We start from the raw sequence: 57,671 nt of genomic DNA, 5'->3' as shown, positions 1-57,671 counted from the left end.
CTTCCGGTCCGCCTCCAGGGCGAACAGCGCGGCCGCCAGCACCGGGAAGGCCAGCAGGACCAGCACACCGGTCAGCAGGACGTTCCAGGTGAAGATCGGCATGCGGAACATCGTCATGCCGGGCGCGCGCATGCAGATGATCGTGGTGATGAAGTTGACCGAACCGAGGATCGTGCCGAAGCCGGAGAAGGCCAGACCCATGATCCACATGTCGGCGCCGACGCCCGGCGAGCGGACGGCGTCCGACAGCGGGGAGTAGGCGAACCAGCCGAAGTCGGCCGCACCCTGCGGGGTGAGGAAGCCGGCCACCGCGATGATCGAGCCGAAGAGGTACAGCCAGTAGGCGAACATGTTCAGCCGCGGGAACGCCACGTCGGGCGCGCCGATCTGCAGCGGCATGATCCAGTTCGCGAAACCGGCGAACAGCGGCGTCGCGAACATCAGCAGCATGATCGTGCCGTGCATCGTGAACGCCTGGTTGAACTGCTCGTTCGACATGATCTGCGTGCCGGGACGGGCGAGTTCGGCGCGCATCAGCAGCGCCATCAGACCGCCGATGCAGAAGAACGCGAACGACGTGACCAGATACATCGTGCCGATGGTCTTGTGGTCGGTGGTGGTGAGCCACTTGACCGCATTGATACCGGGCTGCTTCTGGCGGACTGGCGGTGCTGCCGTGGCTGTCGCGGCGGCGGCACCCTGGGGTTCGTTGAGGATGCTCACTTGTTCTTGGTCTCCGCGTTCTTCGCGTGATCCGTCTGCGCGATACCCGCCGGCTGGTAACCGGTCTGGCCCTTGGCCGCGAGCTCCTTCAGGTGCGCCTTGTAACGCTCAGGAGAGACGACCTTGACGTTGAAGAGCATCCGGGAGTGGTCCTGGCCGCAGAGCTCGGCGCACTTGCCCAGGAAGGTGCCTTCCTTGTTCGGGGTCACCGTGAAGCTGTTGGTGTGCCCGGGGATGACGTCCTGCTTCATCAGGAACGGCACCACCCAGAAGGAGTGGATGACGTCCCGCGAGGTGAGCACGAACTCGACCGTCTCACCCTTGGGCAGCCACAGCGTGGGGCCGGGGTTGTTGGTCTGCTCGTTGCGCGTGCCGGGGGTGCCGATGTCGTAGACACCCTCCGCGCCCTGCGGTGCCTTCTTCAGGAACCGGTCGGGGATCGCGTCGAGCTCCTTGTTCTCCCGGAGCGGCTTCGCCGGGGTCGCGGCGTTGCCGTCGACGTCCTCCATGTAGTTGAAGGCCCAGCTCCACTGGAAGCCCACCACGTTCACGACGTGCTTGGGCTTGTCCGGGTTGGTCAGGAGCTTGTTCTCATCACGCGCGGTGAAGTAGAAGAGCACCGACACGATGATGATCGGGACCGCCGTGTACAGCGCCTCGATCGGCATGTTGTACCGGGTCTGCTGGGGGACCTCCACCTTCGTCCGGCTGCGCCGGTGGAAGATGACGCTCCAGATGATCAGGCCCCACACCAGGACACCGACCACGAGGGCGGCGGCCCAGGAGCCCTGCCACAGGGAGAGGATCCGCGGCGCCTCTTCCGTGACGGGAGTGGGCATTCCGAGGCGGGGGAAGTCCTTATATGTGCAACCGGAGGCGGTCGCCAGGACAGCGCCCGCGGCCAGCGCCTGCAGCAGCTTCCGCCGCACCGGGCGCCGCGACGAGCGGTCGGAGCCGTTGGGACTCACGTAGCGCCTTCCCGAGAGTCTCGCCCGTGCGGCCGGCTGCGGCCGTCTCGCTGGTCGGTCGCCGGCCCGCTGCGGGCAGGGGTTTGGATGTTTATGCGGACCAAACCCTACTGGACGCTATTTGGGGCCGCGCGGGGAGGGTGCCCAACGCGCCGCGTCACTCCCCGAAGGGATGGAATCCACGGGTCCGGCCGCCGTCTGGGGGACCGTCAGACGGCTGCGCCGCAGGTCGGGCGGTACGCACGGGCCGGCCTCCGGCGAGGGGTTAGTTTCTGGGGGTGCCCTACTTCGACGCCGCCTCCGCCGCTCCCCTGCACCCCGTGGCCCGCCAGGCCCTGCTGGCCTCCCTCGACGAGGGCTGGGCCGACCCCGCCCGGCTCTACCGCGAGGGCAGGCGCGCCCGGCTGCTGCTGGACGCCGCGCGCGAGGCCGCGGCGGAGGCCGTGGGCTGCCGGCCCGACGAGCTCGTCTTCACCCCTTCGGGTACCCGCGCGGTGCACGACGGCATTGCCGGTGCCCTCGCCGGGCGCCGCCGCACCGGCCGCCACCTGGTGGTCTCGGCCGTAGAGCACTCCGCCGTGCTCGCCTCCGCCGCGGCCCTGGAGGCGGCCGGCGGCAGCTTCACCGAGGTGCCCGTGGACCGGGCGGGCCGCGTGGCGCCCGGCGCGTACGCCGCGGCGCTGCGCCCTGACACGGCGCTGGCCGTCCTGCAGTCCGCCAACCACGAGGTGGGCACCGAGCAGCCGGTGGCCGAGGCGGCCGAGGAGTGCCGGGCCGCCGGGGTGCCGCTGCTGGTGGACGCGGCGCAGTCGCTCGCGTGGGGGCCCGTGGCGGGCGGCTGGTCGCTGCTGACGGCCAGCGCGCACAAGTGGGGCGGCCCCGCGGGCGTGGGTCTGCTGGCCGTCCGCAAGGGGGTGCGGTTCGCGCCCCAGGGGCCCGCGGACGAGCGGGAGTCGGGCCGGGCGCCGGGCTTCCCCGACCTGCCCGCGATCGTGGCGGCGGCCGCGTCGCTGCGGGCCGTGCGGCAGGAGGCGGCGCAGGAGGGCGCCCGGCTGCGGGCGCTGACCGAGCGGATCCGGGAGCGGGTGCCCGCGCTCGTGCCGGACGTGGAGGTGGTGGGCGATCCGGTGCGGCGGCTGCCGCATCTGGTCACCTTCTCGTGTCTGTATGTCGACGGCGAGACCCTGCTGCACGCCCTCGACCGGGCGGGGTTCTCCGTCTCCTCCGGCTCCTCGTGCACCTCCAGCACCCTGATTCCCAGCCATGTGCTGCGGGCGATGGGCGTGCTGTCGGAGGGCAACGTCCGGGTGTCGCTGCCGCCGGGCACGGCGGAGGAGGACGTCGAGCGCTTCCTGGACGTCCTGCCGGGGGTGGTGGCGTCCGTACGGCGGCAGCTGGGCGCGCCGGCCGCGCCGGAGCCGGTGTCCCGGACGGCGTCGGAGCTGGTGATCGACTCGCTGGGCAAGCGCTGCCCGATCCCGGTGATCGAGCTGGCCAGGTCCATCGGCGAGGTGCCGGTGGGCGGCGTGGTGACCGTCCTGTCCGACGACGAGGCCGCGCGGCTGGACATCCCGGCCTGGTGCGACATGCGGGAGCAGGAGTACGTGGGGGAGCGCCCGGCGGAGCGCGGCACGGCGTACGTGGTGCGGCGCAGGGCGTGAGGGTGCGGGGTGCGGGGGCCGGCGGCCCCCGCAACCGCCGGCGGGTCAGGCCAGGTGGGCGCGGACCTCGGCCGCGGCCTCGTCGCCGTAGGCCTTGGTGAAGCGCTCCATGAAGTGGCCGCGGCGCAGCTCGTACTCCTGGGTGCCCAGCGTCTCGATGACCAGGGTGGCGAGCATGCAGCCCAGCTGGGCGGCGCGCTCCAGGGACAGCTCCCAGGTCAGGCCCGCGAGGAAGCCCGCGCGGAAGGCGTCGCCGACGCCCGTCGGGTCGACCTTGGCCTCCTCCTGGGCGCAGCCGACCTCGACGGGGGGCTCGCCGGCGCGCTCGATGCGCACGCCCTGGGCGCCGAGGGTGGTGATGCGGGTGCCGACCTTGGCCAGGATCTCGTCCCCGGACCAGCCGGTCTTGGACTCGATGAGGGCCTTCTCGTACTCGTTGGTGAAGAGGTACGTGGCGCCCTCGATGAGGACGCGGATGTCGTCGCCGTCCATGCGGGCCAGCTGCTGGGAGGGGTCGGCGGCGAAGGGGATGCCCCGGGAGCGGCACTCCTCGGTGTGGCGGATCATCGCCTCGGGGTCGTCGGCGCCGATCAGGACCAGGTCGAGGCCGCCGACGCGGTCGGCGACGGGCTGCAGCTCGATCTGGCGGGCCTCGCTCATCGCGCCGGTGTAGAAGGACGCGATCTGGTTGTGGTCGGTGTCCGTGGTGCAGACGAACCGCGCGGTGTGCAGGACCTCGGAGATGCGGACGGAGTCGGTGTCCACGCCGTGCCGCTCCAGCCAGGCGCGGTACTCGGCGAAGTCGGCGCCGGCGGCCCCGACCAGGATCGGGCGCAGGCCGAGCAGGCCCATGCCGAAGCAGATGTTGGGGGCGACACCGCCGCGGCGGACGTCGAGTTCGTCGACGAGGAAGGAGAGCGAGACGGTGTGCAGCTGGTCCGCCACGAGCTGATCGGCGAAACGGCCGGGGAACGTCATCAGGTGGTCGGTGGCGATGGAGCCGGTGACAGCGATACGCACGGCGGTTCTGCTCCTGCGGGGCGAGTGATGGAGGGGTGGGGGAAATCAAGACGAGCCACACCACGCTACCGGGTCCGGAAATCACACCTGGATACGGTTTCAGCCATCGTCCGGACAAAATTACCAAATAGTAGCCCTTTCATCGTGCGGCGGAGCCTGCATACGGTGCCGCTATGCCGAACCCTGTGAAGGACGTCACTTTTCCCGAGTCCGAGCCCGAATCGCTGGCCGAGCTGCGCGGGCTGTGCGCACGGATGTCGCCGCACTGGACCGGAGGGAGCGGGTCCGCCGGGCACGCGCAGGCCGCGGCGGCCGTCTCACCCGCGCGGATCAGGGGCGTCTCCGTGCCGGCGGGGTCGGCGCGGCTGATCGACGGCATGTCGGAGTACGGCGACTGAAGCATGCGGCGGCCGTAGCCGCGCCGCGGTGGAACCGCTCGCTCCTGTGCTCCGTCCAAGCCGCGTCCCCTTCTCGGGGGATGCGGCACTACGGATATCGGGCGGAGCGAAGGAGCGATGTGGTGAGCACCGAGGGCGGCAGCCCCGAAGGCAAGCAGCAGCGGAAGCGTTCACGGCTCGCGGTCGCCTCGGTGGCGGCGGCGGTGCTGCTGGCCGGTGGCGGCGGTGCGTACTGGGCCGCCACGGCGTCGGGGGGCGACGGCGGCAAGGGCAGCGGCACGCCGGGCGGTGAGGGCTCTCCACCACCGCTCGCCCTGGACGCCCCGGCCGCCGGCGGGCCCACCGGGCCCTCGCAGGGCATCGCCGTGGGCGAGCCCGACCCCGGCGGCGTGCGCTACCGGGCCGAGGGGAAGCTGCCCGGCGGGCCGCGGACGGCTGCGGTCCGGCTGCCGGAGGGCGAGGTGAGCCGCGAGCAGGTGGCGTCCCTCGCGACGGCCCTGCACGTGTCCGGCACGCCCCGGCTGGACGGGGACACCTGGCAGGTGGGCGGGCCGCCCGGTGCCGGCGAGCCGGTCCTGCAGGTGGCACGCAAGGGGCCGGGCGACTGGTCGTTCGCGCGCTACGGCACCCCGGGCAAGGGGTGCGTGCACCCGCCGGGCTCGGGGCCGCGCACGGATCCCGCGGCGGACCTGTCGCCGGGCAAGCCGGAGAGCTGCCCGCAGCAGGAGCAGAAGCCGTCGGAGGACGGGCAGCCCGTCCCGGAGGAGAAGGCGAAGAGCGCCGCGGCGCCCGTGCTGAAGGCGCTCGGCCAGGACGACTCCAAGATCGACGCCTCGGCGCTCTTCGGTGCCGTGCGGATGGTCAATGCCGATCCCGTCCTGGACGGTCTGCCCTCCTTCGGCTGGCGGACGACCCTTGAGGTCGGCTCGGACGCCCAGCTCGTGCGCGGCAGCGGCCGGTTGCAGCTCCCGCCGAAGGGCGCCACGTACCCGCTGGTGACGGCCGACGAAGCGCTGAAGGAGCTGAACAAGGGCGGCGGCACCGGCCGTCCCCCGGCCGGCGGCTGCGCCTCCCCGGTCCCGCAGGAGGACGGCGGCCGGCCCGACGACCCGCGCGGCTTCGCGCCGCCCTGCCCGCCGAAGGCGCCGCCGCGGGAGCCCGCGACGGTGACCGGGGCCGCGCTGGGCCTGTCGGCGCAGTCGGTGGCGGGGCGACAGGCGCTGGTGCCGTCGTGGCTGTTCCAGGTGCGCCTGCCGGGCACGGACAAGGGCGCGTCGGTCACCGTCGCGCAGCCCGCGGTGGACCCGGAGTTCCTGGTGAAGCCCTCCCCCGGCCCGGAGCGTTCCGAGAGCCCCGGGAAGGGCACGCCGCAGTCGGCGCCCGTACGCGTCGAGTCGTACGGCACGGAGGGGAAGAAGCTCGTCCTGCACTTCTGGGGCGGGGTGTGCCGGACCTACGCGGCCTCCGCGGAGCAGTCGTCCGCCGCGGTGACGGTCAAGGTCACCGGCACGGAGCAGCAGCCGGGCCGGCAGTGCGTGCTGATGGCGAAGAAGTTCGACGAGACGGTGACGCTGGACGAGCCGCTGGGCGACCGGAAGGTCGTGGACGCCTCGACCGGGGAGCCGGTGACGCAGCAGCAGGAGAAGTAGGCCGCACGGCGCTTCCTGCGAAAAACCGCGAAGGCGGTGGCTCCCCGGCCGGGGAGCCACCGCCTTCGCGGCAAGCTGTGAGGGTGACGGCCTAGCTGAAGGAGTCACCGCAGGCGCAGGAACCCGTGGCGTTCGGGTTGTCGATCGTGAAGCCCTGCTTCTCGATGGTGTCGACGAAGTCGATCGAGGCGCCGCCCAGGTACGGGGCGCTCATGCGGTCGGTGACGACCTTGACGCCGTCGAAGTCCTTGACGACGTCACCGTCGAGCGAGCGCTCGTCGAAGAAGAGCTGGTACCGCAGACCGGAGCAACCGCCCGGCTGGACGGCGACGCGCAGCGCGAGGTCGTCACGGCCTTCCTGCTCCAGCAGGGCCTTGACCTTGGCGGCGGCGGCGTCGGACAGGAGGATGCCGTCGCTCACAGTGGTCTTCTCGTCCTGAACGGACATCTGCTTCACTCCCGGGTTTGGGGCGGACTGCTTGCCCTCGGCTGCAACCGCCGGTCTCCCGGATTCATTCCGGGCCTGCTGCGGTGATTCCGTCTTTCATGCTCGCACACCCGGCGCCGGATCGGGAATGTGTCACATCGACGCGATCACCATCGTCAAACTGACGCGAAGCAGTTATGATAGATAGCGTCAAATTGACGACAAGGCCCTTTCCGGCCGTCCGCAGAACAGAAAGGGTGCGTGACGTGACCACCGCCCAGCCCTTGGACTTCCAGGCACCTTCCCCCTCCCCGCTCGCACTCCTGCTGCTCGGCCGCGAGGCCGACCCGAAGAGCGAGCGGGGCGTCGAGTGCCCCGGCGACCTGCCGGCGCCCTCCGACCCGGACCTGGTGGAGCGCGCCCGGGCGGCCAAGGCGAAGCTCGGGGACAAGGTCTTCGTCCTCGGCCACCACTACCAGCGCGACGAGGTCATCGAGTTCGCGGACGTGACCGGGGACTCCTTCAAGCTCGCGCGCGACGCGGCCGCCCGCCCCGGCGCCGAGTACATCGTCTTCTGCGGCGTGCACTTCATGGCCGAGTCCGCGGACATCCTCACCACCGCCGGCCAGCAGGTCGTCCTGCCGGACCTGGCCGCGGGCTGCTCGATGGCCGACATGGCCACCGCCGAGCAGGTCGCCGAGTGCTGGGACGTGCTGAGCGAGGCCGGCGTCGCCGACGTCACCGTCCCGGTCTCGTACATGAACTCGTCGGCCGACATCAAGGCCTTCACCGGCAAGCACGGCGGCACGATCTGCACCTCGTCGAACGCCGAGCGGGCGCTGACCTGGGCCTTCGAGCAGGGCGAGAAGGTGCTCTTCCTGCCCGACCAGCACCTGGGCCGCAACACCGCCGTCCGCGACATGGGCATGTCGCTGGAGGACTGCGTCCTCTACAACCCGCACAAGCCGAACGGCGGCCTGACCGCCCAGGAGCTGCGCGACGCCAAGATGATCCTGTGGCGCGGGCACTGCTCGGTGCACGGCCGCTTCTCGCTCGACTCGGTCAACGACGTGCGCGAGCGCATCCCGGGCGTCAACGTCCTGGTGCACCCCGAGTGCCGGCACGAGGTCGTGGCCGCGGCCGACTACGTCGGCTCGACGGAGTACATCATCAAGACCCTGGAGGCCGCCCCGGCCGGCTCGAAGTGGGCCATCGGCACGGAGCTGAACCTGGTCCGCCGTCTGGCGAATCGATTCGCCGGAGAGGGCAAGGAGATCGTCTTCCTCGACAAGACGGTGTGCTTCTGCTCGACCATGAACCGGATCGACCTGCCGCACCTCGTGTGGGCGCTGGAGTCCCTGGCGGACGGCAAGGTCGTCAACCGGATCGAGGTGGACCCGGAGGTGGCGGCGTTCTCGAAGCTCGCGCTGGAGCGGATGCTGGCGCTGCCGTAGCCGGTTCCGGGGCCCGCGGCGGAGGACGCGGCGGGCCCCGCCGCCGGCGGCTAGTCCGTCCTCGGCCGGACCAGGCCCGACTCGTACGCGATGACGACGAGCTGGGCCCGGTCGCGGGCCCCCAGCTTCGCCATCGCACGGTTCACGTGCGTCTTGACGGTCAGCGGGCTGACCTCCAGCCGCTCGCCGATCTCGTCGTTGGACAGCCCGCCCGCGACGTGCACGAGGACCTCCCGCTCGCGGCCGGTGAGCGCGTCGAGCCGCACGGCCCGGGGCCCCGGCCGGCCGGGCTCCCCCGGCTGCGCGAGGAACCGGGCGATCAGCCCCTTCGTCGCCGCGGGCGACAGCAGCGCCTCCCCCGCCCGCGCCACCCGGATGGCCGCCAGCAGCTCCTCCGGCTCGGCGCCCTTGCCCAGGAAGCCGGAGGCGCCCGCCCGGAGCGACTGCACCACGTACTCGTCGACCTCGAAGGTCGTCAGCATCACCACGCGCACGTCCGCGAGGGCCGGGTCGGAGCAGATGGCCCGGGTCGCGGCCAGGCCGTCCGTGCCCGGCATCCGGATGTCCATCAGGACCACGTCCGGGGCGTGCAGCCGGGCCAGCTCCAGGGCCTCCGCGCCGTCGGCGGCCTCCCCCACGACGGTCATGTCCGGCTCCGAGTTCACCAGCACCCGGAAGGCGCTGCGCAGGAGGGCCTGGTCGTCGGCGAGCAGGACCCTGATGGAGGGGGCGGGGCGGTCGGGATCAGCCATGGGGCCCAAGCGTACGGAGCGCTCAGCGCAGCGTGAGCGCCTGTCCCGCGACCACCAGCAGGACGTGTTCGCACTCCCCGGCGATCGCCGTGTTCAGCCGGCCCAGTTCGTCGCGGAAGCGGCGCCCCGACGCGGTCGCGGGCACGACGCCCGAGCCCACCTCGTTGCTCACCAGCACCACCGTGCGCGGCGTGGCCCGCACGGCGGCCACCAGCTCCGCCACCCGCCGGGCCAGCGCGTCCTTGCCGCCATCGGTCCACGACTCGTCGTCCCAGGCGCCGACGGAGTCCATCGCGTCGGTGAGCCACAGCGACAGGCAGTCCAGCAGCAGCGGCGGCCCGTCGGCGGCCAGCAGGGGGACGATGTCGGTGGTCTCCGCCGTGCGCCAGGAGCCGGGCCGGCGCTCGCGGTGCAGGGCCACCCGCGCCGCCCAGTCGGCGTCGCCCGGGCGGGTGCCGCCCGTGGCCACGTAGAGCACGTCGGGGAATGACTCCAGCCGCCGCTCGGCCTCCACGGACTTGCCCGAGCGGGCGCCGCCCAGCACCAGGGTGCGCCGGGGCAGGTCCGGCACGGCGTGGTAGTCGCCGACGACGAGCGTGGTGCCGTCGGGCACGGTGCGGGCGCCGGCCGCCGCGAGCTGCCGGTGCAGCTCGCGGCCGGGCGGCACGTCGTGGTCCAGGTGGACGGCGATCACGTCCGTGGTGGCCGTGACGGCGCCCGCGGCGCGCAGCCGGGCGAGGGCGTCCGGCCGGCCGACGGCGTCGAGCAGCACCATGTCGTACGGGACGGCCGGGGCGGCCCCGGCGCCCGGCCCGTTCAGGCCCGCGGGGGCCGCGCCCGGCGGGAGGTAGAGCAGGCGCTCGCCGTCCGCGGCGGTCACCTCGTAGCCCGTGCCGGGAGCATCCAGGGCGACGGCGCGGATCCGGTGGCCGCTGATCACGGCCAGTTCGCGGCCGTCCGGCACCCGGCCCGGCGCGGGCAGCCCCGCCGGGAACTCGACGGCGGGCCCGTCGTGCGGGTGGGAGAGCAGGACCTGCCGGACGCCGGCGATGGACCGGCCCGCGCGGGCGGCGGCGAACGCCGGCCCCGGGGTGAGGTCCAGCAGCAGCGCCCCGTCGACGAGGACCGCGGTCGCGGCCCGCGCCTCGTCGCCGACGGCGGTGGCGCAGGACGCGCAGGGGCAGTCGGGGCGCGGCAGCCCGTCGGGGGCTCCGGTGCCAAGCAGTGTCAGTTCCACGCACTGATCGTCTCGCGCCCGCGGGCGGCGGGCGCGCGGGGCTCACCCTTTCTCGTCGCTCACGGCCCGTTAGGCTGCGCAGCGCAGGACGTATCCAGGACGTATCGCGCGACTCAGGAGGCGGACATGGCGTGGGTGTGGCGGTTCGAGAAGGCCGACGGGACGGAGACCTCCCCCGCGGTCGAGCCGGAGGAGTTCGGCACGCAGGGGGACGCCGAGTCGTGGATCGGCGAGGTCTGGAAGGACCTCCTCGACGGCGGCGCCGAGCGGGTGACGCTGTTCGAGGACGGCACGGAGATCTACGCGATGAGCCTGCGGGCCGCGGCCGAGGCCTGAGCGCCGCCCGCCTGCCGTCCCCGCGCGGGGACGGCAGGCGGTGCCGTGACGTCTGCGGTGGCCGTGACGGCCTTTGACGCTTCTGACGGCCTTTGCCGGCCGCAGCCTCACATTTCGCCGAGGGTGACCGTCGTCGAGCGTGCGGTGCCGTTCCGGTCGTACGAGACGTCGGTTCTGTCGCCCGGCCTGAGGCCGGCGAGCGCCTCGGACAGGGACTGCATCGTGGTGATGTCGCTCTTGCCGACGCGCGTGATGACGTCCCCCGCCCGCAGGCCCGCCCGGTCGGCGGCCCCGTTCTGGTTGACGCTGACGACCTCGACGCCCGCCGGGGCGAAGTCGGGGCCGACGATGGTGCGCGCGGTGATGCCCAGCGCGGCACGGCCGGAGTCGGTGACGCGGCCGCTCTTGACGATCTGTCCGGCGATGGTGCGGACGGTGGCGGCGGGGATCGCGAAGCCGATGCCGGGGGCCGCGCCCTGGCCGAGCTCGGGGTCGGTGGCGGCGAGCGTGGGGATGCCGATGACCTGGCCCGCGAGGTTGACGAGCGCGCCGCCGCTGTTGCCGGGGTTGATGGCGGCGGACGTCTGCACCATGTTCGCGATGGTGGCGCCCGTACCGCCGCCGCTCCGGCCCTCGCTGACGGTGCGGCCGACGGCGGAGACGATGCCCTGGGTGACGCTGCTGGACAGGCCGAGCGGATTGCCCATCGCGAGCACGATCTGGCCGACCTCCACCTTCGTGGAGTCGCCGAAGGCGGCGGGCTTGAGGCTCTTGGGGACCTCGTCGAGCCGGACGACGGCCAGGTCCTGCTCGGGGTAGCTGGAGACGAGCCGGGCACCGAGGGCGCCGCCCCCGGTGGCCAGGGTGACCTTGAAGGTCTGGGCGGTGCCGACGACGTGCGCGTTGGTGACGATGTTGCCCTTGTCGTCGTACACGACGCCGGAGCCGAGGCTGTCGCCCGCCGTGATCTGGACGACGGACGGCAGGACGTCCTTGACCACCTTCTCGTAGGCGGCCTGGAGCTCCCCGGCCTGGCCGGGGACGGTGGGCGCACCGGACGGTGCCGACTGCTCCCGCCCGGTCTTCCCCGAGGGGCCGGGAGCGCTGGTGGTGGAACAGCCGGCGGTGAGTGCCGCGGCACAGACGACGGCGGTCACGAGGAGCGTGGCACGGGCATGGGCGCGTGAGCCATCCATGGTGGGAGTATCCCGGCTCCGGGGCGGCCTGTCCCGGCCAGGCCTACGAATGGGTGGTGAACGCGCCCCGTGATGCAGTGCGAGTCGGTCAAGGGCGCCTCGCGCCCTTGAATCCGCCGCCGCGGCGCTCAGCCCACACCGGAGGTGACCGGCGGTGCCGGACTCGCGTTCACCGGCGCGCACCTGTGCCCCGCGCGGCGGCGCCCTCAGCCGCCGCGCACCCCGCACAGGTGCAGCAGCGCCGCCACGGCCCGGTACGGGTCCGTCCGCCCCGCCCGTTCCTCCGCGAGGAGCAACCGTTCCAGCTCCGCGGCGTCCGGCGGCTCGCGGCCGTCCGTCGCCTGGTCGGTGAAGACCCGGACGCCGTACCAGCTGTGCAGCGGCGCCCCGATCCCGGCGAGCGTCCCGGTCAGCGTCTCCAGCCGGTCGGCGCGGACCCGCAGGCCGATCCGGTTGGTGTAGGCGGGCGAGTCGAAGGCGGCGAGGGCGGTGTCCCAGTCGCCGGCGAGGCCCGGCCGCATGGCCAGGGCGTCGGCGTTGCGCACCAGGAGGGAGAGCAGGCCGCCGGGGGCGAGCACCCGGGCGAGGCCGGCGAGCATCGGATCCGGCTCGGGCACGTACATCAGGACGCCGTGGCAGAGCACGACGTCGAAGGAGCCCGGGGTGAAGTGGACGCCGGTCTCGCGGCCGTCCCCCTCGATGAGCCGCACCCGCTCGCGGATGCCCTCCGGCTCGGCGGCCAGCGCCTCGCGCACGGCGCCGAGCATCAGCGGGTCGGGCTCCAGGCCCGTGACCTCGTGGCCGGCGCGGGCCAGCCGCAGCGCCTGCGTGCCCTGGCCGGGGCCGACGTCGAGGATGCGCAGCCGCCGGCCGACGGGATAGCGGGCGCTTATCTGCTCGTCGAGCTGGCGGGCCACCAGCTCCTGACGGACGGTGTTCCGTAAGCCCCCGAGCCCCCGCAGCCAGCCCTCCGCGCCGGCACGGAAGCCGGGCGCGAAGGCGCTCAGGGCTTCTCCCCGCGCTTGACCTGCGGCTTGGGCAGACGGAGGCGGCGCATCTGCAGCGTGCGCATCAGGGCGTAGGCCACGGCACCACGCGTGTTCTCGTCGGGGAAGCGCTGCTTGAGGGCGCGCTTGAACGAGAGGCCGGTGACCAGGGAGTTGATCACGATCAGGGCGATCACGATCATCCACGCGAGCAGCACGTACGTCTGGAACGCACCGCGGTTGATCATGCTGAGGACGAGAATGAGGACGGCGAGCGGAAGGAAGAACTCCGCGACCGAGTACCGCGAGTCCACGAAGTCGCGGGCGAAGCGGCGGACGGGGCCCTTGTCGCGGACGGGCAGGTAGCGCTCGTCGCCGCTGGCGAGGGCCTCGCGCTGCTTGGCCAGGTCGGCGCGGCGCGCCTCGCGGGCGCGCTTGGCCGCGTCCTTGCGGTTGGCGGGGGTGTGCGCCATCGCGCGGCGCTGCGAGGCGGCCTCGCTGCGCTTGGGGGTCGGGCGGCCCTTGGGGGCCTGCGGGTGACGGGGCTGCTGGGGCTCGGCCGGGGCCGTCTTGGCGGCGGCGGCCTGCTCATCCTTGGAAGTGGAACGGCTTCGGAACACGAAACCCAAGGGTACGGGGTACGGGGAGGGGGGCGCGGTCCGTCCGGGGGAACGATCCGGCAACGGCGGCCGTTTCCCTGGTTGTTCCCCCGGTCTCTCCCCGGGTGGGCGTCTACTCCCTGCGCCGGAGGGCGGCTGTCCTGTGATCGTCCTGGAGGAGGAGCGCATCGGCGCCCGAACAGTGCGGTAATGGAAGCAGGGCCCGTACTGTGGGGTCTGCAAGGTGTGCTGGAGCCGAAGTCCGTCAGAAGGGGGCGCGCGAGGCCCATGAGCGGTGTCATGAAGCGTATGGGGATGATTTTCCGCGCGAAGGCCAACAAGGCCCTGGACCGGGCCGAGGATCCGCGCGAGACCCTCGACTACTCGTACCAGAAGCAGCTGGAGCTGCTGCAGAAGGTGCGCCGCGGCGTCGCGGACGTCGCCACGTCCCGCAAGCGCCTGGAGCTGCAGCTGAACCAGCTCCAGGGCCAGTCCACGAAGCTGGAGGACCAGGGCCGCAAGGCCCTCGCGCTCGGCCGCGAGGACCTGGCGCGCGAGGCCCTCTCCCGCCGTGCGGCGCTCCAGCAGCAGGTCAGCGACCTGGAGACGCAGCACCAGACCCTGCAGGGCGAGGAGGAGAAGCTCACCCTCGCGGCACAGCGCCTGCAGGCCAAGGTCGACGCCTTCCGCACGAAGAAGGAGACGATCAAGGCCACCTACACCGCCGCCCAGGCCCAGACCCGGATCGGCGAGGCCTTCTCCGGCATCTCCGAGGAGATGGGCGACGTCGGCATGGCCATCCAGCGCGCCGAGGACAAGACGGCGCAGCTGCAGGCCCGCGCCGGCGCCATCGACGAGCTGCTCGCCTCCGGCGCGCTCGACGACCCCACGGGCATGGCCAAGGACGACATCACCGCCGAGCTGGACCGCCTCTCCGGCGGCTCGGACGTGGAGCTGGAGCTGCAGCGGATGAAGGCCGAGCTGGCCGGCGGCAGCGCCCCCAAGCAGGCCATCGAGGGCGGCGGCACGGCCGGCCAGGCCGCCCCGCACGCCGAGCAGGAGCGGCCCCGCTTCGACAAGCAGTAGTTCACCCGCGCACCCGCAGGCACCGACCCGAGGGAGAGACCGTCATGATCGTACGGATCATGGGGGAAGGGCAGTGGAAGCTGGCCGACAGCCACTTCGCCGAGCTCAACAAGCTCGACGACGAGCTGCTCGAAGAGATGGAGGGCGGTGACGAGGAGGGCTTCCGCCGCACGCTCGGGGCGCTGCTCGACGCCGTGCGCCGGATCGGCACGCCGCTGCCCGACGACGCCCTGGAGCCCTCCGAGCTGATCCTCCCCGCGCCCGACGCGAGTCTGGACGAGGTCCGCGCGATGCTCAGCGACGACGGCCTCATCCCGGGCTGACCGGCCGGGCCCGCTCCGCCCGCCGGCACTCCAGCACCGCCGCGCCCCTGTCCCCCGCCGTGGGGGCGGGGGCGCGGCCACGAGACGGGATCCCGATGAGCTCCCTCGCCGTTCCCGGCATAGCCCGTCCGCACCGGTGGCTGCGGGCGCATCCGGTCGCCGCCGACGTGCTGCTGTCCGCGGCCGTCTACGTGATCGTCCTGATCGGTTCGTTCGCGGGCCGCGGGCGCGCCACGGACGCGCCCGGCCCCGGCTTCCTGCTGCTCGGGGCGGTGGCCTGCGGGGCACTGGCGTGGCGCCGGGCCGCCCCGCGCACGGTGCTGGGCGTGACGTCCGCGGCCACCCTGACCGAGATCGTCGCCGACCGGGGCGGCCCGCCGCGCACGCAGATCGCGATGGCCGTGGTCGTGGCGCTCTACACGCTCGCCTCGCGCACGGGGCGGCCCGCGGCCTGGCGGTTCGCCGTGGCCACGGTCGCGCTCCTCACCTGCGCCGTCATGGTCTTCGGGGTGCCGCCCTGGTACTCCCCCGAGAACCTCGGGCTCTTCGCCTGGACCGCCCTGGCCGGGGCGGTGGGCGACGCCGTCCGAAGCCGCCGGGCCTACGTCGCGGCGATCGAGGAGCGGGCGGTACGGGCCGAGCGGACCCGGGAGGAGGAGGCGCGGCGGCGGGTGGCGGAGGAGCGGCTGCGGATCGCCCGCGAGCTGCACGACGTCGTCGCCCATCACATCGCGCTCGTCAACGTCCAGGCCGGCGTCGCCTCGCACATCATGGACAGCCGCCCCGACCAGGCCAAGGAGGCCTTGGCGCATGTGCGGGAGGCCAGCCGCTCGGCGCTGTCGGAGCTGCGGGCGACGGTGGGCCTGCTGCGGCAGTACGGCGACCCGGAGGCGCCCACGGAGCCGGCGCCGGGGCTCGGCGCCCTCGGCCGGCTCGTCGACGGGTTCGCGCGGGCGGGGCTGCGGGTGTCGGTCACCGGCGGCCCGGGGGCCCTGCCGGCGGCGGTCGACCTCGCGGCCTACCGGGTGGTGCAGGAAGCCCTCACCAACGTGCACAAGCACGCGGGGCCGGGAGCGCGGGCGGAGGTGACCCTGGCCCGGGAGGCCGACGCGCTGGCGGTGACCGTCCTGGACGACGGCACGGGCCGCCCGCCGGCTACGGCGCCGGCGGGCGGGCACGGCCTGCTCGGCATGCGCGAGCGGGTCACGGCCCTGGGCGGCACGTGTACGGCTGCGCCGCGCGAGGACGGCACGGCGGGCTTCCGCGTCCACGCGACGCTTCCCCTGCGGGGGCAGCCGTAGCCCCCGCAGCCCCCACGGCGAGCCCGCGCCCCGGGGTCGCCGGGCACCGCCGGAATCCCCGGCGGGGGCTGAGCACCACTGCGGCGGATCAAAGGGCACGAGCGCCCTTGACCGGCCGGACAGCGGCGCACCACGAGCGCCCTTGGCCCGCCGGGCCGCCGCGCACCACGAGCACCCTTGCCAGCCGGACCGCCGCGCACCACATCCCCGCCGCAACGGCGGGCCACCCCCACCGGACGTGACCGGCGGTGCCGGACGAACCCAAGGCGCGAGCGCCCTTGCCCCAGCCGGGCCGCCGCACAGCACGAGCGCCCTTGACCGGCCGGGCCGCCGCACCCCCGCCGCCACCGCGGCCCCCCACTGGCCGTGACCCACGCTGCCGGACCGTCCCAAGGCGCGAGCGCCCTCGACCCGCCGGGCCGCCGCGCAACACATCCCCACCGCCCCCGTGGACAACCCCCGCCGGAGGCGACCCGCGGTGACCAAACGGCAGTAACCCGTACGAGCCCGTTCCAGCCGTCCGAAGGGCGGGTAGGCTCCGGCGGATGAGCGGTCTGAATCTTGATGACTTCGCCACGCTGATCGAGCGGCCCGATCCGGGCGTGCGGCGTGACGCGGAGGAGCGGCGGGAGCGGCTCGGGCTGCGGCCCGGGGCGCTGGGGCGGCTGGACGAGCTGGCCGAGTGGCTGGCCGCCGCGCAGGGGGCGGTGCCGGTCAAGCCGGTGGAGCAGGTCACGGCGCTGGTGTTCGCGGGCGACCACGGCGTCGCGAAGCTGGGCGTCTCCGGCGGCCCGGAGGAGGGCGCCGCGGCGCTCGTCCGGAGGGCCCTCGCGGGTGAGAGCGCGGGCGCGATCCTCGCCCGCCGCGCCGGAGCGCGCCTGCGCGTCGCCGACATGTCGGTGGACTGCGATCCGGCGGAGCTGCCCGAGGAGGTGACCCGCCACCGCGTCAGACGCGGATCCGGCCGGATAGACATCGAGGACGCGCTGACCGCCGAGGAGGCGGAGGCGGCGTTCCGCGCGGGGATGGCGATCGCCGACGAGGAGGCGGACTCGGGCACCGACCTGGTGGTCCTGGGCGACCTGAGCGTGGGCGGCACGACGGCCGCCGGCACGCTGATCGGCGCGCTGTGCGGCACGGACGCCTCCGTGGTGACGGGCCGGGGCGGCTTCGGCATCGACGACCTGGCGTGGATGCGCAAGTGCGCGGCGATCCGGGACGGCCTGCGCCGGGCCCGCCCGGTGCTGGGCGACCAGCTGGAGCTGCTGGCGGCGACGGGCGGCGCGGACCTGGCCGCCACCACGGGCTTCCTGCTGCAGAGCGCGGTCCGCCGCACCCCGGTGATCCTCGACGGAGTCGTCTCCGCGGCGTGCGCGCTGGTGGCCCAGCGGGTGGCCTTCCGGGCACCGGACTGGTGGCTGGCCGGGCAGGCCAGCGGCGACCCGGCGCAGGCGAAGGCGCTTGACCGGATGGCGCTCAACCCTTTGCTCGATCATGGCGTCACTGTGGGCGAGGGGACAGGGGCGCTGCTCGCTCTGCCACTGGTGCAGGCGGCCGCGGCCCTGGCGGCGGAACTTCCCGAGCGCGGCTGACCTCCCCGGCAGCCGGCGTGGAGAGCACGGACCCCGCCGCAGACAGTGCCCTGAATGGTTGTCTTTCATGGGAGAAGTCCGCTTGACTCCGGATGAGGACGTGCCCGGTGGCCAGAGGTCACGGCGCGCCGCTGCTTTCGCCGTGTGGTACCTGCGCGTCGTCACCTTCATCAACCTGCTCAGCGCGGTGTGGGTGTCGTTCGGCGCGGACATCCGGCGTCACAACGACGACGAGTTCTTCACGCCGTACCTGCTGACGGCGGGCTTCGCGTCGGCCCTGTGGTCGTTCGTGATGGCGGTGACGCTGCGCCGGCGCAAGCGCGCCTCCTGGATCCTGAACCTGGCGCTGGCCGGGCTGTTCCTGGTGTTCATGGCGACGCTCATGTACTCGCGGGAGTTCAACCGGCACCCCCTGAACTGGTTCTCGCTGGTGGCCACGGGCCTCTTCGTCGCCGCCCTGGTGGCGGGCCGCAAGGAGTTCTACGCCAAGGGCGACCGCTCGAACCCGAAGCTGGCGGCGATCGTCGCGGTCGCCGGCCTGCTCGTCACGTCGCTGACGGCGGCCCTGCTGGTGCGGGCGGCGAACGACGCCCCGGACGAGTACCGGGCGTCGTTCTTCGACCGCTGGCACTACGGCTTCATGCGGCTGATCTCGCTGCAGGTCGACGAGAGCGCCTATCCGGGCCTGAGCGTCCCCAGCTGGGTGGACGTCACGATCAACGTGATGAGCTCGCTCCTGCTGCTGGCCGTGGTGTACGCGGCCTTCCGGGCCCGGCGGGCCACCGACCCGCTCACCGCGGACGACGAGGAGCGGCTGCGCGCCCTGCTCGACCGGCACGGCGACCGCGACTCGCTCGGCTACTTCGCGCTGCGCCGCGAGAAGAGCGTCATCTGGTCCCCCAGCGGCAAGGCGGCGGTCACGTACCGCGTCGTGGGCGGGGTGTCGCTGGCGTCCGGCGATCCGATCGGCGACCCCGAGGCCTGGCCGGGGGCGATCGAGCCGTGGCTGACGGAGGCGCGCGAGCACGGCTGGATCCCGGCCGTGATGGGCGCGAGCGAGGAGGGCGGCACGGTCTACGCGCGCCACGGGCTCGACGCCCTGGAGCTCGGCGACGAGGCCATCGTGGACACCGACGAGTTCACCCTCGAAGGCCGCGCCATGCGCACCGTCCGGCAGGCGTACAACCGCGTCAAACGGGCCGGCTACACCGTACGGATCCGGCGGCACGAGGACATCCCCGAGGACGAGATGGCGCAGCTGCTGCGGCGCGCCGACGACTGGCGCGACGGTGCGACGGAGCGCGGCTTCTCGATGGCGCTCGGCCGGCTCGGCGACGCGCTCGACGGCCGCTGCGTGATGCTGGAGTGCCACGACGAGAAGGGGGAGCTGCGCGCCCTGCTGAGCTTCGTGCCGTGGGGCCCGAAGGGCCTGTCGCTGGACCTGATGCGGCGCGACCGCGACTCCGAGAACGGCCTGATGGAGTTCATGGTCATCGAGCTGCTGCAGCAGGCGAAGGGGCTCGGCATCACCCAGGTGTCGCTGAACTTCGCGATGTTCCGCTCGGTCTTCGAGCGCGGCTCCCGGCTGGGCGCGGGCCCGGTGCTGCGGGCGTGGCGCTCGCTGCTCAGCTTCTTCTCCCGGTGGTGGCAGATCGAGTCCCTCTATCGAGCAAATGCGAAATACCGCCCCATCTGGGAGCCTCGTTTCATGCTGTTCGAGAAGAGCAGCGATCTGCTGCGGATCGGCATCGCGAGCGCCCGCGCGGAGGGCTTCCTGGAAGCGCCCGGCCTGCCCAAGTGGCTCAACCGCAAGCACCTTGAGAGCCGGCGGTGAACCGTGCGGCGCTGCGTCGCGCCGCGCGCACCGAGTGGGGCCCGCTGGCCGGGACCGTCCGGCGGGCGCTCGTGCGCAGGAAGTTCCGGGCGATCCCGATGACGCTCACGGCCGTCGTCCTCACGGCGGTCTTCCAGATCGTCCAGAACCAGTCCTGGGGCTTCGAGCCTGTCCAGAAGATCGGTTCGGTGCAGGCCCAATTGCCCTGGTGGCTGGCCCTGCTGCGGACCCCGCTGTCGCTGTTCGTCCCGGCGCTGGACCTGCCCGTGTGGGGTGCGCTGGGGCAGGTCCTGCTCGTCTTCGGCATCGCGGAGGTCTGCCTGGGCAGGTGGCGCACGCTCGCCATCTCGTACGTGGCCACGCTCGCGGGGACGACGTACGCGCGGCTGGCGATCCACATCGGGCCGGACTCGGTGTTCGGGCTGCCGGCCGAGGCCGCCAAGGTCGTGGACACCGGCCCGTCGGCGGCGGTCGTGGGGCTGGCGATCTTCGTCTCGTGGCGCTACCGCGCCTGGTACACGTGCGCCGCGGTCGTCCTGGCGATGGTGGTGGAAGTGCTGGTCAAGCCGAACCTGGCGGGCAAGGAGCACATCGCGGCCGTGGCCGCGGTGCTCGTGCTGTGCGGGGCGGACGCGGTCCGGCGCAGACGTCGCGAGGCCTGCCGTGACGAGGGCGCCCCGCCGCGTGGTCAGCGGTCCGGGGCGCCCGCCAACAGGTCGTGAATCCTGTTGCGGACCGCTGCCCAGCGCGCGTCGTGCCGGTACGCGCGCACCCGCGCCCGGCGGCGGGCCCGCGGGCGGTGGCGGTAGAAGCGCCGCGCCCACGGTGAGCCCGGCCGGGCCAGGCGGACGGCGCCGAACAGGGCGACGAACGGGACCACCGCGCCGATCAGGGCGATCCGCGGCTTGCCCTTGGCCAGGGCGAACAGGGCGATCAGGAAGTTGGCCAGGACGTTGGCGACCACGAGGCCGCGGTCGTGCAGCTCCTCCGGGGTCAGCTCGTTCACCCCGAACGGCAGGAATCCGGCCAGCACCAGGCCGACGAGGGCCGCCGTCAGGACGACGATCTCGACGCTCTTGCGGCCCTGCTCCGTCCAGTAGACGTCGTCCAGGTGCAGCACGAGGGCGAACTCGTCGAGGACCAGGCCCGCGCCCGTGCCGAACAGGACGGCCGCCACCATGGCCCCGAGGCCGTGCCGGCCCGAGGCGACGGCGCCGAAGCCGCCGATCACCGTGAGCACGATGCCGGGCACCACGTGGTGGACGTGCAGCCCGCCCGGGCGGATGTTGCGGAACGGGCCCCGGCCGGCGCGGATCAGACGGGTGATGACGCGGGTCACCAGGAACGTCAGCACGAACGCGCCCAGGGCGAGCAGCAGGGGCAGCTTGCCCGGCTCCACGATGTTGCGGCTCCACCACTGGCCCATGACGCTCGCACCCGCTCCCGATCGGCCCCGCCCTCCACCGGCAACCTACTGTCCCCGCGTGGCCGGATAGTGTGCCCGCGATGACCGACACGACACCCGCGCGCGCCACGCCCGGCGACGCCCTCCGCTTCGCCTTCGGCACGCTCACCGTGCTGCCCGTGCGCCTCACCCGCTGGGACCGGCCCGCGGCGCGCGGCGGCATGCTCGCCGCGCCGCTGGCCGGGCTGGCGGTGGGAGCGGCTGCCGCCGCGGCGGGGTCGGCCCTGCTCGCCCTGGGCTCGGGCCCGCTCCTGGCGGCGGTGGCGGCGGTCGCCGTACCGGCCGTCCTCACCCGCGGCCTGCACCTTGACGGGCTCGCGGACGTCGCGGACGGGCTGGGCAGCGGGAAGCCGGCGGACGACGCGCTGCGCATCATGAAGCAGTCGGACATCGGGCCGTTCGGTGTCGTCACGCTCCTGCTCGTCCTGCTCGCGCAGGTGGCGGCGGTGTCCGGGGCGTACGCGGTGTCGCCCGTACGGGGCACGCTCGCCGTGCTGACGGCGGCGGTGACGGCCCGCTGCGCGCTGACGCTCGCGTGCCGTCCCGCCGTGCCGGCCGCCCGCCCGGAGGGGCTGGGAGCGGCCGTGGCGGGCGCGGTGGCGCCTCGCGGCGCGCTGGCGGCCACCGTGGTGGTGCTGGCGTCCTGCGCGGCGTGGGGCGCCCTCCTGGGCCCGTACGGGCCGCTCCGCACGGCCGCGGCGGCGGTGGCGGGCCTGCTGTGCGCGGAGCTCCTCCTGCGGCGGTGCGTGCGCCGTTTCGGCGGCGTGACGGGCGACGTCTTCGGCGCCCTCGCCGAAACGGCGGCGACGGCGGTCCTGGTGGCCCTGACCCTGCACTGACGGCGGCAGCAAAGGCGCAGAAAGGCGCAGAAGGGGCACAGAAGGGGCGCAGAAAGGGCCCGCCGCCGCGGCGCAAGAGGGCGTGACGGCCGAATCGCCGAAAGTCGGTGCACCATGAACGACACCGCCAAAGCCACCAGGCGAGGCACCGCATACGATGCCCGGGGTGCGGCCGGCCCACCCGCTCGGCCGAGGAAACTCAACGGAAGTAGGGACCCCACCACCGTGTCTGCTCTGACTCTCAGCACTTCCAGTGCGGCGACGCTGCGCGCGGACGCCATCGTCGTCGGCGTGGCGAAGGGCCCGAAGGGCCCCGTCGTAGCCCCCGGCGCCGAAGCCGTGGACAAGGCCTTCGACGGCAAGCTGGCCGGCGTCCTGGAGACCCTCGGCGCCACCGGCGGCGAAGGGGAGGCCACCAAGCTCCCCGCCCCCTCCGGGCTGAAGGCCCCGGTCGTGCTGGCGGTCGGCCTCGGCGACGCCCCGGCGAAGGACGAGGACTTCGGCCACGAGGCCCTGCGCCGCGCCGCGGGCACCGCGGCCCGCGCGCTGACCGGCGTCAAGAAGGCCGGGTTCGCCCTGCCCGTTGAGGACGCCGAGGCGGCCTGCGCCGTGGCGGAGGGCGCCCTGCTCGGCGCGTACTCCTTCCGCCCGGGCGGCAACGGCGCCGCCAAGAAGGACGACAAGGCCGCCAAGAGCGCCCCGCTCGCCGAGATCGCCCTGCTCGGCGCCAAGCCGCGCGACAAGGCGTTCAAGGCCGCGGCCGACCGCGCCGTCACCGTGGCCGAGGAGGTCAACCGGGCCCGCGACCTGGTCAACATGCCGCCGAACGAGCTCGACCCGAAGACGTTCGCCGCCGCGGCCCAGACCGCCGCGAAGGAGTTCGGCCTCAAGGTCGAGGTGCTGGACGAGAAGGCCCTGATCAAGGGCGGCTTCGGCGGCATCATGGGCGTCGGCCGCGGCTCGGACGCCCCGCCCCGCCTGGTGCGGATCGCCTACACCCACCCGAAGGCGGAGAAGACCCTCGCGTTCGTCGGCAAGGGCATCACGTACGACTCGGGCGGCATCTCCCTGAAGCCGGCCGGCCACAACGAGACCATGAAGTGCGACATGGCCGGCGCCGCCGCCGTGTTCTCCGCGGTCGTGGCCGCCGCCCGCCTGGGCCTGCGGGTCAACGTGACGGGCTGGCTGGCCCTCGCGGAGAACATGCCGTCCGGCTCCGCCACCCGTCCCGGTGACGTCCTGAAGATGTACGGCGGCAAGACCGTCGAGGTGCTCAACACGGACGCCGAGGGCCGCCTGGTCCTGGGCGACGCCCTGGCCCGCGCCTCGGAGGAGAACCCGGACGCGATCGTGGACGTGGCCACCCTGACGGGCGCCATGGTGCTCGCGCTGGGCAACCGCACGTTCGGCGTCATGGCCAATGACGACGCGTTCCGCACGTCGCTCTACGAGATCGCCGGGGAGGTCGGCGAGCAGGCGTGGCCGATGCCGCTCCCCGCCGAGCTGCGCAAGGGCATGGACTCCCCGGTCGCCGACTTCGCCAACATGGGCGAGCGGATGGGCAGCGGCCTGCTCGCGGGCGTCTTCCTGAAGGAGTTCGTGGGCGAGGGCATCACCTGGGCCCACCTGGACATTGCGGGCCCGGCGTACCACGAGAGCGCCCCGTACGGCTACACCCCCAAGGGCGGCACCGGCTCCGCGGTCCGCACCCTGGTCCGGCTGGCGGAGCACACCGCCGCCGGCGACCTCGGCTGAGCGGTCCGCCACGTCCGTCCGGTCCGCCGGGTCTGTCAGTCCCGTCCGGCCCCGCGGCTTTTGCCCGGGGCCGGGCGGATCCGTTCGCCCGTAACGAAATCCCCGGCCCGTACGCGCGAGTAACCCCCGAAGGTGACGCAACAGTCGCCTCTGAGACCGGGCCCGGCGTCCCGCCGTCCGTCAACAAATGCGAAGATGTTGACTCGGCAGGACAGGGCCCCCTAATTACAGGGCCGAAGAAACGCGGCCGAACGACAGCCGCCGCCCGGTCATCGGTGACCGGCTCCGGCGTACCCATGCATGGAGGACGTGACGTGGCGAACGACGCCAGCACCGTTTTCGACCTAGTGATCCTCGGAGGCGGTAGCGGCGGTTACGCCGCTGCCCTGCGCGGAGCGCAGCTGGGTCTCGACGTCGCCCTGATCGAGAAGGACAAGCTGGGCGGCACCTGCCTGCACCGCGGCTGCATCCCCACCAAGGCTCTGCTGCACGCCGGCGAGATCGCCGACCAGGCTCGCGAGAGCGAGCAGTTCGGTGTCAAGGCCACCTTCGAGGGCATCGACATCGCGGGCGTCCACAAGTACAAGGACGACGTGATCTCGGGCCTGTACAAGGGCCTGCAGGGTCTGGTCGCCTCCCGCAAGGTCACCTACGTGACCGGCGAGGGCCGCCTGTCCTCCCCCACGTCCGTGGACGTGAACGGCCAGCGCTACACCGGTCGCCACGTCCTCCTCGCGACCGGCTCCGTGCCGAAGTCGCTGCCGGGCCTGGAGATCGACGGCAACCGCATCATCTCCTCGGACCACGCGCTCACCCTGGACCGCGTCCCGAAGTCCGCGATCATCCTGGGCGGCGGCGTCATCGGCGTCGAGTTCGCCTCCGCGTGGAAGTCCTTCGGCACCGACGTCACCATCGTCGAGGGCCTGAAGCACCTCGTCCCGGTCGAGGACGAGAACAGCTCCAAGCTGCTGGAGCGCGCCTTCCGCAAGCGTGGCATCAAGTTCAACCTGGGCACCTTCTTCCAGAAGGCGGAGTACACCGCCGACGGCGTCAAGGTCACCCTTGCGGACGGCAAGGAGTTCGAGGCCGAGGTGCTGCTGGTCGCCATCGGCCGCGGCCCGGTCTCCCAGGGCCTGGGCTACGAGGAGGCCGGGGTCGCCATGGACCGCGGCTACGTCCTCGTCGACGAGTACATGCGCACCAACGTGCCGACCATCTCGGCCGTCGGTGACCTCGTCCCGACGCTCCAGCTCGCGCACGTCGGCTTCGCAGAGGGCATCCTGGTTGCGGAGCGGCTGGCCGGTCTCAACCCCGTGCCGGTCGACTACGACGGCGTGCCGCGCGTCACGTACTGCCACCCCGAGGTCGCTTCGGTCGGCATCACCGAGGCGAAGGCCAAGGAGCTGTACGGCGCCGACAAGGTCGTCGCTCTGAAGTACAACCTCGCGGGCAACGGCAAGAGCAAGATCCTCAAGACCGCGGGCGAGATCAAGCTCGTCCAGGTCAAGGATGGTGCCGTCGTCGGCGTCCACATGGTCGGCGACCGCATGGGTGAGCAGGTCGGCGAAGCCCAGCTGATCTACAACTGGGAGGCACTCCCGGCGGAGGTCGCGCAGCTCATCCACGCGCACCCGACGCAGAACGAGGCTCTGGGCGAGGCTCACCTGGCCCTGGCCGGCAAGCCGCTGCACTCGCACGACTAAGTCCCCGAGCGCACCACCATCCGCACTATTCGTAAGGAGCAACCGCAACCATGGCGGTTTCCGTAACCCTGCCGGCGCTCGGCGAGAGCGTGTCCGAGGGCACCGTCACCCGCTGGCTCAAGGCCGAGGGTGAGCGCGTGGAGGCCGACGAGCCGCTGCTCGAGGTCTCCACCGACAAGGTCGACACCGAGATCCCGGCCCCCGCGTCCGGCATCCTCGCCTCCATCAAGGTGGCCGAGGACGAGACGGTCGAGGTCGGCGCCGAGCTGGCGATCATCGACGACGGCTCCGGCGCCCCCGCCGCTGCCGAGGCTCCGGCCGCTGCCGAGGCTCCCGCCCCGGCCGCCGAGGCCCCCGCCGCTCCGGCTCCGGCCGCCGAGGCCGCCCCCGTGGCCGAGGCGCCCGCCGCCCCGGCCGCCGCCGAGGCTCCGGCCGGCGCGGCCGAGGGCACCGACGTGGTCCTGCCCGCGCTGGGCGAGTCCGTCACCGAGGGCACCGTCACCCGCTGGCTGAAGCAGGTCGGCGAGACGGTCGAGGCCGACGAGCCGCTGCTCGAGGTCTCCACCGACAAGGTCGACACCGAGATCCCGGCCCCGGTCTCCGGCGTGCTGCTGGAGATCGCCGTCGGTGAGGACGAGGTCGCCGAGGTCGGCGCCAAGCTCGCCGTGATCGGTGCCGCGGGTGCGGCTCCGGCCGCTGCCGCTCCGGCCGCCCCGGCTGCCCCCGCCGCCGCCCCGGCTCCGGCTGCCCCGGCCGCTCCGGCCCCGGCTCCGGCTGCCGCTCCGGCCCCCGCAGCTCCGGCCGCCCCGGCCGCTCCGGCTCCGGCCCCCGCGCCGGCTGCCCCGGCTCCGGCCGCCCCCGCGGCCCCGGCCGCTCCGGCCGCCCCGGCCTCCGCTGCCGTCACCGACGGCGCGTACGTCACGCCGCTGGTGCGCAAGCTCGCCGCCGAGAACGCCGTGGACCTCACCTCGGTCCAGGGCACCGGCGTCGGCGGCCGCATCCGCAAGCAGGACGTCCTCGCCGCCGCGGAGGCCGCCAAGGCCGCCGCCCCGGCCGCTCCGGCCGCTGCCGCCCCGGCGGCCGCGCCGAAGGCCGCCCCGCTGCAGGCGTCCCCGCTGCGCGGTCAGACGGTCAAGATGCCGCGCATGCGCAAGGTCATCGCCGACAACATGATGAAGGCGCTGCACGGCCAGGCCCAGCTGACGTCCGTGGTCGAGGTGGACATCACCAAGATCATGCGGATGCGCAACAAGGCCAAGGACGCCTTCGCCGCCCGTGAGGGCGCGAAGCTGTCCCCGATGCCGTTCTTCGTCAAGGCCGCCGTCCAGGCGCTGAAGGCCCACCCGGTCATCAACGCCCGGATCAACGAGGACGAGGGCACCATCACCTACTTCGACTCCGAGAACGTCGGCATCGCCGTCGACTCGGAGAAGGGCCTGATGACCCCGGTCATCAAGGGTGCGGGTGACCTCAACATCGCGGGCATCGCCAAGAAGACGGCGGAGCTGGCCGGCAAGGTCCGCACGGGCAAGATCAGCCCGGACGAGATGTCCGGCGCGACCTTCACGATCAGCAACACCGGCTCGCGCGGTGCGCTGTTCGACACGGTCATCGTGCCTCCGAACCAGGTCGCCATCCTGGGCATCGGTGCGACCGTCAAGCGCCCGGTGGTCATCAACCACCCGGAGCTGGGCGAGACCATCGCCGTCCGCGACATGACCTACCTGTCGCTCTCCTACGACCACCGTCTGGTGGACGGCGCCGACGCCGCCCGCTACCTGACCGCGGTCAAGGAGCTCCTGGAGGCCGCCGAGTTCGAGGCCGAGATCGGCCTGTAGTCCTCGCGGCACCGGCAGGACGTTCAGGGCGCGGCCCCGGCTCGTTTCGTACGAGCCGGGGCCGCGCCCTTGTGCATCACCGCGATAATGACGTCGTTCACCCCTTGCCCCGCCGAGGAGCTCCACCCATGGCCACACCCGTCGTGCACTCGCTGCGCGAGCAGATCCGCGAGCACATCCTCGAAGGGATCGTCGAGGGGCGCTGGCAGCCGGGCGAGCGGATCGTCGAGCGGCGGATCGCCGCCGAGCTGGCGGTGAGCCAGACGCCGGTGCGCGAGGCGCTGCGCGAGCTGGAGTCGCTGCGGCTGATCGAGTCCTCGCCCAACAAGGGCGTCCGGGTGCGCGAGCTGACCGCCACGGACCTCAAGGAGAGCTATCCCGTCCGGGCGGGCCTGGAGCAGGTGGCCGCGGAGCTGGCCGCGCCGGTGCTGGCGGAGGACGTCTCGGCGCTGGAGCCGGAGGTGGCGGCGCTGTACGAGGCGGACCGCACGGGCGACGGGGAGGCCCAGGTGCGGCACACCGTGGCCTTCCACCGCGAGATCGTGAAGGCGGCCGGCAACGCGGTGCTGCTGCACACCTGGGAGTCGCTGGGCATCGAGGTGTGGACGACGCTGTCGATCCGCTGGCTCAGCCCGGAGCCACGCGCGCACGCCGAGGACCACGCGGAGATCGTGGCGGCGTTCCGGCGGCGCGATCCGGCGATCGGCGAGCTGCTGAAGACGCACGTGCTGAGCTGCGCGCCGAGGATCTGAGATCTCGACCGGACCCAAGGATTGATCGATCATCGATCAGAGGCGTACAGTCTCGTCCGAGCCGTCCCGTGCGCCCTGTCCTGTGTCGCGGTACGGCTCAGAAGTGACGACAGGAGCCCGTGCGTCTTCCTGCCCTGGCTGCGCACCGGCTCCTGTCGCCACTCCCCTCTCCTTATCCCTCTCTCCTGATCTCCTGCGGTCTCCTTCTGCGGCCCCTCTAGGCTGTGGCCCATGCGCGCCGCACGGCTGATCAAACTGGTTCTGCTGCTGCAGTCCCGCTCGTCGATGACGGGCACCGAACTGGCCCGCCGGCTGGAAGTCTCCGAGCGCACCGTCGCCCGGGACGTCCTCGCGCTGTCCGAAGCGGGCGTCCCCGTCTACGCCGACCGCGGCCGCGCGGGCGGCTACCGCCTCGTCGGCGGCTACCGCACCCGCCTGACCGGCCTCGGCCGGACGGAAGCGGAGGCGCTCTTCCTCTCCGGGGTCCCCTCCGCGCTGCGCGAGATGGGCCTGGCCGACGCCGCCTCCGCCGCCCGCCTCAAGGTCGCCGCGGCCCTCAACCCCGAGCTGAGCGACGCCCCCGCGATTGCGGCCCAGCGCTTCCACCTCGACGCGCCCGGCTGGTGGCAGCCGGCCGACCCGCCCGCCCTCCTCCCCGCGCTCGCGGACGCCGTGTGGGACGACCGCGTCGTCACCGCCCGCTACGTGCGGAAGGGCGCGGAGGCCGAGCGGGAACTGGAGCCGTACGGGCTCGTGCTCAAGGGCGGCATCTGGTACCTGGCGGCCCGGGTGCCCGGCGCCTCCGGGGAGTCCCGGGACTCCGGGGCCTTCCGGGTCTACCGGGTGGACCGCTTCACCGCGGTGGCCACCGGCGGGGACCGCTTCACCCGGGCGGACGACTTCGACCTGCCGGCGTTCTGGGAGGAGCGGGCCGCGGAGTTCGCCCGCTCGATCCTCCGCGACCGGGTCGGGCTGCGCCTCACCCCCGAGGGGGCGAGTCGCCTGCCGCACGTGACGGACCGCGTGGCGGCGGAGGAGGCGCTGCGGGCCGCGGGCGCGCCGGACGACCGGGGCCGGGTGACGGTGAGCCTGCCGGTGGAGTCCCTGGAGGTCGCCTACGCCCAGCTGCTGGGCCTGGGGCCGGAGGCGGAGGTCCTGGAGCCGCCGGCCCTGCGGGCCCGCTGCGCGGAGGCGGCCGCCCGCAGCGCGGAGCTCTACCGGTAGGCGACCTCCGTCAGGCAGCGGTCCCCCACCGGGAGCGGACTCCTACCGGTAATCGGCTTCCTGCGGGTCCTTCCCGGCCTCCAGGTCCGTGATGTAACGCCAGGCGTCGGGCTGCGTGCCGTCGGTGTCGGTGAAGCCGTAGACGCGGGCCAGCTGTCCGCTGGACAGCGACTGCCCGTTCCAGCGCGCCACCTCGGGGTCGGCGGCGAGCGCGGCAAGGGCGCGCCCGACGTAGGCCGGGCTCTCCGAGATGCAGAAGTGGGGGTCCTCCGGCAGGGCGTCGCGCCAGGTCTCCTCGGTCACCTTCTTGTACGTGTCCAGCATCGCCTCCGACCGCAGGTATCCCGGCGTGAGGCAGACCGCGGTGCACCCGAGGTCCCGGAGCTCCTCGGCGAGCCCGAGGGCCATGCGGAGCGGCGCGTGCTTGGCGAGGTCGAAGGCGAAGTGGCCGCGGTACTTCGCGTTGTAGGCGGCCGTCCCGTCGGTCACCTCGACGACCAGCCCGCCCGGCCGCCGGGTCAGCAGCGGCAGCGCGAAGCGGCTGGTGATCAGGTGGGAGTCGATGCCGAGCCGCAGGATGCGCAGGTCCGCGTCGAGGTCGTGCTCCCACATCTTCCGGCCGAAGGCGTCGGGGAAGCCGACGAGGTGGTCGCCTCCCCACAGGCCGTTCACCAGGACGTCCAGCCGCCCGTGGTCCCGCTCGATGCGGCGGACGAGCGCCTCCACCTGCTCCGGTTCCAGATGGTCCGTGGGGACGGCGATGCCCGTCCCGCCCGCGGCCGTCACCAGTTCGGCCGTCTCCTCGATCGTCTCCGGCCGGCCGATCTCGCTGCGGTGCTCGCGGGTCGTGCGCCCGGTCGCGTAGACGACCGCACCGGCCCTGCCGAGTTCGACCGCCATGCCCCGGCCCGCGCCCCGGGTGGCCCCGGCGACGAGCGCGACCTTGCCGGCGAGCGGCCGGCCGTCCTGCGTCTGCTGACCCATGTCCTCGGGTCTCCTCTCCTCGGTACGGCCGTGACCCTGCCACCGATACCCGACACCTCCTGTCCTGTTTCTCACGTCACACCGCGCCCGGTGACACGCTCCGGTAACGAGACGGCCGCATCCGCCGTGCTCCGCGTGCGGGGGCGGGTGGTTGGCCCGATGCTGGTGGCGTGGACGAGACGGAGTTCTGGGAACTGATCGACGCCACGCGCGAGGCCGCCGAGGGCGACGCCGAGGACCAGGCGGACATGCTGGTCGACCGGCTGATGCAGCTCGACCCCGAGCGCGTGCTGGACTTCGCCCGGCACTTCGAGTCCCGCTACAACCGCTCGTACACCTGGGACCTGTGGGGCGCCGCGGCCATCCTGCTGAACGGCGCGAGCGACGACGCCTTCGACTACTTCCGGTGCTGGCTGATCGGCCAGGGCCGGGAGGTCTTCGAGGGCGGGATACACGACCCGGACCATCTCGCCGAGCTGCTGGAGGACTTCGACGACGAGGTCGACGGGGACGGGGAGGACCTCGGCTACGCGGCCGACGAGGCGTACGAGCAGCTCACCGGGGTGGAGACGCCCGACCTGGGGCTGCCCGACCAGCCGGCGGAACCGCTGGGCTCCCCCATCGACCCGGAGGACGAGGCGGCGCTCGCCGAGCGGTTCCCCCGGCTGTGGGACCGCTTCAGGGAATGAGGCTGCGGGGAATCAGGCTTCGGGGAACGTGTCTTCAGGGCGTGAGGCTTCAGGACGTGAGGGAGCGCCCCATCAGCACGTCGTCGACGTAGGCCCCGTCCAGCAGGAACTCCTCCGGCAGCACGCCCTCCACGACGAAGCCCTCCGAGGCGTAGAGGCTGCGCGCGGGCGCGTTGTGCCCGAGCACCCGGAGGGTGAGCCGGGTGGCGCCCTGGCGCCGGGCCTCGTCGGCGGCCGCCCGCAGCAGGGCCCGGGCGATGCCGAGGCCCCGGAAGGCGTCGTCCACGGCGAGGCCCTGGATCTGGCGCACGTGGGCGTTGGCGGCGAGGGGGGTGGCCGGCATGAGCCGTACGTACCCGGCGACCCGGCCGCCGGACTCGGCCACCAGGAAGTGCTCGGGACGGCTCCGCTCGGTGAAGAAGGGGCCGTACGGCGGTTCCGGGCGCGGCATGACCGCGTGGAGCGTGGACCAGGTGCGCCGGTCGAGTTCGGCCAGCGGGGCGCCGTCGGCCTCCGTGGCCGTACGGATGATCGTTTTTTCCATGGGGTCACTGTGCCAGGCGCGCCCCTCGCCCCCTGAGTCATTTTTTACGGCTCCGCGGGCAGGATGGGGCCCATGCGGATCGCGATCACCGGCTCCTCCGGTCTCATCGGCACGGCGCTCGTGCGCTCCCTGCGGGCGGACGGCCACGAGGTGTGCCGCCTCGTGCGGCGCGAGCCCCGCGCGCGGGGAGAGGTCTTCTGGGACCCCGTGCGCCAGACCGTCGACACCGCCGGGCTCGCCGGCTGTACGGGCGTGGTGCACCTGGCGGGCGCGGGCGTGGGCGACCACCGCTGGACGGACGCCTACAAGCGGGAGATCCGGGACAGCCGCGTCCTCGGCACGGCGGCCCTCGCCGAGGCCCTCGCCTCCCTCGACACCCCGCCGCGCGTGCTCGTCAGCGGCAGCGCGATCGGGATCTACGGAGACACCGGCGACCGGCTCACCGACGAGGACACCCCGCCCGGGCACGGCTTCCTCGCCGACGTCTGCCAGGAGTGGGAGGAGGCCGCGGCGGCCGCCGGCGAGGCGGGCGTCAGGACCGTCTTCGCGCGCACCGGGCTCGTCGTGGCCCGGGGCGGCGGGGCGTGGGGGAAGCTCTTCCCGCTCTTCCGGGCGGGGCTCGGGGGGCGCCTGGGGAGCGGGCGGCAGTACTGGAGCTTCATCGCCCTGCACGACCACGTCGCGGCGCTCCGCCACCTCCTGGAGGACGAATCGCTGGCCGGGCCCGTCAATCTCACCGCGCCCCATCCGGTCACCAACCGTCAGGTGACGGAGGTGATGGGGCGGGTGCTGCACCGGCCCGCGCTGCTCCCCGTGCCCGCCCCCGCGCTGCGGCTGGCCCTCGGCGAGATGGCCTCGGACGTGCTGGCCGGCCAGCGGGTCGTGCCCCGGCGGCTGCTGGAGTCCGGGTTCTCCTTCGCGTTCCCGGACGTCGAGAGCGCCGTACGAGCGGCGCTGGCGGACCCACGGTGACCACGGACCGCGCACGGGGCCGCCGGCCGTGCTACCCGCCGTGCGACCGTGCCCTGTCCGTGCGCGACTGTTATTGACCGAATTTCTCTCTACGGTCAAGGCAAATCGCGCATCGGCGCTGCCCGTTGAGGGCATCAGGGCACCGAGCGAGCGGACCGACCCCGGGAGGGCACGTGCTCAGCAGCGCACGCGACACCGCTATCGACGCCGACGTCGTCATCGTGGGAGCCGGCCTCGCCGGGCTCTCCGCGGCGCACCGGCTCACGGCCGCAGGGGTAACGGTCATCGTCCTGGAGGCCGCCCCTTACGTCGGTGGGCGGATGGCCACCGACCGCGCCGACGGATTCCGGTTGGACCGGACGGCGCAGTTGCTCAACACCTCCTTTCCGGAGCTGCTCCGCACGCCCGGGCTGGACGCCCTCGTGCTGCGGCCGTTCACCCCCGGAGTGCTCGTCCACGCCGACGGGCGCAACCAGCGCACGGGCGAGCCCCGTTCCACCAAGCGCGCGTTCCCCACGGCGCGCGCCTTGGCGACCGCCGCGCGGGCCTCGCGGACGGCACGGGCGTCCCGGGCCGGCGGTCTCGACCAGGCGCGCCTGGGCACCGCGCTGGGCCGCCTCGCCGCGCTGCCCGCCCACCGCGTCCTCGCCCGCCCCGACCGGCCCACCGCCGAGGCGCTCGCCGGGCGCGGCCTGCCGCCCCGTACGGTCGAGGGCTTCCTGCGGCCCCTGCTGGCGTCCCTGCTGTGCGATCCGGACCTCACCACGTCCAGCCGGTGTGCCGACCTCGTGCTGCGGGGTTACGCGCGCGGGCGGCTCTGTCTGCCGGCCGGCGGGGCCGACACCGTACCGGCGCTGCTGGCCGGCCTGCTGCCGCCCGGCACGGTGCGGACCGGTGTCCACGCCAAGGCCGCCTGCACGACGTCCGTCTCCACCGCCGAGCACGGGGAGCTGCGCTGCCGCTCGGTCGTCGTCGCCACCGGTGCGCGCGCCGCGGCCGAGCTCATCCCCGGCCTGCGGATGCCGGGCTTCCACCCGGTGACCGTGCTCCACCACACCGCGCCCGAACCGCCCCTGCGCGAGGCCTCGCTCATCATCGCCGCGGGGCGGCACGGGCCCGTCGCCCACACCATGGTGACGAGCGAGGTCGACCCCTCGCGAGCGCCCGCGGGACGGCCCCTGATCACCTCGACGGTGCTGGGCGCGGCCGCGGGCCTGCCCGTTGCGGAGCTGGACCGCACGGCGCGGGCCCAGCTCGCCCGGGTCTACGGCGCCCCGACCGGCGACTGGCAGCTCCTCGCCGCCCACCACGACCCCGAGGCCGTCCCGGCCATGCCGGCACCGCACGACGTCCGGCGCCCGGTGCGCCTGCTGTCGGGCCTGTACGTCTGCGGCGACCACCGCGACACGAGCACGGTCCAGGGCGCCCTCTTCTCCGGCCGCAGGGCGGCCCTGGCAGTCCTCCGCGACCTGGGCATCCGGGCCCCCCAGGACTCGGAAGAACTGCAAGCGGCGTAGGACCTCCGGCCTGGGGGCTTCGTACGGCGGCACGGCTCGTACGGCACCGCCGGCCCCCTCCGGTGGGGGCTGAGCGCCGTTGCGACGGGATGCCCTTGCCTGCGGCCGACGAAGCCAACAAGCCCGGCTTCTCACTCCCGCCGGATCGGCGCCCGGCCGCAACGGCGGATCCCGGCGGTGCCGGACAGAGCCGAGGCCCGGACACGAGCACCTCCGCTTACCGCCGGGCACAGCATCCCGCCGCAACGGCGCTCAACCCGCACCGGAGGTAGCCGGCGGTGCCGGGCAGCCTCACGCCCGGCGCGAGCCGGCCCCTTGCCGTCCGGCGAGGACAGCCCGCAACGGCGCCCGGCCCCACCGGAGATGGCCCCGGCCACGTCCGGCAAAGCCGGCCGCAGGCCTACAGCGCCGCCACCTTCTCCCGGTACGCCCGCACCGCCGCCGCGTCCCGGTACGGCTCGAGCCGCCGCTCGAAGTCCCGGATGTACTCCAGGGCCCGCACCGACCGCATCTCGGCCGCCGCCTGCGCCGCCTCCGCCCCCAGCTGGCACGCCTGCTCCAGCTCGCCGAGCCCCAGCCGCGCCGTGGCCAGCACCACGCGGCAGAAGAGCCGGCTGCGGGCGTACGCCTGGCTGCGGAGCTGCAGGGAGCGCTCGGCGTGCTGCGCCGCGGCCCGGTACTGCTGCAGATCGCGGTGGCAGTGCCCGAACTCGTCCGCCAGCTGGGCCTCGTCGAAGAACCGGGCCCAGTACGGCACGTCGTCGCCCGGTCGGGCGGACTCCAGCGCCCGCTCCGCCCGCGCCAGCGACGCCGAGCAGGCCCGCACCTCGCCGAGCACCCCGTGCCCGCGCGCCTCCACCGCGTGCAGCAGCGACTGCACGACGGACGGGGCGCTCGACCCGACGCCCTGCTGGGCGACCCGGGCCAGCTGCACGGCTTCCCGCCCGTGGCCGAGGTAGACCGCCTGCCGGCTCATGGTGACCAGCACGTAGCTGCCGTAGGAGCGGTCCCCCGCGGCCTGGGCGAGCCGCAGCGCCTGCACGAAGTACCGCTGCGCCAGCCCGTGCGCGGCGATGTCGTACGACGTCCACCCGGCGAGCCGGGTGAGGTCGGCCACGGCGGCGAAGAGCCGCCGCCCGGTCGCCTCCCCGTACGTGCCGCGCAGCATCGACTCGGCCTCGTGCTCCAGGTACCGCACGAGGGCCTGGCGGGCGTGCCCGCCGCCGTAGGCGTGGTCGAGCGTGCGGAAGAGCTCGCCGACCGAGCGCAGCGCCGCGATGTCGCCCATCGACACCCGGCCGCCGGGCCCGCGCTCGATCTGCCGCTGGCGGGGCTGCTGGCCGCGGCCCTGGGACGGGACCCGGCCGCCCTCGGAGCCGGGAGCCCCGCGGGCCACCCGCTCGTCGGCCCGGCCGATCAGCCAGTCCCGGCTGGGCACGACCAGCCCGGCCGGAGTGAAGGCGATCTTCCGGAGCTCCGTGTGGCTGCCGGAGTCCTTGCGCCAGAGGCCGCTGACGATGTCAATGGCCTCTTCCGGGGACGCGGCGAATTCGAGCCCCGCATAAACCGGAGCACAGGCGTCCAGCCCCAGGTCCTGCGCGGACAGCCGCCGTCCGAGCCGCCGGGTGAAGACCTCGGCGATCAGCGCCGGGGTGGTGCCCCGGGGCTGCTGGCCGCGCAGCCAGCGGGTGACGGATGTCTTGTCGTAACGCAGGTCGAGGCCGTGCTCAAGCCCTAACTGATCGACTCGCCGAGCCAGCCCTGCGTTGGAGAAGCCCGCCTCCGCGATCAATGCGGCGAGCTGACGGTTGGGGATGCGCTGCGGGGGTCGTTCCGTCATCAGCCTGCCGGTCTCCCTGATCTCGTTCTGGAACGGCGCGAACTTAGCGGTCCCCAACGCCCTGATCGCTCCCTTCGCCCCGCATTCATCCGATCGTGTGAGGACAGATCAAATTCACCCGGACGGCGCTCCGGACCCTCTCGCCGTTCGCGCGCCGGCCGCCGGCCGTCCCCTCCGGCCGGGCGCCGCCCGCCTGCAGCGATGCCGGCGGGCCGCCGTACAGTGGCAAGGGCGCACCGGAAGCGCGGGACATCGCGCCGGACGCACCCGTACGCGCCACCAGCGTGCGGGCATCCGTGCGGGCACGAGGGTGCGCGGAGTCGAAGAGCAGTCGAAGAGGAGCTGGGAGCCGCCGTGAGTGAGCTGCGCTTCGTCCACCTGGGCTTCGGGGCGGACGCCGTCGAGTATCAGGAGGCGTGGCAGGAGCAGCGCCGGGTCCACGCCGCCCGTTTCGCGGACGAGATCCCGGACACCTGCCTGCTGCTGGAGCACCCGGCGGTCTACACCGCGGGACGGCGCACGGAGGACAGCGAGCGCCCCCTGGACGGCACCCCCGTCGTCGACGTGGACCGCGGCGGGAAGATCACCTGGCACGGCCCGGGCCAGCTCGTCGGCTATCCCATCCTCAAGCTGCCGCGGCCGGTCGATGTGATCGCGCACGTCCGCCGGCTGGAGGAGGCGCTCATCCGCGCGTGCGCGGAGCTGGGCCTGGAGACCACGCGCGTGGAGGGCCGCAGCGGCGTCTGGGTGCTGGGCGACCCCGTCGAGGAGCGCCCGGCGATCGGCGGCCTGTCGCTGGACTTCGACCCGCGGCTGACCGACGAGGAGTTCGACCCCCGGCTGAACGGCCCGGAGTACGCCCCGTCCAACGCCGGCCAGCGCCGCGAGGACCGCAAGCTGGCCGCGATCGGCATCCGGATCGCCAAGGGCGTGACGATGCACGGCTTCGCACTGAACTGTGATCCTGACAACACCTGGTTCGACCGGATCGTGCCGTGCGGCATCCGCGACGCGGGCGTGACCTCGCTCTCGAACGAGCTGGGCCGGCGGGTGTCCGTCGCCGAGGTGCTGCCGGTGGTGGAGAAGCACCTGCGGGAGATCCTCGAGACGGCGGAGCCGAAGCCGCGACCGGTGGAGGGTGAAGCAGCCGTCGGGGCCGAGGCCGTCCGGGCGGGCTAGCCGGACCGGCGGGGGGAATGTGCCCGGGGAGCCACGAGTTGTTACCCAGGGCACATGAGTGACCAGCGCAGGAAATAACGGGCGTACCCTGGTGTCCGCCGAGGAATCGAAGTCATAGGGAGCCGGACGTGTCGGCAGTCGCACCCGACGGACGCAAGATGCTGCGCTTGGAGGTCCGGAACGCCCAGACCCCCATCGAGCGCAAGCCCGAGTGGATCAAGACGCGGGCGAAGATGGGCCCCGAGTACACCGCGCTGCAGGGCCTGGTGAAGCGCGAGGGCCTGCACACCGTGTGCCAGGAGGCGGGCTGCCCCAACATCTACGAATGCTGGGAGGACCGCGAGGCCACCTTCCTCATCGGCGGCGACCAGTGCACCCGGCGCTGTGACTTCTGCCAGATCGACACCGGCAAGCCCCAGGCCCTCGACCGGGACGAGCCGCGCCGCGTCGGCGAGTCCGTCGTCACGATGGACCTGAACTACGCCACGATCACCGGCGTCGCCCGCGACGACCTCGCGGACGGCGGTGCCTGGCTGTACGCGGAGACCGTGCGCCAGATCCACGAGCAGACCGCCGGGCGCGAGAGCGGCCGGACGAAGGTCGAGCTGCTCGCCCCGGACTTCAACGCGGTGCCGGAGCTCCTGCAGGAGGTCTTCGAGTCCCGCCCCGAGGTGTTCGCCCACAACGTGGAGACGGTGCCGCGGATCTTCCGCCGCATCCGCCCCGGCTTCCGCTACGAGCGCTCGCTCGAGGTCATCACCCGGGCCCGCGAGTTCGGCCTCGTGACGAAGTCCAACCTGATCCTGGGCATGGGCGAGGAGCGCGCCGAGGTCAGCGAGGCCCTGCGCGACCTGCACGAGGCGGGCTGCGAGCTCATCACCATCACCCAGTACCTGCGCCCGTCGCCGCGGCACCACCCGGTGGAGCGCTGGGTGAAGCCGCAGGAGTTCGTCGAGCTGAAGGAGGAGGCGGAGGAGATCGGCTACGCCGGTGTCATGTCCGGCCCCCTGGTCCGTTCGTCGTACCGGGCCGGCCGCCTTTACCAGCAGGCCGTCGAGCGGCGCGCCGCCGCGCCGTCGAGCCAGGCGGTCTGACCACCTCCGGTCACCCTCCGACCTGCGATGTTCGCATCGGCACAGGCCCATGGACGCGGCCCGTACCTTCCCCACTGTCCGGTGGGGAAGGTACGGGCCGCGTCAACGTTTCATAGGTGTTTGACCAAGAGGTCATCCATTGGTAACACCGTTCCGTGACGATGGAGGCACGCACAGCAGTTCCCCGCGCGTACGCGAGTCCGTATCTCACGCACGCAATCTCACGCACGCACCTCCGCTCGTCCCGCTCGACCCGTTCCTTCGCTCGTCCCGCTCCTCCGCCGGTACGCACCGCCAGCCCCCCGCTGCCCACTGATCACTTCCGCTCCCGAGGGGACAACGACATGCAGGCCGCGCCCGCCCATGCAGCGATGGCGACAGCCACCCGCGCCGCTTCCACCCTGCCCACCACGCTCTCCGTACGGCCCCCGTCCGTCACCGGGGCCCTGCGGGCCCTGGAGGGGCTGCTGATGCGCGGTGGCCAGCGCACGGCCCGCCGGAACGCCTGGACCGCGGTGCTGGAGGACCGCCGCCGGGCCAAGGACCGGCGCGAGGCCCAGCACGTCCTGGAGGCCGTGGCGGCCCCCGGTCCGCAGGCGACGTAAACTTCGCCTTATGGCGAGCAAGGCAACACCTGAGAAGCAGGGGCGACTGCAGCAGATCGCCCTGACCTACAAGCTGACGCGAGAGATCGACACCAAGATCGGTCTCATCGTCGCGGCAGTGGGCATCGTGACCCTCGGTGTCCTGCTCGCCGTCGGCTTCGCGATCGGCCACCCGGTCTACCTGGGCATCCTGGGCGTACTGCTGGCGTTCCTCGCGATGGCGATCGTCTTCGGCCAGCGCGCCCAGCGCGCCTACCAGAGCCGGATCGAGGGCCAGCGGGGCGCCGCCGCTTCCGTGCTGGAGCAGATGGGCCGCACGTGGACGACCACGCCCGCCGTCGCGTTCAACCGCGACGAGGACATGGTCCACCGCGCCATCGGCAAGGCCGGCATCGTGCTCGTCGGCGAGGGCAACCCCGGCCGGGTCAAGGCCCTGCTGGCGGCCGAGAAGCGCAAGATGGCGCGCATCGTGACGGACGTCCCGGTGCACGACTTCATCATCGGCAACGGCGAGGGCCAGCTGCCGCTGAAGAAGCTGCGCACGACGCTGGCGAAGCTGCCGCGCGTGGTGCCGGGCGACAAGGTCACCACGACCACCGACCGGCTCCGGGCGATGGGCGACCCCATGAAGAACATGCCGATCCCGAAGGGTCCGATGCCGAAGGGCGCGCGGATGCCGAAGGGCCGCTGAGGAAACGAAGCGCAATGAGGGCGGGGCGGAATCATTTCGATTCCGCCCCGCCCTCATTGCTTCCCGAAAGCGCTTGCTAGACCCGCACCTGGACGGCGCGGGCGAGGCGGTCGTGGAGACCGCGGGTGTCGCGGTCCCAGATGACGGCCGGGATGACGACGACGAGGAGTACGCTGCGGAACAGGACACGGGGCAGCGAGAGCCGCCCGCCGCCCTCGGCGACGACCCGCAGCCCGAGGAGGCGCTTGCCGGGGGTGCAGCCGACCGTACCGACAGTGACGACACTGAGTACGAAGAAGATCAGCAGGGCCCAGTTCCCCGCCTGCTGGGGCTTGCCGTCCGCAAGGAAGGCGTAGGCGATGAGCATGCACAGCGCCCAGTCGATGAAGACGGCGCCGAGGCGCCGTCCGAGCGGGGCGATGGAGCCGGGCCCGTCCGCCGGGAGCCCCAGGCGCTCGCCGCGGTGCCCGAAGTCGACGCCCATCTCCTCGGCCGCCGCGCGGGGGCCGGAGAGCCATGAGCCGATTGCTTGCCTATTGTCCACCCGTCAACGGTACTGCGCCCGTATGCGTTCCTTCCGGCCCGGGGGGTCGCCCGCCCCGGCCCCGTATCCCTGCCGCGCCTTCGCCGGTCCGTCCCGGCGCGTCCCCCGTGCGTGTTTCACGGCACATCCGGGCCGCACCCCGGTTAACCTCGGCGAAACAAATGGGTCATGCCCGGGAAATCCCGTCTCTCTAGGGTCGGCCGCAGCGCGCCAGTGCGATACGGACCGCGCCACCGAAGCAATCCCCGACCGCGTGCGGCCGGGCTAGGAGGAGTTGGATGTTCCAGAACGCCGACGAGGCCAAGAAGTTCATCTCGGATGAGGACGTCAAGTTCGTCGACGTCCGATTCTGCGACCTGCCTGGCGTGATGCAGCACTTCACGATCCCGGCCTCGGCCTTCGACCCGAACGAGGAGCTGGCGTTCGACGGCTCGTCGATCCGCGGCTTCCAGGCCATCCACGAGTCGGACATGGCCCTGCGCGCGGACCTCTCCACGGCCCGCATGGACCCGTTCCGCCGCGACAAGACGCTCAACATCAACTTCTTTATCCACGACCCGATCACGGGCGAGCAGTACAGCCGCGACCCGCGCAACATCGCCAAGAAGGCCGAGGCCTACCTCGCCTCCACCGGCATCGCGGACACCGCGTACTTCGGCCCGGAGGCCGAGTTCTACGTCTTCGACAGCGTGCGCTTCAACACCGCCGCGAACGAGTCCTTCTACCACATCGACTCCGAGGCCGGCGCCTGGAACACCGGTGCGGTCGAGGACAACCGCGGTTACAAGGTCCGCTACAAGGGCGGCTACTTCCCGGCCCCGCCGGTCGACCACTTCGCCGACCTGCGCGCCGAGATCTCCCTCGAGCTGGACAAGGCCGGCCTGCAGGTCGAGCGCCAGCACCACGAGGTCGGCACCGCCGGCCAGGCGGAGATCAACTACAAGTTCAACACGCTGCTCGCCGCCGCCGACGACCTGATGCTCTTCAAGTACATCGTGAAGAACGTCGCCTGGCGCAACGGCAAGACCGCCACCTTCATGCCGAAGCCGATCTTCGGCGACAACGGCTCGGGCATGCACGTCCACCAGTCCCTGTGGAGCAACGGCGACCCGCTCTTCTACGACGAGCAGGGCTACGCCGGCCTCTCGGACACCGCCCGCTACTACATCGGCGGCATCCTCAAGCACGCCCCGTCGCTGCTGGCCTTCACCAACCCGACGGTGAACTCCTACCACCGCCTGGTCCCCGGCTTCGAGGCCCCGGTCAACCTGGTCTACTCCCAGCGCAACCGCTCCGCCGCCATGCGTATCCCGATCACGGGCTCCAACCCGAAGGCCAAGCGCGTCGAGTTCCGCGCCCCGGACCCGTCCTCGAACCCGTACCTCGCCTTCTCGGCCCTCCTCCTGGCCGGCCTCGACGGCGTCAAGAACAAGATCGAGCCCGCCGAGCCGATCGACAAGGACCTCTACGAGCTCGCCCCCGACGAGCACGCCAACGTCCCCCAGGTCCCCACCTCCCTCCCGGCCGTCCTCGAGGCCCTGGAGCAGGACAACGAGTACCTCCAGGCCGGCGGTGTCTTCACCTCCGACCTGATCGAGACCTGGATCGACTACAAGCGCACCAACGAAATCGCCCCCATCCAGCTCCGCCCGCACCCGCACGAGTTCGAGATGTACTTCGACATCTAAAAGCTCTAAATGCCGGGCCGAGAAGATCCGTGGCTCGTCAGGGCATTTGTTGTCCATCGAGACCCTGTCACTCCTCACCCGGAGTGACAGGGTCTCGATGCATCCAGGCCTGCCTCGGCCAGACAGCAGCGACGAGCGCGTCTTGAGCAGGTCTTACGGGACTACCCGGCAGATCCACGGGTGCCACAGCTCCGGACGGGTTTCACGCTCACGATCGTCACCTGAGGGACAGAGATCGTGCTTCCCGTCTCGGTGCGGAGCTCCATGTGCTGCCCGTCCGCTCCAGTCAGCTCACCGCACAGCACACCGGTGGCGGACCGCACCTCCACCTGGTGCGTGGCAGCGGCACTTGTCGTCACCCAGGCAACAATAAGTGCCCCCACCACCAGAACCACACCCAGCACACAACACATGGACGCCCAAGCCAGCGCTCTCGTGACCCTTGACACCTCCTGCTCGGTCCAGCGCCGCAAAGCCTGCCCACCGAGCAAAATCTGGTGGCCTGGTACTCCATGCGCTGCTCGGACCGCCAGCAGCGCACCTGCCGTCAGCGAAAGGAAGGCCGCCACCAGTAATGTCGTCGCCGTGTTGCGGGCCCAATCCGGAAGCTCTGTCAGATTGTCCCGCCCCTTCAACAGGACGAGCACTGCAAGGAGCGCCGTGAGTCCCATCAACCCGGTGCGCCACCCCTCGGCCTGCCTGCGCAGTTCCGGAAGCCTGGTGAACTCCAGTTCACGGGCAAGTTCGGCCCAGCGCCGGTCGGAGCGTGTACTCACCGGCGGATCCGCCAGCTCGCGCCGCACCCGAGGTAGGACGTATCGGGCGGACACTGCGGATGGGCATGGCCGCACTCACACAGGTGCACCTCCGCCAGCAGCGGCTCGGGCTCACCCTCCGCCCTCCGTGTTGCCCCGCTCCCGAACAGCAGGCCCAGCCTTCCCTTCACACCAGTCCCCGGCCGGGCCCAGGGAAACAGCGTCTGTGTGGGTCCATGACAGCGTGGGCACGTCCCGGCGACGATCACTCCATTCCCGTCCAGGGCAGGTTGCTGGGTGAACAAGGCGGCGTCGACCTCACCGAGATCTTCCTCGGCGTAAGGCGTGCTGTGTTCATGTCGGCCAGGCTGCGTCATCGCTCCTCCTCCTGCTCGCGCCCGGGCTCCAGGCCGAGCCCGAACATGCCCGCATACGCTGCAAGGCGCTCACGAACCCACTCTTCTGTCTCAGCGACCGCCCTTGCACAGGTCTCCAATCGCTCCCGGCTCACCGAGCCGGAGACGGCCGGCAGCCTGCCGTCCAGGCCTACGGAGAGGATCGCCAGATCCTGCCAGCACGGCACGACGTCGGGGACTTCAGTGATCGACGGCAGCGAACCCTCCAGTGCCAGGTATGGGGTGATACGCCGCTGCCAGGTGTCCCACACCGACTCGCCGAGTCGGCCGGCGATGCTGACGAGATCGAGGGGTACCAAAGGAGACCCGATGGTGGAGACGCGATGGGCCGAGCTGACCGCCACGGCGTCGTGGGCAGTGGGCACCTCGTCCGGTAGAGCAGCCACAGCCTCCGGGGAGAGCTCTGGCACGAGGGCACCGATGGCCTGCAGCGGCACCAGCGCCTGATAGGCCGCACGCGCACCGAGGTTCCGAGCACGGGCGTATCCCACGAGGTGCTGGGCGGTCAGCGCGGTCCAGCGCGGGCTCTCCAACCACTCGTCGTACTCGTCATCCAGTCCTTGGTCAATCAACGCCGCCGTCTCGTCCCAAGTCGGTCGAAACTTCCACAGCTCCTCCGGCAGCGGCGGCGCGATCAGGTCGGTGCTCAGACCAAGGTTCCGGGCTTCCCGGTGCGCGGTGTCCCACAGGAATGAAAGCTCTTGCCGCAGTTGCTGACTCGCAGTGAACAGCACGGCCGACGTGGCTGGCACGGGATAGTCAGCGCCGAGAAAACTGGGATCCGTCCCGGAGAACGCGTACCGGCTGGGAATGGGCAGATCGTCCCATGCATGCAGCAGGCGCGCCGCGTCCGGGAACATCACTCCGGCTTCGCGCAGTTCATCGACATGCTCGCAGAGTTCGTCCCAGGACAGCTCGTATGGCCTTACGAACGCGAGGTCCCGGAGCGAGATGCCATGCTCCAGCCGTATGTCCACCCCGTGCAACCAACCCACGAGGTCGCCGGTCCCGGGCGAGGGCACGAGATCCCGCCCGGCCGAGCGTTTGGTGTAGCGCCGGTGATGGGCCACTCCGAGGACCTCGGTCTCACGGGCGAGGACGCGATCCGCCTCCCACACGGAGACTTCCCACTCCGCGGCCAGCTCGATGGTGGCGGCCCATGGCAGAACGGGGCGGCCATCGACTCCGCGGACGAGGTAACGCTGCATAACTGGGAACATCTCGGGCGGTACGGCATCCCACCGAGCGGTCAGGACGGGATCGGGCACCGGGCGGCCCAGCCAGGCGAAGTCGGCCATCCGCCGTTGCGTTTCCACCACATCAAGCCCCGCCGCCCGGGCCACTGCCGGTACATCCCAGGGGTTCGTGGCCGGTCGCCAGCTGTGCTCGTCCTCTTGAAGGTAGAGCAGCGTCAATTCGTTTTCGGTACAGAAGTGGCCCCGGTGGTGATCCGGCACATCGTGCAGCGGCTCTCCCACGAACGGCACGTAACGGGAGCACATAGTGGCGAGTTCGCCGAGGCTCAGACCATGCTTGGCGGACGTACGAACGATGCCGGCAAGATCTTCGGGCAGATGCCGATAGTAGATCTCGGTACGGGGTTTCCGCTCGGACAACCGGCGCCCTCTAACGGTCACGACGAAGCCGCCCAGGGGGTCACACCTTTCCCCCAGAAGTCCGGTCATGATGAGCCGGTCAGTGTAGTCAGGCTTCCACTCAAGGTCGCCGCGACCCCGGATCGCGGGCCCCGCCAGCCTGGGATGGGCTATACGCAGACCGCGCGTCGCGCGTAGTACCTCCGCCACTGTCATCCCCTGGTCATGCGCCACCATCACGGCGGAGCGCCAGTCGCCCTTTACTTCGGCCGCAATATCCGACCAGCCCGGGTGCGGCACAGGATGGCCGTCGAGAGACTCGGGAGCCGCTTCCCTCTTGGCGAGAGGCCCCGGTCGGAGGACGGCCGTCCGCCAGGGCCGGACAGCGTCATGGAGCTGCTCCTCCTCGGACCAGCCCGACCGGTTGTCAAGGGACGAGTCCAATTTGAACCAACCGGTCTCGTCGAGGTTCACCGTACGGGCGCCGTAACCAGCCCTGGCTCGGACTCCTCTTCCGTGCCAGGCACGCCAGAGAATCCTGGCAAGGGAGGGGTGACGGGATTCCATGGTCCGCAGCCACTCAAGAGTCAGCTCCGGCCAATCAGCCAAGGCCTGTGAACCCTCATGTGCCCTTTGGTGCTCCCAATGAGTGTCGTACCGTTCCAGCTTTTTACGGTTAATGCTCAGTTCACCGGCGTGGGCTCCGTGCAGATTGAGAACGTAGCCGAATGTGCGCCTATCAGTGGCGACCCCGTCACACACAATCGCCCCTTCCCCCGCGACCCACCACAGAGTCCCCGGGACCGCCTCGATCGCCGAATCGACGGCTATCTCGTGCTGCCCTCCGCCTGACTGGAGACGCCCAGGCAGCCAGACCTGCTCGCCGCTGCCCTCTCCGCGGACCTCCAGCCTGAACTCGCTCAAATGAACCAGGGACCGCAATACGGACACGCAGGATTCCCCGGTGAGGGTCCATGAGTTGCGCAAGTAGAGCCGGACGCGCGTGCCGCCCTCAGGCAACGCCGCGCCACTCCGCCCGTCGTCCTCCCGCACCCGGAAGAGGCTGCCGCTCACCGGGATCTCGACACGCAATGCCTTTTCGGCCGGACGGCCGTCAGGACTGACGGGCCTGGTCACGATCGTCATCTCGTCGGCGAGCATGAAGTAGCTGAAGACGCCGATTCCGAAGCGGCTGTTGGGGTACAGGCGAAGCGACCTGTCGTGGCGCAGCCATGCGGCCTGCTCGCGGCGGAAGGAGTGGGACTGTTCGAAGCGGCGCCCGGCCTGAGTGAATGTGCTCTTGAGTTGGTCGGCGGTCATGCCGACACCGTTGTCGATGCACTCGACATAGCGGCCTTGGTCATCCTGGCCCATAGCAATGCGGATCCGGCCGACCCAGTTCCCTGATTCTTCCCTGCAACTCCGTAAGTAGCGGACACGCATGTCCCGGTAGCGACAGGCATCCATAGCGTTCTGGTACAGCTCCCGCAAGGCAAGTTCGGGCTCACCGTCGTACAGCTTCTCGCCCATCAACAGCCGACGGATCTCCGTCTGAGCCAGCGAGAAACGCGCGAGCGGTATGTCATAAGCGTCCGCTCCCAGCTCGCGATCCGGCCTTAGCTGCTGGTCGGTCAGTCGAGCGGGGAGATCCTTGAGGAGGACACCTTCGTCGGCGGGCAACCGCTGTGCCGTCTCTCTCAGCGTGTACCCAAGGTCGTCGGCATCCTCGACGACCGAGGCCATTGCTGCATGGATCGCGGGGTGCCTACAGACCGCATCCAGGTGCAGGTACGAGGCTCTTCCGTCCTGATCGAGGTGCCAGGCAGCGTCACGAATGGCGCCGATCACCTCACGGGGCACCACCGGATCCGAAACGGCGAGGTGCTCGGCAACTACCTCCGGCAGACACCGGGCGTCGAAGGCGAGTAGCCCCGCAAGGCGCAGCAACGCTGCAAGAGGCCGCACCCGCAGGCGCCGAGGAACCCTCCGTACGACATGACTGTCCGGGAAGGGGAGTCGCTGATCGTCCCGCGGAGCGCCAAGAGCGAGGCCGGCAGCGACCGTCCGGAGGGCCGCGGACAGGGATCCCGCCCGTCCGGTGAGCCCCCCATCCGGCGCCGGCGGTGTCACGTCCAGAAGGCGCGCCACGAGTCCGTCGGCCAGTACTGCGGGCACGGCCTCCTCGTCGGTCGCGAACCGTTCCGCGATCCAACGGTGGACCAGCCATAACATAACGGCGTTCCGGTCGTTCGAACGGTCCGAGGGCTCGGTGTCCCACCAGGACCAGTCCGTGAGCTTCTCGGTGATCTGGGGATGGTGTTCGGTGATCTGCTCGTAGTGGCGCCGCTGGTCACCTGCATCGAGCCGACGGTGAATGGATTGAGGGCAGAGGTCGGCGGCCTGACTGAGCCGCTCGGCCCAAGCTGCCTCATGCAGCAGTACGCCGGCGATCAGCGCGGCTACCTCCAGGGCGGACAGCTCGACGCCCTCGGGCAGGAGCAAAGGAAGCGTGTCGTGTAGCAGCCGTACGGGGTATTCGTCGTCGATCCAGGGATCTGACAGTCGTTCCTGAGCGCGGTGGACGTGGCGAGCAGTTTCAGTGGCAAGGTGAACCAGACAGTCCTGAATGCGAGCGACAGTCTCCGTGTCACACTCCGGTACTCGCTTCCACAGCGTCGGCGTGCGGACGACGTCCAGCCACGCCTCCAGCAGCCGTCCGCCCTCTGCGACCTTGCGAGTTCTGGTCTCCTCCTCGAGGTCACTTCCGTAGCGGATCAATACGGCCTGCGGCTCGGACCGAGCGCGGAGGGCCAGCGTCCGTGTCTCCTGCCGGGCCGCCCGGTACACCTCCTCCACCGTGCTGGCCTCGGTCAGGGGGTCGAAGGCTCGGGCCAGCGCCAGTGTGAAGAAGCTGCCCGCCTCCGCAAAGCCGCTACGTTCACCGAGTCCGCACCCGGACATGACCGCGAACCCGCCGCAGGGCGGCCCCTTAGTGATCGAACTCCCAAAGACGACGGCTCTTCCATCCTCCGCCGAGCGGCAGGCGTCGATCAGCCACAGCACGGTCCCGGCATCACAGATGGTCAGATACCGGCTGATATCGGCGTCCAGCAGTGACTCTCGCACGTGCGCCTGTTGCCACCCCATCGCATCGTCACTGGCAGGCGCCCGGGCGTCGGAGGGCACCAGGTAGTCGATATCGCCAATACGAACGCCGTGCCCGGTGAAGTACAGGAGAAGGACACTGCCGGCCGGGACCCTCCTGGATACGGCGGTGATGCGCTCGGTGATCTCATTGCGCGTCGGATCACGCAGCGTCTGCACCTCATAGCCGCTGCCCTTCAGGGCGGCACTCATGGCACCTAGATCCGCGTCTACCGTCGGTCCTAGCGTGGGAAAACAGTGTTCTGCTCCGGGGCTGTCGCCCACACCGATCAGGAGAGCTGTACGACTGTGCTCTTTCACTACCCACTCCCTCCGAAGCGGATGATCTTACTGGCCGCGGCGGGGTTCAGCTGGTGTGTGCTCAGGGCGGGGCGGCGATGACGGCGCTGGGCGACTGGGCGCCGACACAGGTCAGTTCGTCAAGCTGCGCAGTCGCCCAGCCGGATAGCCATCACGCCGTTTTCCAGACCCACAACGAGATGGGCACCTGCCTGGACGACGGAGAACACCTCACGGCGTACGGGAATCTCGATGACCTGCCGAAGGCCATCGACGGTCCACAGCCGCACCGATCTCTGAGTCTGGCCGGCACTGGCCAGACAGGCATGTTCACCGAACTCCACGGAACTGAGGGCGCTCACCCAGCCGTGGTGGACATCCCGCCCGTCGATGATGTGCCCTGTGACGGGATCAACGACCCGGACGGAGCTCGTGCCGACCAGATCGCCCTCATCGTCACGGTCGTGCGTTGTCACAGCCAGCAGTTCCCGGTCCTCGGCGTCCAGGACGCACAGGGAGGCAAGGGAGGCTTCGGGAATCTCCACTGACTCCAGAACCTCGCCACTGACCGGATCCCAGCAGCTAACGGCACCCCCGTGGAACTCGCCGGGCCAGATCCCGAAGTGGTCGGTGAGTATCACGATGAGGTCATGCCGCTCAGTACGGACGCCGCAGAGGCCATGAACGAGGCCTTCCTCGCCACTGATGCTTCCAAGGATCCGGTCCGCGGAGACGTCCCAGAGGGACACTCGATTGACCTTCTGATCCCGAGCTGCAAAGGCAAGGCAGCGCCGGCCGGCGACCTCTACTGCCTGCATGGACTGCACGCCAGGGGTTTCCAAGCTCCGCACCATATCGCCCGTGTCGGGGTTCCAGATCTCAATGGCCCCGGCCTCGCTCGCCGTACTGGCGATGACCAGGCATGGACGATCTTCGATTTCGATGGTGCAGAGAAGCTTGACCCATGTGTGGCGCGTGTCGACATGCCCCAGGGGCTCCCCTGTCACTAGATCGCGAAGCAGAGCCCTTCCCGCCACTCCGCTGCTGGCTACCACGGCTCGGTCCTCAATGTGCAGCACGGCTAGTGAGCCGACCCAGCAGCCGGGAACGTCAGGCTCCTCCAGCTCTGTGTGGCTGTCCACATCCCATAGCCGGACCGTGCAGTCTTCTCCTGCACTTGCGATGAGGGTCTCCCCCGCAGCTTCCACGGTGCATAGGGCACCAACCCAGCCGCGGTGACCTTCCAGCCGGTGGACCTCCCGGCCCGTCAGTGGGTCCCAGACCATGACGGTACCGCTTTCTTCCTGGCCGTGACCGGCGACCACAAGGGTGCGACCGCCGATGCGGAGGCCGAGGACGTCGTACACAGAGCCCTGCCCGCCTTCGAGAATGCGCACCTGCCTGCCGGTCAGGGCATCCCGCAGGACGATGACATCGTCATCAAGAGAAGTCTCCGAGAAGGCGATGAGAGGACGTCCCTCACACGGAACCACGGACATCTCACCGAACTTGACGCCTCTCGTGGCGAAGGTACGCACTGTCGTCCCGTCGGAAGGATCCCAGAGCCGCACTCGGGATCGCCCTTGGGAGTCGGCTGTCCAGAGGGCGAGAAGGGAACACCCCTCCAGGTAGACCGCACCCATCCCACAAATCATATGAGTCCGGGCCCGGAACGTCCGTACATTCTCTCCCGTCTCCGGGTCCCAGAGCTTAAGGCACCGGTCACGGCCGCGACTTGCGAGGAGGGTACGCCCTCCCACCTCGACCGTGCACAGCTGATCAATGGGCTTGCCATGGCCCACGAGGAGCCGGGTGATCTCACCGGCCTCCGGATCCCAGAGCCGCAGTACGCCGTCCTCGCCGCCACTCGCCAGAAGCGCACCGCTGGTTGTGTCCACCGTGCACAGCGCCCCTATCCATCCCGGATTGCCTGTGAGGGCACGTATGGAGTCACCAGTCTCCGGGTCCCAAAGGCGAATGGCATCGTCACCAGCACTGGCGAGGACACCACGGCCGGCGGACTTCAGAAAACATAGGGCGGATACTTGCCTGGTGTGTCCCTCGAAGACGGACACTTCCATGGACGGAGAGGCACTGGACCAGGTGGCTCGGTACGGTGCTGCGACTGCAGACGTGCGATAGGTCGTTCCGAGGTGTTCCTGCACCTCCGTCACGCTGAACAGTGCCGCTCGCTCCGAGGCATGCGAGTCGAGGGCGCGCGGCGTCTGGCGCAGCAACCGCGCCCGTTCCCGCCCGGCGTCCGTCACGGCGAGGCGCGTCTGGGGTATGAGCCGGCGCAGGTCGGCATACAGCAGGTAGTCGCCCTCCTCCAGCAGCCGGTCGATGACTCCTCCCCGGGCGGCGTGGCCAGCGAGAGAACGCAGCAGGTATGCGGGGGCCGCCTCCCATCCCGTCCTGGCTCCCTCAGCGATGTAGGCGCATGCCAGTGCGCGCTCGTCGCTCACAGGAGATGCGACATCGGCGCGTGCAGCCCGCAGTGAATCGCTCAGGGCCTGGTGGAAGAGTCTGAAGACCGCGTCACAGGGCTCCTTGCCCGCGGTTTCGACAAGAAAGTTCGCCGCGGAGGAGCGGGCGAAGCTGAAGAGCTCGGCCTCAGTGGGAGCCGCACCGAACAGAGCAACCAGTGCAATGCGCCAGAGAGCCAATGTGAGCCCGGGTGACTCGGCGTAGGCTAGCGGGGTGAGCAAGTGCTCCGAGGAGAGCCCGGCGGTGTCGGGCAGCAGGCGTAGATATGCACGGAGTGATGCCTCTACCGTGACGGGAAACGTCACATCGGCTGAATTCACAGCCTGTTCGTCGTGCATCCCATGTGCCCGGGCTACCAATCCGGCCACAAGGAAATTTCCCTCAGCAAGGGCCGCGATGCGTTCGGCTACGGGGAAGCCGGCAGCGCTGTCGGAGTAGGGGTTACCCGGGCGCTCGTCGCCTTGAAGTTGCAGTGTCGCCAGTGCGTACGCGGTCAGGTCTGTGGGGGCGGAGAATTCCGGGGTGTCGAGATCCACCGTCCGAGCCCTGCGCCCGAAAGCTACCAGCAGATCACCGGCGGCATCCCGCCGCCTGGTACCAGCCACTACGTGAACCGGGAGGTCAGCGCATGTCTCCGACAGTGGCACCAAGATGTGATTAATGATGTCTCGGGCCTCATGGGGAGTGCTGGCCTCGTCCAGGGCGTCGACGACCAGGGTGAAAGGACGGCCAGGCCGGGCCTGAAGGCTCACCCGCAGAGCAGGGAGAAGGTCGACGAGCTGGCCAGGTGCGGGTGCCGGGACGGCTCGTGCGATCTCTTTCGCCACTTCCAGAGCGGTCTTGCCTTTGGCGTGGACAGCGCAAGAGACAGCCCCCAGAGGGGCTCGTACTGCCGTGTCGTGGGGTGGAAGTGTCGCCGCAACCTGGTCATCAGCTGTGGTGACGACCCGACCCAGAACCGTGGACTTCCCCGAGCCCGGCGCCCCAGTGATCACCAGCACCTGACGAGGCGGCTTTTCTGCTTCGATCCACTGGATGATTTCCTGGAGGGCGGCTGTGCGGCCGCGGAATCGGAAGCCTCGTTCGGCTTCCGTGCTGACGCCTCGCGCACGAGGCTTCCAGTGCCGATCCGCTTCAAGGTCCTTGCCAAGGGACCAGCCCCACCTGGCTGAGACTGTTTGGCCGGCTATTTCCCGAAACGAGTCGGTGAGCCGGTGCAGTTCCTCGCCGGGGAGCAGCCTGTCGATGGCCCACAGGCTCAAGGCGCGTGCGTCACCCGTTGTGTTGTGGGCCTGGCCCACCATGCCGACGACCGCCTGGTGGGTGTGTGACCAGACGGGCGCACCGCTGTAGCCGCTCTTGACGGGATAGCGGGGAGCATGGGTGTCGAGGCGCACCCAGCCGTATCCCAGCGAGGCACCCACCGAACCGTTTGCAGAGTTGCCGAGCACACCATCAGGGAACCCAAATGAGGACCAATCCATCCCGACGAGCTCGTCAGAACTCGGCCGCTGCAAAGGCGCGACAGGCACGGCAGGTACTTCGTCAGCAAGACGCAGCACGGCAACGTCCCGGTCCTCGCGTTCGCTGTCCGACGGCAGCGTCACCTCGGCGATCCGGATCCGTCTACCCATGACTTCTTCCGCTTTGGGGAAAGCGGCCCACAGCTCTTCCTGCTTGCTACGGGCAGTTCTCACCACGTGTGCACAGGTGAGAATCCGCTGACTGTCGATGAGGAATCCCGACCCTACGGGCCTCATGTCCCGTTCGGTCGCGTGAATAGACACGACCCAGGAGTCCTGTCCGGTCCGGCGGGCTGGAGAAGCCTTCCTCATGCCTATCGCGGGTCCCCGTCCGCACCGGGGCGGGGCTGCCATGTGAGGGTGATCTCGAAGTTGGCTTCGGTCGCCGCCTTGGCCACGACCCAGTTCGCGGTGCCGTTTACCTTCAATCCGAATTTGACCTCTACCTGGTCCGGCCGCAGCTCGGTCACCCTACGCAGCACCACGCGAGCAGCATCAATGGCAGGACCGGCAGCGTCCCGCACGCGGCTGACGATGTCGTCCGCGGACACGGGCTGCCAGTCACCGTCCGGCTCAGCCTCGAAACGGACCACTGTCCCGTCGTCCAACGCGTACGACACGACCTGTGATGTCACTGCGCCCCCCCTTGTCCTCAGACTCTCGGAAAGTCTACGAGGACTCACTCACCTTGACAGTCCGACATCGGTCCCCCACAGCCCAGCATAATGGGGTTCAACACCACGGGGAGAGGCCCGGAGCTTGGTGACGCGGGTTCAGCGCGTGGTGTAGCCGCCATTGATGAAGAGCGTCTGGCCGTTGAGCCACCAGCCGTCCGTCAGCAGGAACTTCACGTACGGGACGATGTCCTCGATCTTGGTGAGTTCGCCGTTCATGGACGAGGACTTGTGGTACGCGACGGAGTCGTCCGACTCGGCCGGGTAGAAGAACGAGGTGTCCATGGGGCCGGGGGCGATGTTGTTGACCGAGATGTTCCGCCCGAAGAGCTCCTTGGACAGCGCCCGGGTGAAGTGCTCGACGGGGGCCTTGCTGCCGGCGTAGACGGAGTAGAGGCCGGTGTACGCGGCGAGCAGCGAGGTCACGATGGTGATGATCTTCCCGCCGTCCTGCAGCCGCTTGGCGGCCTCGCGCATCATGAAGTACGCCGCCTTGGTGTTGACGGCGAACATCTTGTCGAACTCTTCCTCCGTGGTCTCGGTCATGGGCTTCTTGATGACCATGCCGGCCGTGTTGACCATGCAGTCGACCCTGCCGAACGCCTGCACCGCGGCGTCGAAGAGCTTCTCGACCTCGGTGACCTTGGTCAGGTCACCCTGGTGGGCGAAGGCCTCGCCGCCGGCCTGCTGCACGTCCGAGACGGTCTGCTCCGCCTTGTCGCGGGACGAGTCGCTGTTGTAGTGGACGACGATCCTGGCCCCGTCCGGGGCGATCTCGCGGGCGATGAGGCCGCCGAGGTTCTTCGACGCGCCACCGATGACGACGACCTTGTCCTTGAGCGTACGAGCGGGCATGAGCCTCTCCCAGCGACGGCATAGTGATCTCCTTTGCCACGTTATGGGCAAGTTGACCGGTTCGCATGCGGGCCGGGAGAGGCTCGTCCTCACACCAGTAGCTCGCCCCTCACATCAGTAGTTGGCCGCGTCGTGGATGAGGGAACGCACCGCGCGGCACGTCACGGCGGAGGGCTCGTGGACCCCGATGCGGACCGCCGTCGCCCGTATCCGGCGGTTGCTCGCCTGCTCCGGGCGGTACACCCCCGAGTGCAGCAGGGCGATGGCCAGGCGCATGGCCTTCAGCTGGCGGTTGTGGGCCTCGTACCAGCCGCGCGGGCGGCCGGCGGGCATGGGCTTCTTCGGCAGGGTGGCAAGGCTCGGGAGATCGGGAAGAGTGGGTGCGGCTACGGCCATCGGCGTTCCTCCTGAGGGGGTTCGTAACCTCTCTCGTCTACCTTCGATTTTACTGCCCACCACTGACAATCGCCCCAGCTCAGACGGGATTTGACGGTGATACGCGGTACGGTGTGGGGCATGGAGATCTGGATCAATCCCGCCTGTTCGAAGTGCCGCAGCGCCATCGGCCTGCTCGACGCCGAAGGGGCCGGGTACACCGTGCGCCGCTATCTGGAGGACGTCCCCGGCGAGGACGAGCTGCGCGCGATGCTCGACCGGCTCGGCCTGGAGCCGTGGGACATCACGCGCACTCAGGAGGCGGCGGCGAAGGAGCTCGGCGTGAAGGACTGGCCGCGTGACGCGGGCGCGCGCGAGCAGTGGATCAAGGCCCTGGCCGAGCACCCGAAGCTCATCCAGCGGCCGATCATCACCGCCGACGACGGCACGGCGGTCGTGGGGCGTACGGAGGAGGCCGTGCGGGAGGCCCTGGCGCGGTCGCAGCCCGCCTCGGGCTGACCGCAAGCCCCCACCGGGCATCCGGCCGCCCCCGGCGGTATAACGGGTGGTGTGGCATGCCGCCCCGCCGAGGAGGGGCTCATGAAACCCGGCTACCTGCCCGTCGAGGACCATGGGATCATCGGCGACCTGCACACCGTGGCGCTCGTCGGGACCGACGGCACGATCGACTGGTGCTGCCTGCCGCGCTTCGACGCGCCCTCCGTCTTCGGGTCCCTGCTCGACGCCGGCCGCGGCGGGTCGTTCGCCGTCACGGTCCGGGGCACGGAGCGCACCAAGCAGATGTACATGCCCGACTCGAACGTGCTGCTGACCCGTTTCCTCGGCCGGGACTCGGTGGCCGAGCTCTACGACTTCATGGTGCCCGACCACCCCTCCTGCCCCTCGCCGGGCGTCCGCCGGATCGTGCGGCAGGTGCGGGTGCTGCGCGGCCGGGCCACGATCGACGTGTCCTGCCGGCCCGCGTTCGACTACGGCCGCGCCCCGCACACGGTCACCCCGGTGCCGGGGGCCGGCGTCGTCTTCGCGGGCCCGGCCGGATTCCTCGTCCTGCGCTCCTCCGTGCCCCTGGCGCCCGACGGCGGCGCCGCGCGCGCCACGGTGACGCTGGAGCCCGGCGAGTCGCTGCAGCTCTCCGCGGAGTGGGACGGGGCCGGGTCCGTGCGGGAGGGCGTGGTCCGCCCGTTCGACGGCGCGGAGGCCACCCGCCTGCTGGACCGGACGCTGCGGTACTGGGACGGCTGGCTGCGGCAGTCGCAGTACCGGGGCCGCTACCGCGAGGCGGTCGAGCGCTCGGCGCTGGCCCTGAAGCTGCTGGTCTACCAGCCGACGGGCGCCCTGGTCGCCGCGGCCACCACGTCCCTGCCCGAGGCGCCGGGCGGCGGCCGCAACTGGGACTACCGCTACACCTGGATCCGCGACGCCGCCTTCACCCTCTACGCCCTGATGCGGCTGGGCTTCACGGAGGAGGCCGCCGCCTTCGTCGACTGGCTGCACCAGCGCTGCGCCCAGGCCCCGCCGGGCACCGGGCTGCAGGTGCTCTACGGCATCGACGGCCGCCCCGACCTGCCCGAGACGGTCCTGGACCACCTCTGCGGCTACGGCGGGGCGCGCCCGGTCCGGATCGGCAACGCTGCGGCCCGCCAGCTCCAGCTCGACATCCACGGCGAGCTCATGGACTCGGTGTACCTGTACAACAAGCACGGCGAGCCGATCTCCTACGAGCTGTGGGAGGCCCTGGCCCGGCAGCTCGACTGGCTGCAGAAGCACTGGGAGGAGCCCGACGACGGGATCTGGGAGACCCGCGGCGGCCGGCAGCGCTTCACGTACTCCGCGCTGATGACCTGGGTCGCCTTCGAACGGGCCCTGCGCATCGCGCGGCACCGCGGCATGCCGGCGCCCGTCGAGCAGTGGCGGGACACGGCGGCGGCCGCGTACCGGTTCGTGCAGGAGCGCTGCTGGTCGCCGGAGCCCGGCGCGTACTGCCAGTTCCCGGACAGCCCGACGCTGGACGCCTCGCTGCTGGTGATGCCGCTGGTGAAGTTCGCCGGGCCCAGGGACCCGCGGTTCCTGTCCACGGTCCGGCGGATCGAGGAGGACCTGGTCAGCGACAGCCTGGTGCACCGCTACCGGACCGACGGCAGCGACGGGCTGGACGGCGGCGAGGGAACGTTCAACCTGTGCTCGTTCTGGTACGTGGAGGCGCTCGCCCGCGCCGGGCGGATCGGCGAGGCCCGCTACGTCTTCGAGAAGATGATCACGCATGCGAATCACCTCGGCCTCTACGCCGAGGAGATCGGGCCCGCGGGCGAGGCGCTCGGGAACTTCCCGCAGGCGTTCACCCACCTCGCCCTGATCAGTGCCGCCACCAATCTGGACCGCGCCATGACGGCGCACCACGGGCCGGCGGACCGGCAGTGCCACGTGCGGTGAACCTTTACGGCCGCGTGCGGTGAACCTTTGCAGCCGCGTGCGGTGAACCTTTGCAACCGCCCCGGCGGCCGGCAGTGGACGCCCGCGGAACGTCACCTCAGCGGCAGCCCGAACAGCTCCTCCAGACGCTTCACCGTCTCCGCGGGATCGCCGTCCAGGACGGAGGTCATGCCGAGGTCCTGGGCGGGCGGCAGATTGCGGGGCGAGTCGTCCACGAAGACGCAGACCTCGGCGGGGAGTTGCAGCTTCTTCAGGATGAGCGGGTAGATTCCGGGCTCCGGTTTACGGATTCCGTGGTCGCCCGACAGCACCACGGCGTCGTAGAGGGTGTCGAACCCGTAGCCCTTGTAGGGGTCGTAGGGGCCGGAGCCGAGGCTGTTGGAGAGGATGCCCACCTTCACGCCCGCCCGGCGGGCCGCCTGACCCGCCGCGAGCATCAGGGGCTCCGGCCGGAGACCGTCGAGGACCCGGCCGATCAGATTGCCGGGGGCGACGCCGAGCAGGGCGGCGGTGCGTTCGTTCCACTCGTCCTGGCCGATCCGCCCGCGCTCCAGCTGCGTGTAGATCTCGCGCCCTTCCGGATCCGTGGAGATGACCTGGAGGAAGGCGTCGGGGGCAAGGCCCTCACGCAGGCAGAAGGCCCGGGTGCATTCGGCGATCGGGGTGGTCAGTACGCCGCCGAAATCGAGCACGAGACCCTGATGCAGGGGCGGGGGCATGGGAACTCCTCACGGTGGGCCGGTCACCGCATCTCTTCCAACGCTCTCAACGAGTCATGCGCGGGCGCGACACGAAGTCTTCGCCCCGCGGAGGGGAATTGATCACCGTAAGGCAGTCCGGAAGTAACAACGGCTGATTTGATGTGGGCGGCTCGTTCCCCAGCACCCCCATGGGCATCCTGCGTCTGCGGTGCCCCACCCCCCTTCAGGGAGTTGCAGTGCCGAAGCTCAAGCCCGCCCTCACGATCGCGCTCGCCGGCGTCGCCCTCACCGCTGTGCTGCCGCAGGCGGCCGCCCGGGCCGGCACCGTCCCGGAATTGAAGGTGCTGACGTACAACACCTTTCTCATGAGCAAGAACCTGTATCCGAATTGGGGGCAGGACCACCGCGCCGCCGCAATACCCGCGGCCGGTTTCTTCCGGGGGAACGACGTCGTCGTCCTGCAGGAGGCGTTCGACAACGGCGCCTCCGACGCGCTGAAGGCGAAAGCGGCCGACGGGTATCCGTACCAGACCCCGGTCGTCGGACGCGGCAAGGAAGGCTGGGACGCCACCGGCGGAAAGTATTCCTCCACCACTCCGGAGGACGGCGGGGTGACCGTGCTCAGCAAATGGCCGATCATCCGCAAGGAACAGGTCGTCTTCAATGACGCGTGCGGTTCCGACTGGTGGTCCGACAAGGGATTCGCCTACGTCGTGCTGAACGTGAACGGCGCGAAGGTGCACCTGGTGGGAACGCACACCCAGTCGACCGACAGCGGCTGCGCGGCGGGCGAGGCGGCCGCCGACCGGGCGAAGCAGTTCCGCCAGATCGACGCCTTCCTGAACGCGAAGAACATTCCCGCGAACGAGCAGGTCATCGTGGCCGGCGACCTGAATGTGGACGCGCACGGGAGCGAATACGCGGCCATGC

The 57,671-nt window shown here is 71.3% G+C and carries 49 protein-coding genes (2 of these 49 running past the window's edge); 28 read left to right on the top strand and 21 right to left on the bottom strand.

Features of this window, described 5'->3' with window-relative positions; all coding sequences use genetic code 11:
* Together ctaD and coxB are read right to left on the bottom strand one after the other, a co-directional pair.
* On the bottom strand, positions 1-723 hold the 5' portion of the coding sequence (gene ctaD, locus ACFZCD_RS15115; RefSeq protein WP_391830760.1) for a cytochrome c oxidase subunit I. 1,011 nt of this gene lie to the left of the window's left edge; 723 of the gene's 1,734 nt are visible here — the first part of the coding sequence; it begins with the start codon at positions 721-723; its stop codon lies beyond the left edge, outside the window.
* Entirely contained in the window at positions 720-1,691 is a 972-nt protein-coding gene (gene coxB, locus ACFZCD_RS15110; protein ID WP_391830758.1) for a cytochrome c oxidase subunit II, read from the bottom strand. The genes ctaD and coxB overlap by 4 nt, the downstream gene beginning before the upstream one ends.
* A 278-nt stretch (positions 1,692-1,969) precedes the next feature.
* On the opposite strand from coxB, the gene ACFZCD_RS15105 reads away from it, so the two are divergent.
* A complete protein-coding gene (locus tag ACFZCD_RS15105) occupies positions 1,970-3,352 on the top strand; it encodes a cysteine desulfurase/sulfurtransferase TusA family protein (RefSeq protein WP_391830756.1) in 1,383 nt (460 codons plus the stop codon).
* A 45-nt stretch (positions 3,353-3,397) separates the two neighbouring features.
* On the opposite strand, the gene ACFZCD_RS15100 is transcribed toward ACFZCD_RS15105, so the two are convergent.
* Entirely contained in the window at positions 3,398-4,372 is a 975-nt protein-coding gene (locus ACFZCD_RS15100; protein ID WP_391830754.1) for a carbohydrate kinase family protein, read from the bottom strand.
* Positions 4,373-4,545: 173 nt separating this feature from the next.
* Between ACFZCD_RS15100 and ACFZCD_RS15095 the strand changes: the two genes are divergently transcribed.
* Entirely contained in the window at positions 4,546-4,770 is a 225-nt protein-coding gene (locus tag ACFZCD_RS15095) for a hypothetical protein (RefSeq protein ID WP_391830752.1), read from the top strand.
* 122 nt (positions 4,771-4,892) lie between these two features.
* Positions 4,893-6,419: a hypothetical protein gene (locus ACFZCD_RS15090; protein ID WP_391830750.1), complete on the top strand. Its 1,527-nt coding sequence runs from the start codon at positions 4,893-4,895 to the stop codon at positions 6,417-6,419.
* 91 nt (positions 6,420-6,510) lie between these two features.
* On the opposite strand, the gene ACFZCD_RS15085 is transcribed toward ACFZCD_RS15090, so the two are convergent.
* Complete coding sequence (locus ACFZCD_RS15085; protein WP_058044766.1) at positions 6,511-6,867, bottom strand: iron-sulfur cluster assembly accessory protein; 357 nt, start codon at positions 6,865-6,867, stop codon at positions 6,511-6,513.
* A gap of 245 nt (positions 6,868-7,112) precedes the next feature.
* Here ACFZCD_RS15085 and nadA point away from each other — a divergent pair, with 245 nt between their 5' ends.
* A complete protein-coding gene (nadA, locus tag ACFZCD_RS15080) occupies positions 7,113-8,300 on the top strand; it encodes a quinolinate synthase NadA (RefSeq protein WP_391830748.1) in 1,188 nt (395 codons plus the stop codon).
* A gap of 50 nt (positions 8,301-8,350) precedes the next feature.
* On the opposite strand, the gene ACFZCD_RS15075 is transcribed toward nadA, so the two are convergent.
* Positions 8,351-9,052 carry a response regulator gene (locus ACFZCD_RS15075; RefSeq protein WP_391830746.1) on the bottom strand — a complete coding sequence of 234 codons (702 nt, stop codon included), beginning with the start codon at positions 9,050-9,052 and terminating at the stop codon, positions 8,351-8,353.
* 22 nt (positions 9,053-9,074) lie between these two features.
* Complete coding sequence (locus tag ACFZCD_RS15070; RefSeq protein WP_391830744.1) at positions 9,075-10,289, bottom strand: bifunctional adenosylcobinamide kinase/adenosylcobinamide-phosphate guanylyltransferase; 1,215 nt, start codon at positions 10,287-10,289, stop codon at positions 9,075-9,077.
* Between the two features lie 126 nt (positions 10,290-10,415).
* On the opposite strand from ACFZCD_RS15070, the gene ACFZCD_RS15065 reads away from it, so the two are divergent.
* A complete protein-coding gene (locus ACFZCD_RS15065; protein WP_391830742.1) occupies positions 10,416-10,625 on the top strand; it encodes a hypothetical protein in 210 nt (69 codons plus the stop codon).
* 107 nt (positions 10,626-10,732) lie between these two features.
* On the opposite strand, the gene ACFZCD_RS15060 is transcribed toward ACFZCD_RS15065, so the two are convergent.
* The 3 genes from ACFZCD_RS15060 to ACFZCD_RS15050 form a co-directional block, all read right to left on the bottom strand.
* Entirely contained in the window at positions 10,733-11,821 is a 1,089-nt protein-coding gene (locus tag ACFZCD_RS15060) for a S1C family serine protease (RefSeq protein ID WP_391830740.1), read from the bottom strand.
* 206 nt (positions 11,822-12,027) lie between these two features.
* Positions 12,028-12,738 carry a class I SAM-dependent methyltransferase gene (locus ACFZCD_RS15055; RefSeq protein ID WP_391830738.1) on the bottom strand — a complete coding sequence of 237 codons (711 nt, stop codon included), beginning with the start codon at positions 12,736-12,738 and terminating at the stop codon, positions 12,028-12,030.
* Positions 12,739-12,824: 86 nt separating this feature from the next.
* On the bottom strand, positions 12,825-13,427 hold the full coding sequence (locus ACFZCD_RS15050) for a DUF3043 domain-containing protein (RefSeq protein ID WP_391830736.1): 603 nt from the start codon (positions 13,425-13,427) through the stop codon (positions 12,825-12,827).
* Positions 13,428-13,694: 267 nt separating this feature from the next.
* Between ACFZCD_RS15050 and ACFZCD_RS15045 the strand changes: the two genes are divergently transcribed.
* The 6 genes from ACFZCD_RS15045 (at position 13,695) to ACFZCD_RS15020 (ending at position 20,264) form a co-directional block, all read left to right on the top strand.
* Positions 13,695-14,492 (top strand): PspA/IM30 family protein, encoded by a 798-nt coding sequence (locus ACFZCD_RS15045; RefSeq protein WP_391830734.1) that lies wholly within the window; start codon positions 13,695-13,697, stop codon positions 14,490-14,492.
* 44 nt (positions 14,493-14,536) lie between these two features.
* Entirely contained in the window at positions 14,537-14,815 is a 279-nt protein-coding gene (locus tag ACFZCD_RS15040; RefSeq protein WP_391830732.1) for a hypothetical protein, read from the top strand.
* Between the two features lie 95 nt (positions 14,816-14,910).
* Entirely contained in the window at positions 14,911-16,116 is a 1,206-nt protein-coding gene (locus ACFZCD_RS15035; RefSeq protein WP_391830730.1) for a sensor histidine kinase, read from the top strand.
* A gap of 545 nt (positions 16,117-16,661) precedes the next feature.
* Positions 16,662-17,708: a nicotinate-nucleotide--dimethylbenzimidazole phosphoribosyltransferase gene (locus ACFZCD_RS15030; protein ID WP_391830728.1), complete on the top strand. Its 1,047-nt coding sequence runs from the start codon at positions 16,662-16,664 to the stop codon at positions 17,706-17,708.
* A gap of 67 nt (positions 17,709-17,775) precedes the next feature.
* Positions 17,776-19,542 (top strand): phosphatidylglycerol lysyltransferase domain-containing protein, encoded by a 1,767-nt coding sequence (locus ACFZCD_RS15025; protein ID WP_391830726.1) that lies wholly within the window; start codon positions 17,776-17,778, stop codon positions 19,540-19,542.
* Entirely contained in the window at positions 19,539-20,264 is a 726-nt protein-coding gene (locus ACFZCD_RS15020) for a hypothetical protein (protein ID WP_391830724.1), read from the top strand. The genes ACFZCD_RS15025 and ACFZCD_RS15020 overlap by 4 nt, the downstream gene beginning before the upstream one ends.
* Here the strand turns inward: ACFZCD_RS15020 and ACFZCD_RS15015 are convergent.
* Positions 20,231-20,968 carry a hypothetical protein gene (locus ACFZCD_RS15015; protein WP_391830723.1) on the bottom strand — a complete coding sequence of 246 codons (738 nt, stop codon included), beginning with the start codon at positions 20,966-20,968 and terminating at the stop codon, positions 20,231-20,233. The two genes, ACFZCD_RS15020 and ACFZCD_RS15015, sit on opposite strands and share 34 nt — an antisense overlap.
* An 80-nt stretch (positions 20,969-21,048) precedes the next feature.
* Between ACFZCD_RS15015 and ACFZCD_RS15010 the strand changes: the two genes are divergently transcribed.
* The 6 genes from ACFZCD_RS15010 to ACFZCD_RS14985 all read left to right on the top strand — a co-directional run bounded on the left by ACFZCD_RS15010 (position 21,049) and on the right by ACFZCD_RS14985 (position 29,118).
* The gene (locus ACFZCD_RS15010) at positions 21,049-21,846 is read left to right on the top strand and encodes an adenosylcobinamide-GDP ribazoletransferase (protein WP_391830722.1); all 798 of its coding nucleotides are present in this window, start codon (positions 21,049-21,051) and stop codon (positions 21,844-21,846) included.
* A gap of 225 nt (positions 21,847-22,071) precedes the next feature.
* Positions 22,072-23,601, top strand: a complete 1,530-nt coding sequence (locus ACFZCD_RS15005; RefSeq protein WP_391830721.1) for a leucyl aminopeptidase — start codon at positions 22,072-22,074, stop codon at positions 23,599-23,601.
* 314 nt (positions 23,602-23,915) lie between these two features.
* Positions 23,916-25,304 carry a dihydrolipoyl dehydrogenase gene (gene lpdA / locus ACFZCD_RS15000; RefSeq protein ID WP_391830720.1) on the top strand — a complete coding sequence of 463 codons (1,389 nt, stop codon included), beginning with the start codon at positions 23,916-23,918 and terminating at the stop codon, positions 25,302-25,304.
* Between the two features lie 50 nt (positions 25,305-25,354).
* Entirely contained in the window at positions 25,355-27,142 is a 1,788-nt protein-coding gene (gene sucB / locus ACFZCD_RS14995) for a 2-oxoglutarate dehydrogenase, E2 component, dihydrolipoamide succinyltransferase (protein ID WP_391830719.1), read from the top strand.
* Between the two features lie 128 nt (positions 27,143-27,270).
* On the top strand, positions 27,271-27,894 hold the full coding sequence (locus ACFZCD_RS14990) for a GntR family transcriptional regulator (protein ID WP_391830717.1): 624 nt from the start codon (positions 27,271-27,273) through the stop codon (positions 27,892-27,894).
* A 231-nt stretch (positions 27,895-28,125) separates the two neighbouring features.
* Positions 28,126-29,118: a helix-turn-helix transcriptional regulator gene (locus ACFZCD_RS14985; protein ID WP_391830715.1), complete on the top strand. Its 993-nt coding sequence runs from the start codon at positions 28,126-28,128 to the stop codon at positions 29,116-29,118.
* 42 nt (positions 29,119-29,160) lie between these two features.
* Here ACFZCD_RS14985 and ACFZCD_RS14980 read toward each other — a convergent pair whose 3' ends face one another.
* Complete coding sequence (locus ACFZCD_RS14980; protein ID WP_391830713.1) at positions 29,161-30,102, bottom strand: SDR family oxidoreductase; 942 nt, start codon at positions 30,100-30,102, stop codon at positions 29,161-29,163.
* A 170-nt stretch (positions 30,103-30,272) separates the two neighbouring features.
* Between ACFZCD_RS14980 and ACFZCD_RS14975 the strand changes: the two genes are divergently transcribed.
* Positions 30,273-30,791: a DUF4240 domain-containing protein gene (locus ACFZCD_RS14975; RefSeq protein WP_391830711.1), complete on the top strand. Its 519-nt coding sequence runs from the start codon at positions 30,273-30,275 to the stop codon at positions 30,789-30,791.
* 49 nt (positions 30,792-30,840) lie between these two features.
* Here ACFZCD_RS14975 and ACFZCD_RS14970 read toward each other — a convergent pair whose 3' ends face one another.
* Complete coding sequence (locus tag ACFZCD_RS14970; protein ID WP_391830709.1) at positions 30,841-31,335, bottom strand: GNAT family N-acetyltransferase; 495 nt, start codon at positions 31,333-31,335, stop codon at positions 30,841-30,843.
* Between the two features lie 63 nt (positions 31,336-31,398).
* Here ACFZCD_RS14970 and ACFZCD_RS14965 point away from each other — a divergent pair, with 63 nt between their 5' ends.
* A complete protein-coding gene (locus tag ACFZCD_RS14965; RefSeq protein ID WP_391830707.1) occupies positions 31,399-32,307 on the top strand; it encodes a TIGR01777 family oxidoreductase in 909 nt (302 codons plus the stop codon).
* A gap of 173 nt (positions 32,308-32,480) precedes the next feature.
* A complete protein-coding gene (locus ACFZCD_RS14960) occupies positions 32,481-33,824 on the top strand; it encodes an NAD(P)/FAD-dependent oxidoreductase (RefSeq protein WP_391830705.1) in 1,344 nt (447 codons plus the stop codon).
* A 400-nt stretch (positions 33,825-34,224) separates the two neighbouring features.
* On the opposite strand, the gene ACFZCD_RS14955 is transcribed toward ACFZCD_RS14960, so the two are convergent.
* Positions 34,225-35,664 (bottom strand): regulator, encoded by a 1,440-nt coding sequence (locus ACFZCD_RS14955; RefSeq protein ID WP_391831309.1) that lies wholly within the window; start codon positions 35,662-35,664, stop codon positions 34,225-34,227.
* 354 nt (positions 35,665-36,018) lie between these two features.
* Here ACFZCD_RS14955 and lipB point away from each other — a divergent pair, with 354 nt between their 5' ends.
* The 4 genes from lipB (at position 36,019) to ACFZCD_RS14935 (ending at position 39,233) form a co-directional block, all read left to right on the top strand.
* Positions 36,019-36,843, top strand: a complete 825-nt coding sequence (lipB, locus tag ACFZCD_RS14950) for a lipoyl(octanoyl) transferase LipB (RefSeq protein ID WP_391830704.1) — start codon at positions 36,019-36,021, stop codon at positions 36,841-36,843.
* Positions 36,844-36,971: 128 nt separating this feature from the next.
* Positions 36,972-37,937: a lipoyl synthase gene (lipA, locus tag ACFZCD_RS14945; protein WP_391830702.1), complete on the top strand. Its 966-nt coding sequence runs from the start codon at positions 36,972-36,974 to the stop codon at positions 37,935-37,937.
* 344 nt (positions 37,938-38,281) lie between these two features.
* Complete coding sequence (locus ACFZCD_RS14940) at positions 38,282-38,542, top strand: hypothetical protein (RefSeq protein WP_391830700.1); 261 nt, start codon at positions 38,282-38,284, stop codon at positions 38,540-38,542.
* Between the two features lie 10 nt (positions 38,543-38,552).
* Entirely contained in the window at positions 38,553-39,233 is a 681-nt protein-coding gene (locus tag ACFZCD_RS14935; protein WP_391830698.1) for a DUF4191 domain-containing protein, read from the top strand.
* Positions 39,234-39,309: 76 nt separating this feature from the next.
* Here ACFZCD_RS14935 and ACFZCD_RS14930 read toward each other — a convergent pair whose 3' ends face one another.
* Positions 39,310-39,777, bottom strand: coding sequence for an RDD family protein (locus ACFZCD_RS14930; RefSeq protein WP_391830696.1), 468 nt, complete (start codon positions 39,775-39,777; stop codon positions 39,310-39,312).
* 278 nt (positions 39,778-40,055) lie between these two features.
* Between ACFZCD_RS14930 and glnA the strand changes: the two genes are divergently transcribed.
* A complete protein-coding gene (gene glnA / locus ACFZCD_RS14925) occupies positions 40,056-41,465 on the top strand; it encodes a type I glutamate--ammonia ligase (RefSeq protein ID WP_391830694.1) in 1,410 nt (469 codons plus the stop codon).
* A 161-nt stretch (positions 41,466-41,626) separates the two neighbouring features.
* On the opposite strand, the gene ACFZCD_RS14920 is transcribed toward glnA, so the two are convergent.
* From ACFZCD_RS14920 to ACFZCD_RS14895, 6 genes are all read right to left on the bottom strand, one after another.
* The gene (locus tag ACFZCD_RS14920; RefSeq protein WP_391830692.1) at positions 41,627-42,241 is read right to left on the bottom strand and encodes a hypothetical protein; all 615 of its coding nucleotides are present in this window, start codon (positions 42,239-42,241) and stop codon (positions 41,627-41,629) included.
* 352 nt (positions 42,242-42,593) lie between these two features.
* Positions 42,594-47,696: a caspase family protein gene (locus ACFZCD_RS14915; protein ID WP_391830690.1), complete on the bottom strand. Its 5,103-nt coding sequence runs from the start codon at positions 47,694-47,696 to the stop codon at positions 42,594-42,596.
* Between the two features lie 119 nt (positions 47,697-47,815).
* Positions 47,816-51,997 carry a trypsin-like peptidase domain-containing protein gene (locus ACFZCD_RS14910; protein ID WP_391830688.1) on the bottom strand — a complete coding sequence of 1,394 codons (4,182 nt, stop codon included), beginning with the start codon at positions 51,995-51,997 and terminating at the stop codon, positions 47,816-47,818.
* A 2-nt stretch (positions 51,998-51,999) separates the two neighbouring features.
* The gene (locus ACFZCD_RS14905) at positions 52,000-52,320 is read right to left on the bottom strand and encodes a CU044_2847 family protein (RefSeq protein ID WP_391830686.1); all 321 of its coding nucleotides are present in this window, start codon (positions 52,318-52,320) and stop codon (positions 52,000-52,002) included.
* Positions 52,321-52,458: 138 nt separating this feature from the next.
* A complete protein-coding gene (locus ACFZCD_RS14900; protein ID WP_391830684.1) occupies positions 52,459-53,214 on the bottom strand; it encodes an SDR family oxidoreductase in 756 nt (251 codons plus the stop codon).
* Positions 53,215-53,328: 114 nt separating this feature from the next.
* Positions 53,329-53,610: a hypothetical protein gene (locus ACFZCD_RS14895; protein WP_391830683.1), complete on the bottom strand. Its 282-nt coding sequence runs from the start codon at positions 53,608-53,610 to the stop codon at positions 53,329-53,331.
* Positions 53,611-53,730: 120 nt separating this feature from the next.
* Between ACFZCD_RS14895 and ACFZCD_RS14890 the strand changes: the two genes are divergently transcribed.
* Together ACFZCD_RS14890 and ACFZCD_RS14885 are read left to right on the top strand one after the other, a co-directional pair.
* A complete protein-coding gene (locus ACFZCD_RS14890) occupies positions 53,731-54,108 on the top strand; it encodes an arsenate reductase family protein (protein ID WP_391830681.1) in 378 nt (125 codons plus the stop codon).
* 81 nt (positions 54,109-54,189) lie between these two features.
* A complete protein-coding gene (locus tag ACFZCD_RS14885) occupies positions 54,190-56,040 on the top strand; it encodes a glycoside hydrolase family 15 protein (protein WP_391830679.1) in 1,851 nt (616 codons plus the stop codon).
* Positions 56,041-56,132: 92 nt separating this feature from the next.
* Here ACFZCD_RS14885 and ACFZCD_RS14880 read toward each other — a convergent pair whose 3' ends face one another.
* On the bottom strand, positions 56,133-56,759 hold the full coding sequence (locus ACFZCD_RS14880) for an HAD-IA family hydrolase (protein ID WP_391830677.1): 627 nt from the start codon (positions 56,757-56,759) through the stop codon (positions 56,133-56,135).
* Positions 56,760-56,929: 170 nt separating this feature from the next.
* Here ACFZCD_RS14880 and sph point away from each other — a divergent pair, with 170 nt between their 5' ends.
* Positions 56,930-57,671: the 5' portion of a sphingomyelin phosphodiesterase gene (gene sph, locus ACFZCD_RS14875; protein WP_391830675.1), read on the top strand. Its footprint extends 275 nt past the window's final position; only the first 742 of its 1,017 coding nucleotides appear in the window; it begins with the start codon at positions 56,930-56,932; its stop codon lies off the right edge, out of view.

The organism is Streptomyces sp. NPDC008001, assembly GCF_042958085.1.
GTDB lineage: Bacteria > Actinomycetota > Actinomycetes > Streptomycetales > Streptomycetaceae > Streptomyces.
This window is presented reverse-complemented; position numbering and strand designations above follow the sequence as displayed.

Excerpts from the sequence above, each read along its gene's own strand:
- ACFZCD_RS15095 (WP_391830752.1), top strand. The coding sequence starts at position 4,546 with ATGCCGAACCCTGTGAAGGACGTCACTTTTCCCGAGTCCGAGCCCGAA.
- ACFZCD_RS15085 (WP_058044766.1), bottom strand. The coding sequence starts at position 6,867 with ATGTCCGTTCAGGACGAGAAGACCACTGTGAGCGACGGCATCCTCCTG.
- ACFZCD_RS15075 (WP_391830746.1), bottom strand. The coding sequence starts at position 9,052 with ATGGCTGATCCCGACCGCCCCGCCCCCTCCATCAGGGTCCTGCTCGCC.
- ACFZCD_RS15065 (WP_391830742.1), top strand. The coding sequence starts at position 10,416 with ATGGCGTGGGTGTGGCGGTTCGAGAAGGCCGACGGGACGGAGACCTCC.
- ACFZCD_RS15060 (WP_391830740.1), bottom strand. The coding sequence starts at position 11,821 with ATGGATGGCTCACGCGCCCATGCCCGTGCCACGCTCCTCGTGACCGCC.
- ACFZCD_RS15045 (WP_391830734.1), top strand. The coding sequence starts at position 13,695 with ATGAGCGGTGTCATGAAGCGTATGGGGATGATTTTCCGCGCGAAGGCC.
- ACFZCD_RS15040 (WP_391830732.1), top strand. The coding sequence starts at position 14,537 with ATGATCGTACGGATCATGGGGGAAGGGCAGTGGAAGCTGGCCGACAGC.
- ACFZCD_RS15035 (WP_391830730.1), top strand. The coding sequence starts at position 14,911 with ATGAGCTCCCTCGCCGTTCCCGGCATAGCCCGTCCGCACCGGTGGCTG.
- ACFZCD_RS15030 (WP_391830728.1), top strand. The coding sequence starts at position 16,662 with ATGAGCGGTCTGAATCTTGATGACTTCGCCACGCTGATCGAGCGGCCC.
- ACFZCD_RS15025 (WP_391830726.1), top strand. The coding sequence starts at position 17,776 with ATGGGAGAAGTCCGCTTGACTCCGGATGAGGACGTGCCCGGTGGCCAG.
- ACFZCD_RS15015 (WP_391830723.1), bottom strand. The coding sequence starts at position 20,968 with ATGGGCCAGTGGTGGAGCCGCAACATCGTGGAGCCGGGCAAGCTGCCC.
- ACFZCD_RS15010 (WP_391830722.1), top strand. The coding sequence starts at position 21,049 with ATGACCGACACGACACCCGCGCGCGCCACGCCCGGCGACGCCCTCCGC.
- sucB (WP_391830719.1), top strand. The coding sequence starts at position 25,355 with ATGGCGGTTTCCGTAACCCTGCCGGCGCTCGGCGAGAGCGTGTCCGAG.
- ACFZCD_RS14990 (WP_391830717.1), top strand. The coding sequence starts at position 27,271 with ATGGCCACACCCGTCGTGCACTCGCTGCGCGAGCAGATCCGCGAGCAC.
- ACFZCD_RS14985 (WP_391830715.1), top strand. The coding sequence starts at position 28,126 with ATGCGCGCCGCACGGCTGATCAAACTGGTTCTGCTGCTGCAGTCCCGC.
- ACFZCD_RS14980 (WP_391830713.1), bottom strand. The coding sequence starts at position 30,102 with ATGGGTCAGCAGACGCAGGACGGCCGGCCGCTCGCCGGCAAGGTCGCG.
- ACFZCD_RS14970 (WP_391830709.1), bottom strand. The coding sequence starts at position 31,335 with ATGGAAAAAACGATCATCCGTACGGCCACGGAGGCCGACGGCGCCCCG.
- ACFZCD_RS14965 (WP_391830707.1), top strand. The coding sequence starts at position 31,399 with ATGGGGCCCATGCGGATCGCGATCACCGGCTCCTCCGGTCTCATCGGC.
- ACFZCD_RS14955 (WP_391831309.1), bottom strand. The coding sequence starts at position 35,664 with ATGACGGAACGACCCCCGCAGCGCATCCCCAACCGTCAGCTCGCCGCA.
- ACFZCD_RS14940 (WP_391830700.1), top strand. The coding sequence starts at position 38,282 with ATGCAGGCCGCGCCCGCCCATGCAGCGATGGCGACAGCCACCCGCGCC.
- ACFZCD_RS14935 (WP_391830698.1), top strand. The coding sequence starts at position 38,553 with ATGGCGAGCAAGGCAACACCTGAGAAGCAGGGGCGACTGCAGCAGATC.
- glnA (WP_391830694.1), top strand. The coding sequence starts at position 40,056 with ATGTTCCAGAACGCCGACGAGGCCAAGAAGTTCATCTCGGATGAGGAC.
- ACFZCD_RS14910 (WP_391830688.1), bottom strand. The coding sequence starts at position 51,997 with ATGAGGAAGGCTTCTCCAGCCCGCCGGACCGGACAGGACTCCTGGGTC.
- ACFZCD_RS14900 (WP_391830684.1), bottom strand. The coding sequence starts at position 53,214 with ATGCCCGCTCGTACGCTCAAGGACAAGGTCGTCGTCATCGGTGGCGCG.
- ACFZCD_RS14895 (WP_391830683.1), bottom strand. The coding sequence starts at position 53,610 with ATGGCCGTAGCCGCACCCACTCTTCCCGATCTCCCGAGCCTTGCCACC.
- ACFZCD_RS14890 (WP_391830681.1), top strand. The coding sequence starts at position 53,731 with ATGGAGATCTGGATCAATCCCGCCTGTTCGAAGTGCCGCAGCGCCATC.
- ACFZCD_RS14885 (WP_391830679.1), top strand. The coding sequence starts at position 54,190 with ATGAAACCCGGCTACCTGCCCGTCGAGGACCATGGGATCATCGGCGAC.
- ACFZCD_RS14880 (WP_391830677.1), bottom strand. The coding sequence starts at position 56,759 with ATGCCCCCGCCCCTGCATCAGGGTCTCGTGCTCGATTTCGGCGGCGTA.